46 protein-coding genes (2 of these 46 cut by a window edge) are annotated in these 57,431 nt (G+C 70.2%); 32 read left to right on the forward strand and 14 right to left on the reverse strand.

The annotated features are described in order from the left end of the window. The 3 genes from DY262_RS04325 to DY262_RS04335 form a co-directional block, all read left to right on the forward strand. Positions 1–597: the 3' portion of an alpha/beta fold hydrolase gene (locus DY262_RS04325; protein WP_116957750.1), read on the forward strand. 309 nt of this gene lie to the left of the window's left edge; 597 of the gene's 906 nt are visible here — the last part of the coding sequence; its start codon lies beyond the left edge, outside the window; the stop codon is at positions 595–597. Between the two features lie 142 nt (positions 598–739). Then, positions 740–1,741, forward strand: a complete 1,002-nt coding sequence (locus DY262_RS04330; protein WP_116957751.1) for an NADPH:quinone reductase — start codon at positions 740–742, stop codon at positions 1,739–1,741. Between the two features lie 4 nt (positions 1,742–1,745). Further along, a complete protein-coding gene (locus DY262_RS04335) occupies positions 1,746–2,630 on the forward strand; it encodes a DMT family transporter (RefSeq protein WP_181936413.1) in 885 nt (294 codons plus the stop codon). Positions 2,631–2,644: 14 nt separating this feature from the next. Here DY262_RS04335 and DY262_RS04340 read toward each other — a convergent pair whose 3' ends face one another. After that, positions 2,645–2,971, reverse strand: a complete 327-nt coding sequence (locus DY262_RS04340; protein ID WP_147326175.1) for a hypothetical protein — start codon at positions 2,969–2,971, stop codon at positions 2,645–2,647. A 169-nt stretch (positions 2,972–3,140) separates the two neighbouring features. Between DY262_RS04340 and DY262_RS04345 the strand changes: the two genes are divergently transcribed. Next, a complete protein-coding gene (locus tag DY262_RS04345) occupies positions 3,141–3,383 on the forward strand; it encodes a type II toxin-antitoxin system Phd/YefM family antitoxin (RefSeq protein WP_116957754.1) in 243 nt (80 codons plus the stop codon). Continuing rightward, entirely contained in the window at positions 3,377–3,643 is a 267-nt protein-coding gene (locus DY262_RS04350; protein ID WP_181936414.1) for a Txe/YoeB family addiction module toxin, read from the forward strand. The genes DY262_RS04345 and DY262_RS04350 overlap by 7 nt, the downstream gene beginning before the upstream one ends. Here the strand turns inward: DY262_RS04350 and DY262_RS04355 are convergent. The 3 genes from DY262_RS04355 to DY262_RS22125 are packed head-to-tail and all read right to left on the reverse strand — an operon-like array spanning position 3,634 to position 17,999. Beyond that, complete coding sequence (locus DY262_RS04355) at positions 3,634–4,494, reverse strand: serine aminopeptidase domain-containing protein (protein ID WP_116957755.1); 861 nt, start codon at positions 4,492–4,494, stop codon at positions 3,634–3,636. The genes DY262_RS04350 and DY262_RS04355 overlap by 10 nt on opposite strands. A gap of 5 nt (positions 4,495–4,499) precedes the next feature. Continuing rightward, the gene (locus DY262_RS04360; protein ID WP_116957756.1) at positions 4,500–5,306 is read right to left on the reverse strand and encodes a serine aminopeptidase domain-containing protein; all 807 of its coding nucleotides are present in this window, start codon (positions 5,304–5,306) and stop codon (positions 4,500–4,502) included. Positions 5,307–5,342: 36 nt separating this feature from the next. Then, on the reverse strand, positions 5,343–17,999 hold the full coding sequence (locus DY262_RS22125) for a non-ribosomal peptide synthetase/type I polyketide synthase (RefSeq protein ID WP_181936415.1): 12,657 nt from the start codon (positions 17,997–17,999) through the stop codon (positions 5,343–5,345). Between the two features lie 403 nt (positions 18,000–18,402). Between DY262_RS22125 and DY262_RS04370 the strand changes: the two genes are divergently transcribed. Together DY262_RS04370 and DY262_RS04375 are read left to right on the forward strand one after the other, a co-directional pair. Further along, positions 18,403–19,182: a class I SAM-dependent methyltransferase gene (locus DY262_RS04370; RefSeq protein ID WP_070398011.1), complete on the forward strand. Its 780-nt coding sequence runs from the start codon at positions 18,403–18,405 to the stop codon at positions 19,180–19,182. A 26-nt stretch (positions 19,183–19,208) separates the two neighbouring features. Continuing rightward, on the forward strand, positions 19,209–20,264 hold the full coding sequence (locus tag DY262_RS04375) for a polysaccharide deacetylase family protein (RefSeq protein ID WP_116957758.1): 1,056 nt from the start codon (positions 19,209–19,211) through the stop codon (positions 20,262–20,264). 12 nt (positions 20,265–20,276) lie between these two features. Here DY262_RS04375 and DY262_RS04380 read toward each other — a convergent pair whose 3' ends face one another. After that, on the reverse strand, positions 20,277–22,463 hold the full coding sequence (locus DY262_RS04380; RefSeq protein WP_116957759.1) for an RIFT barrel domain-containing protein: 2,187 nt from the start codon (positions 22,461–22,463) through the stop codon (positions 20,277–20,279). A 281-nt stretch (positions 22,464–22,744) separates the two neighbouring features. Between DY262_RS04380 and DY262_RS04385 the strand changes: the two genes are divergently transcribed. From DY262_RS04385 to DY262_RS04420, 8 genes are all read left to right on the forward strand, one after another. After that, the gene (locus DY262_RS04385) at positions 22,745–24,682 is read left to right on the forward strand and encodes a hypothetical protein (RefSeq protein WP_116957760.1); all 1,938 of its coding nucleotides are present in this window, start codon (positions 22,745–22,747) and stop codon (positions 24,680–24,682) included. 103 nt (positions 24,683–24,785) lie between these two features. Further along, complete coding sequence (locus DY262_RS04390) at positions 24,786–26,180, forward strand: TIGR03013 family XrtA/PEP-CTERM system glycosyltransferase (RefSeq protein WP_116957761.1); 1,395 nt, start codon at positions 24,786–24,788, stop codon at positions 26,178–26,180. 111 nt (positions 26,181–26,291) lie between these two features. After that, positions 26,292–26,906 (forward strand): hypothetical protein, encoded by a 615-nt coding sequence (locus tag DY262_RS04395; RefSeq protein WP_147326176.1) that lies wholly within the window; start codon positions 26,292–26,294, stop codon positions 26,904–26,906. After that, complete coding sequence (locus tag DY262_RS04400; RefSeq protein ID WP_116957763.1) at positions 26,903–27,199, forward strand: hypothetical protein; 297 nt, start codon at positions 26,903–26,905, stop codon at positions 27,197–27,199. Before DY262_RS04395 ends, DY262_RS04400 begins: the two co-directional genes overlap by 4 nt. Next, complete coding sequence (locus tag DY262_RS04405; protein ID WP_116957764.1) at positions 27,196–28,116, forward strand: HprK-related kinase A; 921 nt, start codon at positions 27,196–27,198, stop codon at positions 28,114–28,116. The genes DY262_RS04400 and DY262_RS04405 overlap by 4 nt, the downstream gene beginning before the upstream one ends. A 61-nt stretch (positions 28,117–28,177) precedes the next feature. Continuing rightward, complete coding sequence (locus tag DY262_RS04410) at positions 28,178–29,287, forward strand: nucleotidyltransferase domain-containing protein (protein ID WP_147326177.1); 1,110 nt, start codon at positions 28,178–28,180, stop codon at positions 29,285–29,287. A gap of 1 nt (position 29,288) precedes the next feature. Next, on the forward strand, positions 29,289–30,059 hold the full coding sequence (locus tag DY262_RS04415) for a S1 family peptidase (protein ID WP_116957766.1): 771 nt from the start codon (positions 29,289–29,291) through the stop codon (positions 30,057–30,059). Continuing rightward, the gene (locus DY262_RS04420; protein ID WP_116957767.1) at positions 30,056–31,174 is read left to right on the forward strand and encodes an NAD(P)/FAD-dependent oxidoreductase; all 1,119 of its coding nucleotides are present in this window, start codon (positions 30,056–30,058) and stop codon (positions 31,172–31,174) included. Before DY262_RS04415 ends, DY262_RS04420 begins: the two co-directional genes overlap by 4 nt. Before the next feature lie 12 nt (positions 31,175–31,186). On the opposite strand, the gene DY262_RS04425 is transcribed toward DY262_RS04420, so the two are convergent. Then, positions 31,187–32,269, reverse strand: coding sequence for a quinone-dependent dihydroorotate dehydrogenase (locus DY262_RS04425; RefSeq protein ID WP_116957768.1), 1,083 nt, complete (start codon positions 32,267–32,269; stop codon positions 31,187–31,189). 42 nt (positions 32,270–32,311) lie between these two features. Between DY262_RS04425 and rpiA the strand changes: the two genes are divergently transcribed. Further along, the gene (rpiA, locus tag DY262_RS04430; RefSeq protein WP_116957769.1) at positions 32,312–32,983 is read left to right on the forward strand and encodes a ribose-5-phosphate isomerase RpiA; all 672 of its coding nucleotides are present in this window, start codon (positions 32,312–32,314) and stop codon (positions 32,981–32,983) included. 7 nt (positions 32,984–32,990) lie between these two features. Here rpiA and DY262_RS04435 read toward each other — a convergent pair whose 3' ends face one another. From DY262_RS04435 to DY262_RS04445, 3 genes are read right to left on the reverse strand one after another with little or no spacing between them, the layout of a single operon-like run. Beyond that, positions 32,991–33,656, reverse strand: coding sequence for a glutaredoxin family protein (locus DY262_RS04435; protein WP_116957770.1), 666 nt, complete (start codon positions 33,654–33,656; stop codon positions 32,991–32,993). Positions 33,657–33,702: 46 nt separating this feature from the next. After that, positions 33,703–35,772 (reverse strand): M3 family metallopeptidase, encoded by a 2,070-nt coding sequence (locus DY262_RS04440; protein ID WP_116957771.1) that lies wholly within the window; start codon positions 35,770–35,772, stop codon positions 33,703–33,705. A gap of 57 nt (positions 35,773–35,829) precedes the next feature. Next, complete coding sequence (locus DY262_RS04445; RefSeq protein WP_116957772.1) at positions 35,830–36,300, reverse strand: YhbY family RNA-binding protein; 471 nt, start codon at positions 36,298–36,300, stop codon at positions 35,830–35,832. A 39-nt stretch (positions 36,301–36,339) separates the two neighbouring features. Here DY262_RS04445 and DY262_RS04450 point away from each other — a divergent pair, with 39 nt between their 5' ends. The 5 genes from DY262_RS04450 (at position 36,340) to DY262_RS04470 (ending at position 41,878) form a co-directional block, all read left to right on the forward strand. Further along, positions 36,340–37,005, forward strand: a complete 666-nt coding sequence (locus DY262_RS04450) for an RlmE family RNA methyltransferase (RefSeq protein WP_116958002.1) — start codon at positions 36,340–36,342, stop codon at positions 37,003–37,005. Between the two features lie 157 nt (positions 37,006–37,162). Continuing rightward, positions 37,163–39,079 carry an ATP-dependent zinc metalloprotease FtsH gene (gene ftsH, locus DY262_RS04455; protein WP_116958003.1) on the forward strand — a complete coding sequence of 639 codons (1,917 nt, stop codon included), beginning with the start codon at positions 37,163–37,165 and terminating at the stop codon, positions 39,077–39,079. Positions 39,080–39,152: 73 nt separating this feature from the next. Continuing rightward, the gene (folP, locus tag DY262_RS04460; RefSeq protein ID WP_116957773.1) at positions 39,153–39,977 is read left to right on the forward strand and encodes a dihydropteroate synthase; all 825 of its coding nucleotides are present in this window, start codon (positions 39,153–39,155) and stop codon (positions 39,975–39,977) included. A gap of 75 nt (positions 39,978–40,052) precedes the next feature. After that, positions 40,053–41,387, forward strand: a complete 1,335-nt coding sequence (gene glmM, locus DY262_RS04465) for a phosphoglucosamine mutase (RefSeq protein WP_116957774.1) — start codon at positions 40,053–40,055, stop codon at positions 41,385–41,387. Continuing rightward, the gene (locus tag DY262_RS04470; protein WP_116957775.1) at positions 41,387–41,878 is read left to right on the forward strand and encodes a GNAT family N-acetyltransferase; all 492 of its coding nucleotides are present in this window, start codon (positions 41,387–41,389) and stop codon (positions 41,876–41,878) included. Before glmM ends, DY262_RS04470 begins: the two co-directional genes overlap by 1 nt. Before the next feature lie 13 nt (positions 41,879–41,891). Here the strand turns inward: DY262_RS04470 and DY262_RS04475 are convergent, their stop codons facing one another. Together DY262_RS04475 and DY262_RS04480 are read right to left on the reverse strand one after the other, a co-directional pair. Next, positions 41,892–43,097 (reverse strand): exo-beta-N-acetylmuramidase NamZ family protein, encoded by a 1,206-nt coding sequence (locus DY262_RS04475; protein ID WP_116957776.1) that lies wholly within the window; start codon positions 43,095–43,097, stop codon positions 41,892–41,894. 11 nt (positions 43,098–43,108) lie between these two features. After that, on the reverse strand, positions 43,109–43,642 hold the full coding sequence (locus tag DY262_RS04480; protein ID WP_147326178.1) for a DOMON-like domain-containing protein: 534 nt from the start codon (positions 43,640–43,642) through the stop codon (positions 43,109–43,111). A 96-nt stretch (positions 43,643–43,738) separates the two neighbouring features. Between DY262_RS04480 and DY262_RS04485 the strand changes: the two genes are divergently transcribed. From DY262_RS04485 to DY262_RS04500, 4 genes are read left to right on the forward strand one after another with little or no spacing between them, the layout of a single operon-like run. Beyond that, a complete protein-coding gene (locus DY262_RS04485; protein ID WP_116957778.1) occupies positions 43,739–44,521 on the forward strand; it encodes a GNAT family N-acetyltransferase in 783 nt (260 codons plus the stop codon). Continuing rightward, positions 44,521–45,444, forward strand: a complete 924-nt coding sequence (locus DY262_RS04490) for a UDP-2,3-diacylglucosamine diphosphatase (protein ID WP_116957779.1) — start codon at positions 44,521–44,523, stop codon at positions 45,442–45,444. The genes DY262_RS04485 and DY262_RS04490 overlap by 1 nt, the downstream gene beginning before the upstream one ends. After that, positions 45,441–47,519, forward strand: a complete 2,079-nt coding sequence (ppk1, locus tag DY262_RS04495) for a polyphosphate kinase 1 (RefSeq protein WP_116957780.1) — start codon at positions 45,441–45,443, stop codon at positions 47,517–47,519. The genes DY262_RS04490 and ppk1 overlap by 4 nt, the downstream gene beginning before the upstream one ends. A 25-nt stretch (positions 47,520–47,544) precedes the next feature. Further along, the gene (locus tag DY262_RS04500; RefSeq protein WP_116958004.1) at positions 47,545–48,027 is read left to right on the forward strand and encodes a SixA phosphatase family protein; all 483 of its coding nucleotides are present in this window, start codon (positions 47,545–47,547) and stop codon (positions 48,025–48,027) included. Positions 48,028–48,034: 7 nt separating this feature from the next. Here DY262_RS04500 and DY262_RS21745 read toward each other — a convergent pair whose 3' ends face one another. Beyond that, complete coding sequence (locus tag DY262_RS21745; RefSeq protein ID WP_181936416.1) at positions 48,035–48,496, reverse strand: hypothetical protein; 462 nt, start codon at positions 48,494–48,496, stop codon at positions 48,035–48,037. A gap of 72 nt (positions 48,497–48,568) precedes the next feature. After that, positions 48,569–50,056 carry a Ppx/GppA phosphatase family protein gene (locus tag DY262_RS04510; RefSeq protein ID WP_116957781.1) on the reverse strand — a complete coding sequence of 496 codons (1,488 nt, stop codon included), beginning with the start codon at positions 50,054–50,056 and terminating at the stop codon, positions 48,569–48,571. Between the two features lie 196 nt (positions 50,057–50,252). On the opposite strand from DY262_RS04510, the gene pstS reads away from it, so the two are divergent. The 7 genes from pstS to phoR all read left to right on the forward strand — a co-directional run bounded on the left by pstS (position 50,253) and on the right by phoR (position 57,012). After that, positions 50,253–51,284 (forward strand): phosphate ABC transporter substrate-binding protein PstS, encoded by a 1,032-nt coding sequence (gene pstS / locus DY262_RS04515; protein ID WP_070397991.1) that lies wholly within the window; start codon positions 50,253–50,255, stop codon positions 51,282–51,284. Positions 51,285–51,429: 145 nt separating this feature from the next. Beyond that, entirely contained in the window at positions 51,430–52,422 is a 993-nt protein-coding gene (pstC, locus tag DY262_RS04520; protein WP_116958005.1) for a phosphate ABC transporter permease subunit PstC, read from the forward strand. A gap of 19 nt (positions 52,423–52,441) precedes the next feature. Then, positions 52,442–53,296 (forward strand): phosphate ABC transporter permease PstA, encoded by an 855-nt coding sequence (pstA, locus tag DY262_RS04525; protein WP_116957782.1) that lies wholly within the window; start codon positions 52,442–52,444, stop codon positions 53,294–53,296. A gap of 38 nt (positions 53,297–53,334) precedes the next feature. Next, positions 53,335–54,162 (forward strand): phosphate ABC transporter ATP-binding protein PstB, encoded by an 828-nt coding sequence (pstB, locus tag DY262_RS04530; protein WP_245980814.1) that lies wholly within the window; start codon positions 53,335–53,337, stop codon positions 54,160–54,162. 39 nt (positions 54,163–54,201) lie between these two features. After that, on the forward strand, positions 54,202–54,903 hold the full coding sequence (phoU, locus tag DY262_RS04535) for a phosphate signaling complex protein PhoU (RefSeq protein WP_070397988.1): 702 nt from the start codon (positions 54,202–54,204) through the stop codon (positions 54,901–54,903). Further along, complete coding sequence (gene phoB, locus DY262_RS04540; protein ID WP_116957783.1) at positions 54,900–55,631, forward strand: phosphate regulon transcriptional regulator PhoB; 732 nt, start codon at positions 54,900–54,902, stop codon at positions 55,629–55,631. The genes phoU and phoB overlap by 4 nt, the downstream gene beginning before the upstream one ends. Positions 55,632–55,689: 58 nt before the next feature. Then, positions 55,690–57,012: a phosphate regulon sensor histidine kinase PhoR gene (gene phoR / locus DY262_RS04545; protein ID WP_116957784.1), complete on the forward strand. Its 1,323-nt coding sequence runs from the start codon at positions 55,690–55,692 to the stop codon at positions 57,010–57,012. 27 nt (positions 57,013–57,039) lie between these two features. Here phoR and DY262_RS04550 read toward each other — a convergent pair whose 3' ends face one another. Further along, positions 57,040–57,431: the end of an ArnT family glycosyltransferase gene (locus DY262_RS04550; protein ID WP_116957785.1), read on the reverse strand. The gene runs 1,312 nt beyond the window's last position; 392 of the gene's 1,704 nt are visible here — the last part of the coding sequence; its start codon lies beyond the right edge, outside the window; the stop codon is at positions 57,040–57,042.

A 57,431-nucleotide genomic window follows, 5' to 3' on the forward strand; every position in this document is an offset into this window, starting at 1 on the left:
ACCATCGACACCCTGCAGGCCACGCGGCAGGTGAAGCGCGTGGTGCTGATGGGCCTGTGCTCCGGCGCGGACCACTCGGTCATCTACGCGGCCAGCGACCCGCGCGTGGTCGGTGTGGTGCTGCTGGACCCATCGATCCCGCGCACCAAGGGCTACTACCTCAAGCACTACTCGGGCCGCCTGCTGAGCCTGCGCACCTGGAAGAACGTGGCCCTGGGGCGGCACCCCGTGTGGCAGCTGCTCAAGCGCCGCGCGCATGGGGCGCCGGTGGGCGAGGGCGACGCGGCGGGCGGCGACATGGCGGCGGCCCGCCCGGCCGTGACCCTGGAGCACCCCGAGGTGCGGGCCTTTCTCGAGAACGCCTATGGCCGCGCGCTGGGCAACGGCGCGTTGTTCCTCACCGTGCTCACCTCCGACCGCGAGCGCCAGCACAACTACCGCCGGCAACTGCAGGACGCGTTCCCCGCGCTGGACTTCAACGGCCGCCTGCTGATCGAGTACTTCGAGCGCTGCGACCACACGTTCACGACACTGGCGAGCCAGCAAAGGTTGGTGGGCTTGGTGAGAAGGTGGATGGGGGCGGCGGGGTTTCGGTGAGGGAGGACGTCAAGTCCCGCACAGGCCTTCGGGCGCGGCCGGGATGGCCGGGTAATGACCGGCGGGCGGCGCAAGACGTGATCACTTCATAAGGCGCTTTTCGCGGGCCTGCGAGGCAGCCGCGGCATGATGCGCGCCCGTGATGCTCTCGGCTTTCTATACACGGCAAGGCGACGCCCGCGACGTGCTTCGGGTGGACGAACTGAATCTGCCCACGCCCGCAAGGGGTGAAGTGCGCGTCAAGGTGTTTGCGTCCGGCATCAACCCGGCCGACGTCAAGCGGCGTGCCGGTGCCATCGCGAGGCCCATGGTGTTTCCGATCGTTATTCCGCACAGCGATGGCGCGGGCGTGATTGATGCGGTCGGCGCTGGCGTGTCACCGGCCCGCGAGGGTGAGCGCGTATGGTTGTGGAACGCGCAATGGTGTCGGGCGTTCGGCACCGCCGCCGAATTCATCGCGCTTCCCAGCGCACACGCGGTCCCGCTCCCGCCGTCGGCGTCGTTCGAAGTGGGTGCCGCCTTGGGCGTTCCCGGCATGACCGCGCACCGATGCATCTCCGTGTTGAACGATTTGCGGAACCGATCGGTCTTGGTCTTCGGGGCAAGCGGCGCCGTCGGGCGCCTCTGCGTCCAGTTCGCCAAGTCACGCGGCGCCATGGTTGCGGGCGTCGTCCGCACGCCATCGGGCAAGGCGTCCCTGAGCGACGTCGGCGCCGATGGCTGCTTCATTGCCAGCGACCCCGGGTTCGTGCAAGCCGTGACGTGCTTCGCCGGGTCTCGCGGCGTGGACCACATCGTGGACGTCGACTTCGCGGCAAACGTTGGGCTCTACTTGGGTTTGCTCGCAAGACACGGGTCGGTGGTGGTCTTCGGTTCGGCGTCCGGCATGCGGCCCGCCGTCGACGTTCTGCCGCTTCAGAAACACGGCGTCACGCTGCATTTCGTCTCTGGCGCGGAGCAGCCCCGTCATTGCCGCGACCAGGCCATTCAACACATCAACCAGATGCTGGCGGCGCGTCGTCTGTCCGTTCGTTTGCCTGTTGCCTACCGCCTTCAGGACATCGCCGGCGCGCACGAGCGTGTCGAGGCCGGCGCCGCCGGCAAGGTCATTCTCGACATCGCCCTGCCGGGCGCTGCCGGTTGACGCCGTGCACGCTGGTCTTCTTGCCCTCGCTGCGGCGCTTCTCTTCTCGAGCAAGAGCGTGCTGATCAAGCTCGCTTATGCCGCCGGCGGCAACGCGGAGGCGCTGCTGGCCTTGCGAATGCTGATCGCGCTGCCCATCTACCTGTCGGTCTGGCTCGTGGCCCGTCTCCGCGGGTCGGTCAGGCCGGTTTCTCGGTCGGCCCTGGTGACAAGTGGGGGAATAGGCGTGCTGGGCTATGCGGTATCGAGCTACCTCGACATGAAAGGTCTCGAGTACGTCTCGGCGCCTGTCGAGCGCTTGATCCTGTTCACGTACCCCTTCTTTGTGGCGGTGATGGGAGCCGGTTGGTTCGGCCATCGACTGCAGCGCCGTGCGTTGGCCGGCCTTTTCGTCAGCTATGCGGGCCTGGCTTTGGTTCTGTTTGAAGGTTTGGCAGGCACCACCGCCACGGTGGGCGCCATCGGTGTCGTCCTGGTTTTTGGCTCCGCCTGGACCTATGCCTTGTTCCAACTGCTGGCGAGCACCGCCGTGCGCGGCGTGGGCGCCGTCGCCTTCACGTGCATCTCGATGTCGGCTGCCGCTCTTTGCACGATCGCCGCCTGTGGCATTGCACAACCGACGGACGGGTGGTTCGCGCACACCGACGTTCTGGTCTACGCGGGCCTCCTGGCCGTGCTCGGCACGGTGCTCCCGTCCTTTCTTCTCAGCGCCGCGCTGAAAACCTTGTCGCCTCAGGCCCACTCGGCCATTGGCGCGGTCGGCCCCGTCTTCACGATCCTGCTGTCCATGGCCATCCTCGGTGATTCGATGGGGCCTCTGGCCATGCTGGGGAGCGTGTTCGTCGTTGCCGGCGCGACATGGTTCGTCAGCAAGGACAGCGGCGCGTGAGGCCTGCCCCCACCTCAGTCGCTCGCTGCTGCCTGGCGGGCGTCGCAGCCGGCGCGCAGCCGAAACAGGGCACCGGTTTCGGTGAGGGCGGCGTCGGCAGCGCGCAAACCGCGGACGGCGGCCTGGGCGGCGTCGTCGAAGCGAACCAGGAAGCTGGCCGACTCGCCGTCCGGTGGCGAGAGCATGTAGGCGCAGAAGTCGGGGTTCGACAGAAACGCCCGGACCGGCTCGGCGGCGAACACCGGCGCGGGATGGTGAGGCGGTTCGGCGCGACCCGTCCCCAACGCGCCGGCCAACAAGGCGATGACCACACAACTTCTCGACCCATGCTGCTGCTTCATGTTCTTCCTTTCGCCCCTTGGCGGAGGCTGGAAAAAAAGGAGCGATTGCACCGCAGCAGCCCTGGGCGGGGGGGCGTGGCGGGGACAGGCTGATGATTTGCAAAAAAATGCAGCGCTATTGACGAGGCGTGCGAAAAAGCGTACGCTTTGACCCTTTCCGGAGTACCCCATGAACGTCTTGACCGCATCCGCCGCGCGCGCCAATCTCTATCGCCTGATCGACCAGACGACTGAATCCCATCAGCCCGTCATGATTGCCGGCAAGAACGCGTCTGCCGTGCTGGTGTCGGCCGAAGACTGGGCCGCCATTCAGGAAACGATGCACCTGCTGTCCGTGCCGGGCATGCGTGAGTCCATCCGCGAAGGCATGGCCGAGCCCTTGTCCAAGAGCGCGCGCGAGCTGAAATGGTGAAGTGGGAGCTGGCCTACGCGAAGCAGGCGCTCAAGGACGCGAGGAAGGTCAAGGCAGCAGGGCTCAAGCCAAAAGTCGACGAGCTGTTGGCGATCCTCGAGAAGGATCCTTTTCAGAATCCGCCGGCCTTTGAGAAGCTGGTGGGCGATCTCGCCGGCGCGTACTCGCGGCGGATCAACATCCACAATCGGCTGGTCTACGAAGTTTTCGCCAAGGAGCGCGTCGTCCGCGTCCTTCGCCTGTGGACGCACTACGAGTGACGGTCAGCCGCTGGCACCACCCGCTCCCGCACCCATCCCGTCGTCATGTCGATGAACGCCCGCTTCGCCGGCCCGCTCGTGATCAGGTGGTCCGTTGTCTCCAGCAGCTCGAACGAGACCTTGGCCAGCCAGGGCTGGCCCGCGAACATGGCGGCGAACTGTCCCCGGTGGTTGAACCATTCGGGTTGGCCGCCGCAGTAGGCGAACAGCAGTTCCACGCCCTGGTTCGTGAGCCGGTCCACGCGGCCCATGAATTCGTCCTTGGGCGGCGACACCGACATCTCGCCCTTGGGCTTGGCCGGCGTGTCGTCGGGCGGCATCAGGCGCAGTTGCCGCAGCAGCATCACGCCGGCCTTCTGCGCCGAGCCGATGAGCCCGGCGCGGCCGATCTTGAAGGCGAGCTTGCGCAGGCGCGACTGCAGCGTGGGGTAGGCGTACATGTCCCACAGCAGCACGGCGCGCATGCGCGGGTCTTCCAGGGCCACCAGGTGGCCGATGATGGCGCCCGAGCACAGGCCCACCATCACGAAGCGCGCGCAGCCGAACTGGGCCTGGGCGGCGTCCATCACCTCGCGCGTGTCGGCCACCCATTGCTCGGTGACGGAGCGGGTGCTGTCGCTGCGCTGGCTGTCGCCCAGGCCGCTCATGTCGAAGCGCACCGAGGGGATGCCCATGGCGGCGAACTCGCGCGCCAGCAGCACGTTGATGCGGTGCGGCCCGCCGCGCGGGATGACGCCGGAGTTGCTGAGCACGGCCACCACGGGCGGTGTCGCGCCCGGCGCGCCCTGGGCGGGGGTGAAGGTGGCGACGAGGTGGCCTTCGGCGCCGACGGTACGGGTCTGCTCCTGCATGCGGGTCAATCGAGGGTGGCGAGCAGCACGCGCGGGATGTCGGGTGGGGCGATGGCGGTGCCCATGGCCTGACTGGACATCCAGTCGGTGGGGTGTTCCACGGTGTGCAGCTTCAGGGCCGCCAGGCCGGCGTGGGCGGCCAGCGGGTGGGGCTGGTCGCCGCGCACGGCGCAGGTGATGCGCAGGCCGCGGCGCAGCGCGGGCAGCACGTTCAGGTCGGGCAGGGCGCGCAGGTCGGCGACCAGGCGCTCGCCGAAGTCAAAGCCCAGCACGTCGCCGGGCAGCGCGGGTTCGGCCACTTTGCCGCTGGCCGCGATCTGCTCCCAGGGCTGGGCGAACATCATGGCCAGCTCGGCCTTGTGGCCGGCGACCAGGGCCTGCAGGTAGCCCGGGCCGTTGAACACCGGCTCCCACAGCACCAGGTGGCGCGGCGGGTGTTTGGCCAGCAGCGCGGCGCGCAGGGCGATGACCGCGCCCAGGCCCATGCCGAACCAGTGCACGGGCAGGCCGCCGTCGCCGACGATGAGCTCGTGCGCGGCCAGGGTGTCGCGCACCCAGTCGTCCAGCGACTGCGCGCCCTCGTCGCCGGGCGAGTCGCCGGTGCCGTGGTAGTCGAAGCGCAGGGACTCCACGCCCTCGCGCGAGAGCCGTTCGCCGGCCACGCGGAAGACAGCCGAGCTGCGCACGGCTTCCTGGCCCAGGGGGCGGCAGAGCAGGAAGCGCGCGCGCGGCCTGGCGCCGCCGTCGGCCGCCATGTGAATGCCCACCATCGGCCGGTCCCAGTGGCCGAAGTGCCGGATCGAGATCGTCATGGGAGGCGACGGTAACAGGCTTGGCCGTTCACCGCTTCAGGCGCCTTGCACCAGGCGACGCAGGCGCGACATCAGGCCGCCACCGTTCTTCGGTGGGAGGGACGGGGCGTCGGTTTCGGTGGTGGTGGCGCCGGCGGCCTGGCCGTCGTAGGCGGCGGCAAGCTGGGCCAGGGTTTCCGAGACGTAGCGGCGCGGACTCACCTGTTTGCCCACGCGTTTCTCCAGCTTCTGCACCGCCTGCATGGCGCTCAGCGAGGTGCCGCCGAGGTCGAAGAAGTTGTCGTTGCGGCGGATGGCGGTGGTGCCCAGCAGCTCGCTCCAGACGAGGAAGATCTCGCGCTCGGTGGCCGTGCCCTGGAAGTGGTCGGCGGCCGAGGCGGCGCTGTCGCGGCGGCGCAGGCGCGAGGCGGTGGGCGCGAAGCGGCCCTCGGCGGTGGTGGCCAGGCGCTCGCAGCACAGCACCTGCAGGTGGGCGCGCGCGGCGGCGGGCAGGTGCTGGGCCAGGCGCTGGTCCACGCGCTGCAGCAGGGCGTCCAGGCCGGCGTCCTGCAGGCCGGTGTCGGGCTCCAGGCCCAGCAGCAGGCGGCGCTCGCCTTGCGGGCCGATCTGCAGCGCGGCGGCGGCGCGGGCCACCAGGGGCAGCTGGGCAATGCCCTGTTCGATGGCGTCGAGCGCCAGGCGCTGGCCGGCGATCACGGCGTGCGCACCGTCTTCGCCGATGGCCTGCAGCACGCCGTCGGAGCGCCAGCGCGCGAGCGTGCCAGTGGCGCGCCAGCTGCCGTCGGCCCCGCGCGCCCACAGCGGCGCGGCCACGCCGATGGCGGCGGGCCGCTCGGCCGCCTCGCCGATGCGCAGGCTGTCGGGCAGCAGGGGCTTGCCGAAGGTGTTGTGGTCGGCCGGGCCGTGCGCCCAGCCCATGGCCAGGGGCAGGCCGGTGGCGGGGTCTGGGGCCAGGTTGAGGGCGCTGGCCTGGGTGTCGGCCAGGGCTTGCATCCCTTCGGGGCTGGCCTCGCGCACGTCCAGCGCGGCGATGAGCGAGAGCGCGCGCCCGGCGTTGGCCTGCAGCAGCGTGGCCCAGCCGTTGGCGTCGGCGAAGACCAGGGCGGTGTTGTCGGCGTGCAGGGCCTCCAGGGCCTCGGGCGCGCCAGGGTCGTCGGCCAGCACCAGCTCCACGCCGTGGCGCAGCGCCAGGCCCAGCAGGGCCAGCCGCAGGCCGGGGTGGCCGCCGTGGGCGATGAGGCGGTCGCCGGGCAGCAGTTGCACTTGGGCGGCCAGGGCTTCCACGGTGTCGCTCCAGCGGCGGGCGTCGGTGTCGGCGCCGCCGGGCCAGCGCAGCGCCCGGTTCGCGCCGAAGGCGGCGAGGGCGCGGGCCAGGGCCTCGATGGGGTCCTGGGTGGCGATCTCCACGGCGGAGCGGCCACTGCCCTGCTGCGCGCGCGCGGCGGCCACGCGGGCCTGCAGGGCGGCGCCGTCCAGGGCGTTGGCGCCGTGGCGCAGCAGTGGGGTGCCGTCGGCGCGGGCCAGGGCCTTGAGCAGGTCGTGGCCGACCACCGGTGCGGCGTCGAGCGTGCGCAGGCGCTCCAGCTCGGCGGCGCCGGGCAGCAGGACGTCGGCCACGCGGCGGTTCGGGTTGTCGGCCAGGCCCATCAGCGTGGCCAGGAAGCGCTCGCGCAGCAGCTGCGCGGTGCTGGGCAGGAAGAGCTGGGTGTCGTACTGGATGCCGCCTTCGATGCCGCCGGGGATTTCCACCAGCCAGAAGTTCAGGTCCTCGGTGGCGCCGCGGTGTTTGAAGCGCGTGCGCTCATGCGTGAGCGGGCCCCAGTTGGCGGGACGCGCGCGCGCGTCCTGGAAGGTGAACAGGGCCTGGTAGAGGCGGCCGTGCTGGCCGGGCTGGGCGGTCTCCAGCGCGGCGGACAGGCGCTCGAAGGGCACGTCCTGGTTGGCGAAGGCGTCCACCATGGTGGCGCGCACGTGCTTGATCCACTCCAGCCAGCTCATCTCGGGCCGCACGGCCAGGCGCACCGGCAGCATGTTGTTGAAGAAGCCCATGATGGGCTCCAGGTCCGGGTGCGGGCGGCCGCGCACCGGCACCCCGATGGTGGGCTCGGGGTCGTGCAGCAGCTGCGAGGCCAGCACCGCGTACACGGCGAGGGCGACGATGCTCAGCGTGGAGCCGGTCTGCTTGGCGACTTCGCGCACGCGCTCCGCATGGGCGGATTCGATGCGCATGTACTCGGTGCTGCCCACGCGCTGCGCGCCGGGCAGGCGCGGCAGGTCGGTCAGCGCGGCCGGCACGGGGCGTTTGAGGAACTGGCGCTGCCAGTGGTCGAGCTGGCTGGCGATTTCTTCGCCCTGCATCCATTCGTTGTGCCAGGCGGCGAAGTCCACGTACTGCAGCGGCATGGCGGGCAGCACGGGTTCGCGCTGCTCCAGCAGGGCCGAATAGAACGCGCTCATGTTCTCGTACAGCAGGTCGAAGGACCAGCCGTCCCACACCACGTGGTGGGTCATGAAGAAAAAGATGTGGTGGCGCTCGTCCATGCGGATGAGCCGGGCGCGGAACAGCGGGGCCTGGTCCAGGGCGAAGGGCTGGGCCACCCAGGTGGTGACGAGGTCGGCCATGGCCTCCTCGCGCCGGGCCTCGGGCACGTGGCTCAGGTCTTCGACGGGCAGCAGCGAGCAGGGCACGCTGTCGAGCGTGCGCTGCACCCAGGTGTCGCCGTCGCGCACGACGATGGTCCGCAGCGAGGCCTGGCGCCGCACCATGGCCTGGAAGGCCTGGTCGAACAGGGCTTCGTCCATGGGGCCGCGCAGGCGGTGGGCCGAGGGCACGTTGTAGACCACGCGGCCGGGGTGCATTTCCTCGATGAAGCGGATGCGCTCCTGCATGAGCGTGAGCGGGGCCTGGCGCCGCTCGGGCTGGTGCACCAGCGGCGGGCGCTGCGGGGCGTTGCCGCCGCGCTGCTCGTCGATGGCGCGCGCCAGCTTTTGCACCGTGGGCGATTCGAACAGCACGCGCAGGTTCAGCTGCAGGCCGAGGCCCTTGTTGAGCTGGCCCATGAGCTTGGCGGCGAGCAGCGAGTGGCCGCCGAGCGCGAAGAAGTCTTCGTCGGCGCCGATCGCGGGCAGCTTGAGCACGGCCTGCATGGCCTCCAGCACGGCGCGTTCGGTGTCGGTGGCCGCAGCGGTGAGCGGGCCGCTGGCGGCCGGGGCCATGGCCACGGGTTGCGGCAGGGCCTTGCGGTCGATCTTGCCGTTGGGCAGCAGGGGCAGGGCGTCCAGCAGCACCACCTGCTGGGGCAGCATGTAGTCGGGCAGGCCGCCGCGCAGGGCCTCGCGCAGCGCGGCGGGCTCGGGCGTGGCGCCGGCGGCCGGCACGGCGTAGGCGATCAGGCGCACATCGCCGGGCGTGTCCTCGCGCGCCATGACCACGGTGCGCGCGACACCGGGCAGCGCGGCCAGGCGGGCCTCGATTTCGCCGAGTTCGATGCGGTAGCCGCGGATCTTGACCTGGAAGTCCAGGCGGCCCAGGTGTTCCAGGGTGCCGTTGTCGAGCCAGCGGGCGAGGTCGCCGGTGCGGTACAGGCGCGCGCCCGGCGCGGCGCTGAAGGGATCGGCCACGAAGCGCTCGGCCGTGAGTTCGGGGCGGTTGAAGTAGCCGTTGGCCACGCCGGTGCCGCCGATGCACAGCTCGCCTTCCTGGCCGATGCCGCAAGGCCTGCCCTGCTCGTCGAGCACCCAGACCTGGGTGTTGGCGATGGGGTGGCCGATGCTGATCTTCTGCGTGGCATCGGTGATGCGCTGCACCGTGGACCAGACCGTGGTCTCGGTGGGGCCGTACATGTTCCAGAGCTCGATCTTCTGGTCCAGCAGCTGGGCGGCGAGCGAGGGCGGCAGCGGCTCGCCGCCGCACAGGGCGCGGAAGTTCGCGGGCGCGCGCCAGCCCGCGTCCAGCAGCATGTGCCAGGTGGTGGGCGTGGCCTGCATCACGTTGATGCGCTGCTCGGCGATGAGGCGGCCCAGCACCTCGCCGTCCATGATTTCCTCGCGCTGCGCGAGCACGGTGCAGGCGCCGATGGCCAAGGGCAGGTAGAGCTCCAGCACCGCGATGTCGAAGGACAGGGTGGTGACGGCGAGCAGGCGGTCGCTGGCCGTCAGGCCCGGCTCGCGCCGCATGGCCATGAGGAAGTTGCTCACCGCGCGCTGCGGCACCACCACGCCCTTGGGCTTGCCGGTGGAGCCGGAGGTGTAGATCACGTACATCGGCGCGTCGCCGCTGGGGTTCTGCGGCGTGGGCAGCTCGGTGTCGGGCGCGGCGTCGATCAGGGCGCGGTCGTCGTCGACGCGGACCTGCTGCTCGCGCGACAGGCCGCTGAGCGCGGCGTGCGCCGATTCGGTGATGACCAGGCGCAGGCCCGCGTCCTCGGCCATGTAGCTCAGGCGGTCCTTGGGGAAGTTCGGGTCCAGCGGCACGTAGGCGGCGCCGGTCTTGAGGATGCCCAGCAGCGCGGGCACCAGCTCGGGGCCGCGCGCCATGCAAACGCCCACCAGGTGGCCGGGGCCGACGCCGCGCTGCGCCAGCAGCTGGGCGAAACGCCGGGCGCGCTGTTCGAGCTGGGCGTAGGTGAGCGGAGCGCCGTGCGCGATCACCGCGATGGCGTCGGGCGTGGCCAGGGCCTGCTGGCGGATGGAGGCCTCGACGCGCGTGGTGACGTCGAAGGGCATGTCGGTGGCGCGGTTCCAGGCGCCCAGGCGCGGGTCGACGGTGGGCGTGGCGGCGCTGGCCGGCGCTGGCGCCGCGGATGCCTTCGGCGTGGCGGGCGCGGCCACCGCGGGCGAGCCATTGAGCCGGTCGATCTGCGCCAGCAGGCCGTCCACCAGGGATTGCGCGCGCTCCAGGCTGAAGAACTCGGCGCTGTGGTGCAGGTCCAGCGTGAGCGCGGCGTCCTGCTCGTAGAAGTTGAAGAACAGCTCGGCCAGCAGGCCCTGCTTGCGGCCTTCGTGCAGGGCGGCGCGCAGCGGCAGGTAGCCCGAGAGGTCGACCTTGGGGTTGAGGTTGAAGTAGATGCCGGTGAGCGGCGGGCGGTCGCCGCGGCTGGGCAGGCCCAGGGCGCGGGCCAGCGTGCCCTGCGTCATGACCGGGTACTCCAAGGCATCCATGAGGTGCGAGCGCACGCGCGTGAGCAGCGCCTCATCGGTGTCCTGTGGCGAGCACGACAGTCGCAGCGGCAGGTCGAGCACGCCGTCGGCCATGAGCGGGCCATGGCGCTGCAGCGCCTGGCTGGCGTAGGGGATGCTGACGACGAATTCGTCCTGGCCGCCGCGTTCCTGGATCAGGCGCGTGACGGCGGTGAGCAGCCACTGGAACAGGGTGGCGCCGCGCGCCTTGGCGCGCTGGCGCAGCTGCTCCAGCCGCGGGCCCTCGATGCGCACGCGCACGGTGTCGGCCGTGAACTGGCGGCGCCCGGCCGGGCTGCGGTCGCCCAGGTTCACCGGAGGGGGCGGCTGCTGCATCACGTTGGTCCAGAACGCCAGCGCCTCCCGGGCCTGCGCGCTGTCCTGGCGCGCCTGCTCGGCGGCGGCGAAGGCCAGCGGCGACTCGGCGGGTTTGGCGAAGGCCGGCGCCATGCCCTGGCGGCGCGCCTGGTAGGCCTCGGCGAGCTCGGCGTTGAAGACGCTGGAGGCCCAGCCGTCGAAGATCAGGTGGCTGGCGACCACGTGCACCACCACGCGGCCATCGGACAGCTCGAGCAGGCTGAAGGCGGCGAGCGGGGCCTGGTCGAAGGGGAAGTCGCGCCGGCTGGCCTGTGTGCAGAAAGCGTCGAGCGCGGCGTCGGCGTCGGCCTCGTGGCGCAGGTCCACCTCGGCGATGGCCACGGGCTTGAGCGGCTGCAGGCTCTGGCGCGGCTCGCCGGTGTCGAAGGCCAGGTGGAAGGCGGCGTGGCGCTGCGCCACGTCCTGCAGGGCCTGGCGCAGCGCGGCCTTGTCGGCGCCGCCCTGCAGGCTCACGCAGAAGGACTCGTTGAGCGCGCGGCGCGCGTTGTCGTCGAAGGCGCCGACCAGCCAGCGCTCGGTCTGGCCGGGCGAAAGGGCGGCTTCGGTGGGCGCCGCGGTGGCGGTGGTGTTCGTGGGCGTGGGCTCCACGGGCTGGCCGCCGCCGGGCGAGCCGCCATCGCGGCGCGTGATGAAGCCCTGGGCCATCAGCTCGTCCAGGGCCTTGAGGATGGTGTCGGCGATGCGGGTGGTGATCTCTTCCGTCATGGCCTCGGTCACGAAGTGGCCGAACTGCTCGTAGACGTGCAGGCCCAGGTGGCGGATCAGGTAGTAGAAGAGGCTGACGTTCTTCTGCCCTTCGTCCCAGTGCAGGCGCCAGATGGAGGCGCAGTGCACCGCGCTGCAGGGCGCGCCGCGCTGCGCGAAGCCGGCGTTGAGGCGGTCGATCATGCGCTGGGTGCGCGCGTTGATCTCGGTATAGAAGGCCGGGCCCGCGCGGTCGATGTGCTCCAGCGAGGCCTTGGCCGCGGCCAGGGCCAGCGGGTGGCGCACGAAGGTGCCGGCGAAGTAGGTGACGCCCGCCTCGGGATAGGAGTGGTCGCCGTACTGCCAGTGGCCGCCGTCCAGGGCGTCCAGCCAGTTGGCGTTGCCGGCGATGGCCGCGAAGGGCAGGCCGCCGCCGATGACCTTGCCGAAGGTGGCGATGTCGGCGCGCACGCCGTAGAACTCCTGGGCGCCGCCGCGCGCCACGCGAAAGCCGGTGACGACCTCGTCGAAGATCAGCGCGCAGCCGTGCTGGTCGGCGATCTCGCGCAGCGAGCGCACGAACTCGCGCGGGCGGATGTTGGGGTACTTGTTCTGGATCGGCTCGGTCATGATGGCCGCGAGCTGCGGCCCCTGCTCGCGCAGGACCTTGAGCGATTCCTCGCTGTTCCAGTCGAGCACGAGGATGTTCTCGACCGCGTTGGCCAGGATGCCCGGCGCGGCCGACAGCGAACGCAGCTGCTTGGTGCCGCGCACGATGACCTCGTCGAAGATGCCGTGGTACGAGTTGCTGAAGATGGCGATCTTCTTGCGGCCGGTGACGGTGCGCGCGATGCGCATGGCGCCCATCACGGCCTCGGAGCCGGTGTTGCAGAAGCCCACGCGCTCCATGCCGGTGAACTGCGAGATGAGGCGCGCGACGTCGGCCGACAGCGGGTGCTGCGGGCCGACCTCCAGGCCCCGGTCGAGCTGCTGGTGCATGGCCTGCAGCAGGTAGTCGGGCTGGTAGCCCAGCATGTTGGCGCCGAAGCAGGAGAGCAGGTCGATGTACTCGTTGCCGTCCAGGTCCCACAGGCTCGCGCCCTTGGAGCGCTCGACGACGATGGGATAGACCAGGTCCTTCCACATCGGGTTGAAGCCGGTGACCACGCGCGGGTCGGCCATGACCTTGCGGTTGTCCTGGCTGAAGGACTTGGATTTGCCGGTGCGCGCGTTGTACTGGGCGATGAAGTCGTCGATCCAGCGGTGCTGGGCGGGCGTGAAGTCCTGCCCGGCCTGCAGCGTGAGGCGCGGCGAGGCGCCGAAGGGTTTGTCGACCAGGGCCTTGATGGAAGGCTCGGCGCCGTCGGCACCGGGGGTGTTGCCCCCGGCGGCGGGTGCGGGGGCGGTTGCGCTGGCGCGGGCCACGGGCGCGGCGGCGCTGACCGGGGCGGCCACCGGTGCGGCCATCGGTGCGGCCACGGCGGCCGGTGCCACCGGCGCGCCGGCGAGCAGCGCGAGCTGCTGCGACATGAGCTGCATCTGCTGTTGGATGAGCGTGTGCAGCGCGCCGCCCTGGCCGGCGGCCAGCGGGGCGGCATGGAAGGCGGGCAGGGCCACGGCTTGCGGCGCGGCCATCGGTGCGGACAGGGCGACGGCATCGGCCACGACCGGTGCGGCCACCGCGGCCGGCGCGGGGGGCGCGAAGCGCTCGGGCGGCATCTCGGCGTCGAGCAGGGCCGCGAGCTTGTGCGTGTTGTCCAGGTCTTCCAGCAGGCGGCGGAAGCGCAGCTTGACGCCGAACACGCGCTCGATCTCCAGCGTGGCCTGGGTCAGCGAGAGCGAGTCCAGGCCCTGGTCCACGAAGCTGGCTTCGGGCGCGATCTCGTCGGCGGGCAGGCCCGAGACATCGCTGAGGATGCGTTGCAGTTCGGCTTCGACGGCGGGGATGCGACTCATGGCAATAGGGGCCTGCTGGGGTGCCGGGGCACCGGTCGATGAAAGGGTGGGGGTGGCGGGGGCGCGGCGCGTGAACCAGTGGCGCTCGCCGCCGAAGGGGTAGGTGGGCAGGGCCGCGCGGCGCGCGCTCGCGGCCACGGGCCAGGCGATGTCCACGCCCGCGCACCACAGCGCGCCGATGGTGGCGAGCGCGTGCGCGGCGGGCTCGCCGGGCTGGTTGGCGGGACCGAGCAGGGCCAGGCAACGCGGCACCGCGTTCTGCGCGCTGCGGTGCTGGCGCACCAGCGCGGACAGCGCCTGGCCGGGGCCGACCTCCAGGAAGACGCACTCGCCCTGGGCGAGCTCGGCCTGCACGGCCTGGCTGAAGCGCACGGGCGCGCGCACCTGGCGCGCCCAGTAGCCGGGGTCGGTGGCCTCGGCGGCGGTCAGCGGCGCGCCGCTGACGCAGGAATAGACCGGCAGGCGCGGCGCGCCCAGGGGGGCCTTGGCGAGCGCGGCTTGCACGCGCGGCAGCGCACCGTCCATGCTGGCGCTGTGGAAGGCGTGCGAGACGCGCAGGCGGGTGCAGTGCACCTCGCTGGCTTCCAGGGTCTTGGCCAGCGAGTCGATGGCCTCGAAGGGGCCCGCGACGACGGTGAGCGTGGGCGCGTTGATGCCCGCGATGTCGATGCCTTCGGGCAGGCGCGCGCGCAGTTCGTCCGCGCCCAGGCGCACGGCCAGCATGGCGCCAGGGGGCTGTTCGGCCATGGCCTGGCCGCGCGCGACCACGGCGGCCAGTGCGTCGTCCAGCGGCATCACGCCGGCGTGGCAGGCGGCCGCGTACTCGCCGATGCTGTGGCCGATGAGCGCCGCGGGCTTCAGGCCCAGGCTGTCGAGCCAGCTGGCCAGCGCGTAGGACATGGCGAACAGCGCCGGCTGCGCGTGGCGCGTGTCGGCCAGCTCGGCCGCGATGGCCTCGTCGGCCGGATCGGCCTGCACCAGCCAGGGCAGCAGGTCGGTGCCGCCGAGCAGGGGTTGGAGCGCCTCGGTGCAGCGCCGCAGGGCCTCGCCGAAGGCGGGGGCCTCATCGAACAGCTGGCGCGCCATGCCCGGGTGCTGCGAGCCCTGGCCGGGGAACAGGAAGACCAGGCGAGGTGCGGCCAGGGCGGTGGTGGGGGATTTGAGCCCGCGCAGCGCCGCGATGGCCTGCGCGGTGGAGGCCGCGACCACGCTCAGGCGCTGCGCCATGGCCCGGCGCCCGCGCATCAGCGTGGCGGCCACGGCGGGCAGCGGCAGCTCGGGGTGGGCCTGCAGGTGGTCGGCCAGGGCGTGGGCGCGCGCCAGGGCCTCGTCGGCCGTGCGGGCGGACAGCGGCAGCACCCAGCGCTGGCCTTCGGCCTGCTCGCCGGTGGAAGACGGCGCAGCAGGTGCAGCAGGCGCGGCCTCGATGACCACGTGGGCGTTGGTGCCGCCCACGCCGAAAGAACTGACGGCGGCGCGGCGCGGGGCGTCGCCATGGCCTTCGGTCCAGGGCGTGTTGCGCGCCACCACCTGGAAGGGTGTGCGCCCGAAATCGATCTGCGGGTTGGGCTGGGTGTAGTGCAGCGTGGCCGGGATGACGCCGCGCTGCAGCGCCAGCGCGGCCTTGGCCAGGCCCACCACGCCGGCGCCCGCCGCCAGGTGGCCGATGTTGCTCTTGACCGAGCCGATGGCGCAGAACTGCGTGTCCGCGGTGTCTTCGGCCCAGGCCTTGCTCAGCGCGCTGATCTCGATCGGATCGCCCAGCGCCGTGGCGGTGCCGTGCGCTTCCACGTAGCCGATGCTGCGCGGGTCGACGCCGGCGTGCTCCAGCGCCATGCGAATGGCTTCCATCTGGCCCGCGACGCTGGGCGCGGTGAAGCTGGCCTTGTCGCCGCCGTCGTTGTTGAGGCCCACGCCGCGCACCACCGCGTAGATGGTGTCGCCGGCCGCGACGGCGTCGTCCAGGCGCTTGAGCACCACCATGCCGCCACCGCTGGCGAACACGGTGCCGCTGGCCTGGGCATCGAAGGGGCGGCAGTGGCCGTCGGCCGACTCCATGCCGCCCTCAACGTGCAGGTAGCCCGTGGCCTGCGGCACGTGCACGTTGGCGCCGCCGGCCAGCGCGATGTCGCACTGCCCGCTGGCCAGCGCGTGCCAGGCCTGCGCCACGGCCACCAGGCTGGTGGAGCAGGCGGTGTGGATGCTGAGCGCCGGGCCCTTGAGGTTGAGGCGGTTGGCGATGCGCGTGGCGACGTAGTCCTTTTCGCTCGCCAGCATGGTGGCGAACTCGCCCACCTGGCGGATGAGCTCGGGGTTCTCCTGGCGCAGCGCGAGCGCATAGGCGTTGTTGCCGGTGCCGGCGTACACGCCCACGCGTTCGCTGGTGCGCGTGTGGTCGATGCCGGCGTGCTCCAGCGCGCTGATGCTGAGTTCCAGCATCAGGCGCTGCTGCGGGTCCAGCAGCACGGCCTCGCGGGCGGAGACACCGAAATGCGCGGCGTCGAAGCGGTCGGCGTGTTCCAGCGCGCCGTGCGCGGGCACGAAGTTCGGGCGCGCGCGCTGTTCTTCCGGCACGGCGGGGTCGAGTTCGTCCGGGCGGAAATGGCGGATGCCCTCGCGCCCGTCCAGCAGGTTCTGCCAGAAGGATTCGAGGTCGGGCGAGCCCGGCACGCGCACGGCCATGCCCACGATGGCGATGCCACCTGCGGCGTTGGCCGGGGCCGCGCGGCGCGGGCGGCGCGGCGCGCTGGCCGTGCCCGCCATGGCGGCGGCCATGCCGGCCAGGGTGGGGCGGTCGTACACATCGGCCACGCCAAGGGTGGTGATGCCCGCCTCGCGCACACGCGAGACGAAGCGCATCACCAGCAGCGACTTGGCGCCGATGTCGAAGATGTTCTGCTCGTCCGCGATGCGTTCGACCCCCAGCAGCTCGCACCACAGTCGGCGCGCCAGGGCCAGCGGGTCGCTGGCGTCCAGCGGGCTCGCGTCCATCGCGGGCAGGGGCAGGCTGCGGCGGTCGATCTTGCCGCTGGGCGTGACGGGCAGGCGGTCGAGCACCACGTAGCGCACCGGCACCATGTACTCGGGCATGCGCGCGCGCAGGTGCTGGCGCCACAGGGGCGACAGGCTGGCCGCTGCTGCGGCCACGCCGGGGTTCAGCACGACGTGCGCCACCAGCTGGCGGCCCGCGCCGGGCAGCTCGGGCGCCGTCACCACGGCTTCCTTCACGCTCTCGTGCGCCATCAGGGCGAGTTCGATTTCGCCGGGCTCGATGCGAAAGCCATCGACCTTGACCTGCTGGTCCGCGCGGCCCAGGTACGTGAGCACGCCGTGTTCGTCGCGGCGCACCAGGTCGCCGGTGAGGTACCAGGTCTGGCCACCGGGGCCGGGCTCGGGGCCGACGTCGGTGCGGAAGCGTTCGGCGCTCAGATCGGCGCGGCCCAGGTAGCCATTGGCCAGGGTTTCCCCGCCCAGCAACAGCTCGCCCACGGTGAAACCTTCGCCGTCGTCGTGCGCCTCGCGCAGGGCCACCTGCACGTGCGGCAGGGCCTTGCCGATGGGGGGGATCTCGGGCCACTGCGCCGGGTCGCCGGTGAGGTCGTGCGCGGTGACGACGTGGCTTTCGGTGGGGCCGTAGTGGTTGTGCAACTCGGCGCCGGGCAGGCGCTGGAACAGGGCGCGGATGGCCGGGCTCACCTGCAATTGCTCGCCGGCGCTGACCACTTCGCGCAGGTGGCGCGGCGCCTCGTCGCGCGAGGCGTCGGCGATCATCTGCAGCGCCACGTAAGGCACGAAGAGGCGCTCGACGCGCAGGTCGATCAGCGCGCGGTGCAGCAAGGCCGGGTCGCGGCGCTGGGCGTCGGGCACCAGCACCAGGGTGCCGCCCGTGGCCACGGTGGAGAAGATTTCCTGGAAGTGCACGTCGAAGGACAGCGGCGCGAACTGAAGGGTGCGCGCGGCCTGGCCCAGGCGCGGGTGCGCCACGTGCCAGTGAATGAGGTGGCGCAGCGGACCCTCGCCCATGGCCACGCCCTTGGGCCGGCCGGTGGAGCCGGAGGTGAAGAGAACGTAGGCCAGGCGGGGTCCGGCGGCGTGCAGGTCCGACGTGGCGGGGGCGGGCCGCTCCAGCGTGGGCAGCTCGCCCACGCGTTCGCGCAGCAGGGCCAGTGCCGATGCCTCGCCCACCACGGCGCGCGGGCGCGCGTCATCGAGCATGGCGGCCAGTCGTTCGGCGGGGTACGCCAGATCGAGCGGCACGTAGCCCACGTCCAGGTGGGCGGCGGTGAGGATGTGGACGATGGACTCGGGCGAGCGCGTGGCGGCGATGGCGATGCGCTCGCCACCGCGCACGCCCGCCTCCCGCCAGCGGCGCGCGCCGTCTTCGACGCGCGCGAGCAGTTCGCGGTACGTCAGCGTCTGACCGTCGGCGGTTTCCAGGGCGGGCCGCTCGGGCCAGGCCCGCGCCGCTTGGACGAGCCATTCACCCAAACGGGACACACGCCGTGCCGATGGTTCCGTTTGAGCTGTCTTGTCCATCCTCACCTCGTAGAACCAGAGCCGGAGAATCTAATACAAAATAACGCCACTCGAAACCGACTGTAACAACGGCGTTCCCGAAGGCCAATCGCCGTGGCCGCGCGGTTGTGAACTTTTTGACGGTACCGGTGGCGGTATGGGGAATCAGGCGCCAAGCGGTGCGCTGAGGCCTGCTGGCGGCGGAATGCGAGTACCAGTAAGGCGATTGTGTTGATGATTGACATCTCATGCATCGCCATTTCGTGGAGATATCGCACGTTCGGATGTGCATCGAAGGTATGTAAATGTGCATCCCTGTGCTAGCTTCGACGGATGGTGGCGGCCCTTGGGCGCCCATTCGCGCAAATCAACTGGAGGCCTTCGCATGACGAGCCCGACTTCACACGATGCCCAACGCGTCAGCCGCGAGGCCGAGATCTACGACAACGACGAGCTGGAGCGCGACCGCCTGGAGGCGGTCATGGCCTATACCCAGATGGGCCCCGCGCGGCGCCGCCGCGACGAGCTGATCCGCGCCGTGCACACGCGCCACACCGACACCCGCGTGCTGGAAGTCGGCAGCCAGGCCTGGGAGGCCCACTACCTCAAGTGGAACCTCAAGCCCACGCAGCTCACGTGCATCAACATCTCCGACCGTGAACTCGACAAAGGCCGCCAGGTGGCCCAGGCCAAGGGCCTGCCGGTGGAGTTCAAGCTGATGGACGCGCACGAGCTGCAATTCCCCGACGCCACCTTTGATCTGGTGTTCGGCACGGCCATCCTGCACCACCTGGAATTCGAGCGCGCGGTCAAGGAGATCGCGCGCGTGACCAAGCCGGGCGGCGAGATCCTGTTCGTCGAACCTTTGCTGCTCAACCCGGTGGCGCGCCTGGTGCGCGCCCTCACGCCCAAGGCGCGCACGCCCGACGAGAAGCCGCTGGCGCGCGAGGAACTCGACATCCTGGACCGCTACTTCGCGCCCAAGCACCTGTACACCGACCTGTTCGCCTTTCCCGCCGCGGTGCTGTCCAAGGCGGTGCGCGCGCAGCCCAGCAACTGGATGGTGAACGCGGCCGACCGCGTCGACGCCGCCATCGCCTCGTCCATGCCCTCGCTCGGCGCCTACTACCGCACGGTCACCGTGCACGGCACGCGCCGCGTGTGAGCCCGGCGCGTTCCACCGCCCGCCCGATGGTCGCCGGCTACCGCCCGATCGATCACCCGGAACTGCGTCCGGTGCCGGCGCGGCGTTCGTCCGATCGGCCCCTGTTGCTCGTGGTGGTGGACACCGAGGAAGAGTTCGACTGGACCCAGCCCTTCAACCGCGACGCCGTGGCGACGGAGTCGATCCCCGCGCAGGACCATGCCCACGCGGTGTTCGACAAGTACGGCATCGTGCCGACCTACGTGCTGGACTATGCGGTGGCCCGCTCGGCGCCGGCGGCGAGCTACCTGCGGCGGCTGGTCGACGCGGGCCGCGCCCACTTCGGCACGCACTGCCATCCCTGGGTGACGCCGCCGTACGACGACGAGGTCAACGCCTACAACTCCTTCCACGGCAACCTGCCGCCCGAGCTGGAAGCCGCCAAGCTGGAGGCCAGCACGGAGGCCGTGGCCCAGGCCTTCGGGCAGCGGCCGCTCATCTTCAAGGCCGGACGCTATGGCGTCGGCGCGGCCACCATGGGCGTGATCCGGCGCCTGGGCTACCGCATCGATTGCAGCTTCGTGCCGGCCACCAGCTTCGAGCGCGTGCACGGGCCCAACTTCCTGGGCACGTCCATGCACCCCTTCTTCGCCGACGAGTCGCGCGATCTGCTGGAGGTGCCGCTGACCGTGGGCTACGGCGGGCGCGCCTGGTGGGCCGGCCAGCGCTTCGCCGCGCTCTGGGACAACCCCATGCTGCAGCAGCTGCGCGTGCAGTCGGTGCTGAGCCGCCTGGACGTGCTGTGGCGCGCCCGCCTGAGCCCCGAGGGGTTCGACGCGGACACACAGATCCGATTGATGGAGGCGCTGTACGCGCAGGGCGTGCGGGTGTTCAGCCTGACCTACCATTCACCCTCGCTGGCACCGGGCAACACGCCTTATGTGCGCAACGAGCACGACCTGCAGGAGTTCCTGCGCCGCATCGACCGCGTCTGCGCGCACTTTCGCGACCGGCTTGGTGGCCAGTTTTCCACGCTGCTGGACCTGTGGCGCGATGTGGCCGCCACACCGGCGACCGCCCCGAGCGAGCGCGCGGCGGTTTGAACCGCCGGCCGCTCAGCGCGGCACGATGGCGTAGGACGGGTCGCTGCTGAAGCCGCGCGCACCCGACTCCAGCTGGGGCGTGAACGCCCTCCAGCGCGCATAGGCGGTGGCGGCGTTGTTGGCTCCGGCGTTGCTGGCGGCGGCGAGCATGCCGCGCGCCACGGCCGCGTAGCCGCCGGCCCAGTCGGGATAGGCGGGATCGCCGACCGCGGCAGAGCCTTCGCAGGCGGCCGAACCGTAGTTGGCGCGGTAGAAGTCGGCCCAGTTGTTGATGTAGCTGCCGCCGCTCATGGTTTGCAGCCAGTAGCCCGCGGCGCGGCTGGTGCAGAAACCGGCCGACTGGGTGCTGGCCAGGAAGCGGTCGATCTGCATGCGGCCCACGCTGTTGAGCACGGCGCTGGCGTTCGGCACGTTGTTCTCGGCCAGCCAGCTCATCACGGTGGCGAAGAAGTCCGACTCGTACGACGGCGTCTGGTTGTTGTTGTACTGCGAGATCAGCGCGCCCATGGGCGAGAACAGCGGGCCCGATTTGCCCGGGCCGTAGGTGGCCAGCGCCCAAGCCATGTTGTTCGACAGCATGGTGTCGAAGTAGCCGTTCATGGCGTGCGAGTCCGGGGCGGCGAAAGCGGCCTCCGCGATCGAGCGGATGCCCCAGGCCTGGCCGCGCACCTGTTCGGGCATCAGCAGGCCCTTGTCGCGCTCGCGGTAGATGGGGTCGTTGGCGGCGATGTTCCAGGCGGCCCAGAACATCATTTCGTCGAGGTAGAAGGCGTCGCCGGTGATCAGGTAGGGGATGTACGAGTACGACCCCTGGTGCGCGATGTCCGGCGTCCAGGCGCTGGAGCCATTGCCCGCGGGCACCGAGGGGCTGGAGGCGCCGTAGCGCAGTGCGATGCCGGGGTACTTGACGACGCTGATGGGCTGGTCGGTGGACTCGTCGCGGTAGTGCACGGGGGCGCTGGCGGCGGCGTCGGCGTTGGCCAGCATGGAGGCGCGGGCGCGGTCGTCCTGCGTGATGAGGTAGAGCGCCGTCCAGCGCGGCAGCGGCGCGATCTCGTCGCGGCCACCGGTACCGGGCATGTTGGTGGTCAGCATGGCCGTGCCCATGGGCCCGGTGTTGCTGCTCGACAGCGAGCGCGCCTCGTCCAGCAGCACGCTGTCGGGAATGTTTAGGCCCAGGTTGTAGTTCCAGGTGGCGCGGCTGGCCAGGAAGTAGGGCATGTGGTGGCGCAGGCGGACGTTCGGCGCGGCGCCGCCGCTCCACACCACCTTGTGCCAGCGCGCATGGTGCGTGTGTGTGAACGAGGGCTGCGACAGCAGCGTCTGGCCGTTGGCCGTGACGGTCAGCGAGTAGCTCAGGTTGGTGGGGTTGGCCTTGAGCGCCCAGTTGTTCTCCATCACCACGTCGGTGCGGATGCGGCTGCCACCGTTGTACAGGCGGGTGTGCAGGCGCGCCACCAGGTGCGGGTGGGCCGCGCCGGTGGCCTGGTTGATCATGGGGGCCACGACGTTGAACTCGCTGGCCACCGGGCCGTGCAGGCGCCGGCCGGCGCCCGAGGCGATGAGTTGCCGCAGCTGCTGCTGCGGGTTGGCCACCAGGGTGGTGCCGTCGGACAGGCGCGCCGTGACCTGCAGGTTCCAGGCCGGATCGGCCGGTAGCGAGACGGCGGGATTGCTCTTGGCGGCGGGGTAGAGGTTGATCAGGCGCGGGGTATTGGCCGGCAGGCTGGGCAAGGTGGCGCTGAGCACGGCGAAACGCACGGAGCCGTTGGCGTGGGTGGACACCTCGTCCATCTGCACGGGCACGGTGTTGCCGGCGCTGTCCTGGGCGCTGAGGCCCTGGCTGGTGGAGAGGTCGCCGCTGCGGAAAGGCTGGCCGAAGGTGATGGGCAGGTTGGTCTGGGCGCTGCCGGACGTCACCTCCACGCAGGTGATGGCGCCCGCGGCGCAGGCCAGACCCGCTGCGCCAGCCGAGGGAGCGGGTGGCGGCGGCGGGGGCGGCGGGAAGCCGGGCGGCGGCGCGGTGGGCGGCTGCGACGCGCCGGGAGGCGACACTGCGCCGGGTGTCTGGGCCGGTGCGTCGCTGACCAGCCCGCCGCTGCCACCGCCGCCACCACAGGCGGCCACCAGACAGGTGGCGGCAAAGAGCGTCGCGAGCATGGTTCCGCGCTGTTGAACCTCGAAAAAGTAGGTGTTCATGGATGACAGGTCAAACAATCTCTGCGCCGGGCCACGCGGCACCGACAGAAGGTCACCGAGGTTCTTGGAAGCGGGAAGGACGGGCGCCGCGTGAACGCCTGGAGGGAATTTGGCGGCGCGTGGATTTTTTCACGAATTCGTGACGCCAAGGATTCAGAATGTGAGTTCCGCCGAAATCGAAACCATCTGAAAAGGCCCGGGCTTTGTCTCGGTGGCCTGCAGGGTCTGCGGGCCCTGGCGGGGCAGATACCGTGGTTTCGGATTGATACATTTGGGTCTTCATGACCGTTCGAGCCCTGAAGACGCTGGCGGCCGCCGCCCTTGCCCTGAGCACCGCCGCCGCGGCCTTGATCGGGGCATCGGCCCACCCGGTCCTGCCGCTGGGCCTGGGCGCAGGGGTACTGCTGGCGATGGCGCTGACGGCCTGGCGCCCATTGCTGGGCGCGTGGCTGCTGCCGGCGCTGCTGCCCTGGGCCAGCCAGGCCGTGCACACCGGCTGGCTCATGTTCGACGAGTTCGACCTGATGGTGCTGGCCGTGGCGGCCGGCGGCTGGGGCGCCTGGGCGCTGCAGGCCTGGCGGCACCGCGACGGCGGGCCGGCGCTGGACCGGCGCTCGCTCGCGCTGTCGGGCGCCTTGCTGGTGGTGGCGGCCTGGGGTGCGGGCCGCGCCCTGGGCGATGGCGGGGCCTGGCCGTCCTGGGCCTTGTTCCCCTTCGCCGACTATGCGTCGCCGGCCAACGCCTGGCGGTCGAGCAAGTCGCTGGTCTGGGCGGCGCTGCTGTTGCCGCTGTGGAGCAGCGGCAATGGCGAATCGCGGCAGCGCTGGCGCCTGGCCTGGTGGCGCGGCTGCCTCACGGGCCTGGCCACGGTCTGCGCTCTGGTGCTGCTGGAGCGCGTGCTGTACGCCGGCCTGTTCGACCTGTGGTCGGGCTACCGCACCACCGCCTGGTTCTGGGAAATGCACGTGGGCGGCGGTGCCATCGACGCCTACCTCGCCCTCAGCCTGCCGCTGGCCGCCTGGTGGTGGTTGCGCGCGCGCGGCCCATGGGCCTGGTGGGCGGCGGCCGCGCTGTTCGTGCTGGGCTGCCATGTGGTGCTGACGACCCAGTCGCGCGGCCTGTACGGCGCGGCGCTGATCGGCACGCTGCTGGCCGCCGCCTTGCACCGGCTGATGCCACTGGGGGCATCAGCCGGCGACCGGGCGCCGCCGCGCCTGGGCAATGCCGTGGTGGTGTCGCTGGTGCTGGCCCAACTGGTCTGGGTGCTGCTCGGGACCACCGCCATCGCGCAGCGGCTGGCGCGCTCGGGCCAGGACTTCAGCGATCGCTTCGGCCATTGGCGGGCCGTGGCCTCGGCGGCCGATGGCATGGCGGACGTGGCCCTGGGCATCGGCGCCGGCCGCCTGCCGGCGCGCTGGGCCGAGCGCCCCGACGGGGGGATGCCGGGCCGCGTGCAGTGGCCGACGGCCGACGGCGCGACGCGCCTGCGGCTGCACGGCCCCGATCGTGCGGGCCTGGACGGCGTGCGCTTCGCGGTGGTGCAGCGCCTGCGCGGCTTCGAGGCCGGCACCTACCGCGCGCGACTGGTCTACGAGGCGCGCCCCGGGCTGCGGCTGCTGGTCAGTGCCTGCGAACGCCACCTGATCTACGACCGCCGCTGCCAGTGGCGCTTCATCCGCCACGCGGACGACGCCGCCGGCGAGACCGGCCGGGTGGTGCGCGAGGTGGATCTGTTCGGCGATTCGCTGGCCCCCGACGCGCCGCTGGCGGGCTGGCGTGAAGGCTTTTTCAGCCTGTCGGTGCTGAACCCCGGCGTGGCGGTGACGGTCGAGCGCCTCGAGCTGTTCGATCCCCAGGGCCGCCAGCGCTTGCTCAACACCGGCTTCGAGCAGGGGGCCGCCCGCTGGCTGCCCGCCGCCCAGGGGCATTTCGAACCCTGGCACGCGGACAACCTGTACCTGGAGGTGCTGGTCGAGCGCGGCGCCGTCGTGCTGGTGGCGCTGCTGGCCTGGCTGGTCGGCACGGCGCAGGCTGCCTGGCGCGGGGTGCGGGAACGCGAGCCATTGGCCGGCGCCTGGCTGGCCGGCGTGGTCGCCATCGCGGCGCTCGGTCTGCTCATCAGCGTGACCGAAGTGCCCCGGGTGGCCTGGTGCTGGTGGGTCACCCTGGGCCTTGGCTTGGCATTCGGGCGAAATACTTCACACAAAAGCAGGATGTAAGCGATTGTGTTGACATGGTGTGGCCACTATCCTCGGACGAATGGGCAGGATGCGGTAGGGAGTACCCACATGACACCGATCTGCCGTGCCCGGAGAACCGCGCGTGATCAGGATCTTCAACCACTATTTCGACCGACACACCCTCATCCAGCTGTTGCTTGACGTCACGCTGGTCGCCGGCGTTTTCGTCGGCGCGCTGATCGCACTCTCCAAGCCCGAAGACCTCACCAGCGCCCAGATCGGCCGCGGCGCGGCGCGCGGCCTGCTGATGGGCATCGGCTTCCTGGCGATCAACGCCGCCCTGGGCTTCTACGACCGCCGCACCATCCTGTCCACCCGGCAAGCGCTGGCGCGTTCGCTGGTGTCGTTCAGCCTGACCACGGCCCTGGTGGTGGCGGTGTTGCTGCTGCTGCCGCTGCAGGCCTTCTACGGCCGCACCTGGTCGGTGGTGCTGATCATGATGGTCACCGCCGTGCTGCTGCTGTACCAGGTGCTGGTGGGGGAATTCCTGCCGAAGGCCATTCCCAGGCGCCGGGTGCTGGTGTTCGGCACCGGCGCGCGCGCGCTGGCCGTGGGCCGTGCGCTGGAATTGCCCGGGGCCAACGCCGAACTCTGCGGCTACCTGGCCGGCCCCAATGAACAGGAGCAGCAGGTGCCCGCCGGCAAGGTGATCACCACCCAGCAGGCCTTGACGGATCTGGTGCAGAGCCGGCGCATCGACGAGATCGTCGTGGCCATCACCGAGCGGCGCGGCGGCAGCATGCCCATGCGGGCATTGCTCGACTGCAAGCTGGGCGGCGTGCGCGTCACCGACATCGCCGCCTTCTATGAGCAGAACCTCGGCCAGATCCGGCTGGAGGCCGTGTCGGCCGGCTGGCTCATCTTCGGCGACGGTTTCAACCAGGGGGTGGTGCGTACCACCATCAAGCGCCTCTTCGACATCCTGGGCGCGTCGGTGCTGATCCTGATCTCGCTGCCGATCATGGCGATCGCGGCGCTGGCCATCAAGCTGGAGAGCCCTGGCCCCATCCTGTACCGCCAGGAACGCATCGGCCTGAACAACCGCCCCTTCAACGTGGTGAAGTTCCGCAGCATGCGCACCGACGCCGAGAAGGACGGCGTGCCGCGCTGGGCCACCGCCGGCGACAGCCGCGTCACCCGCGTGGGCAAGGTCATCCGCAAACTGCGCGTGGACGAACTGCCTCAGCTCTTCTCGGTGCTCAACGGCGACATGAGCCTGGTGGGTCCGCGCCCGGAGCGGGGCTTCTTTGTTGACAAGCTGATCCAGGAAATCCCGTTCTACGCGGTGCGCCACAGCGTCAAGCCGGGGGTGACGGGCTGGGCCCAGGTGCGGTACCAGTACGGCTCGACCGTGGAAGACACCGCCGAGAAGCTCCAATACGACCTGTATTACGTGAAAAACCACTCACTTTTTCTTGATCTGGTGGTGCTGTTCGAGACGGTGGGGGTAGTGTTAACAGGTAAGGGCGCGCAATGAGGCTGCCGGCCGTCCAGACGATTACTTTTTGCTACAGATCGATCTACAATACCCCGTATACGTGCGGCCAAACTCGCGGGGTTTTGGCTGTCAGGCCGAAGGAGTTTTTCCATGTCCGATGTGAACCAATCTGAAGACGGCGCCGTGCGGGAAGCCGGGGCCCAAAAGTCCGGGGTCTCGCGTCGCCATTTGGTTCGGGCCGGCCTCAGCGCCGCGCCCGTGCTGGCCGCGCTCAAGAGCAACACCGTGCTCGCTGGCGGCGACCACACCTGCATCAAGCCCTCTACCTTCTCCTCGCTGCGCGCGGCGCAGATGAAGGTGAGCGCTCGGCGCGAGATCAAGACCGACTACGAGTGCCAGTCGCACGGTTACTGGAAGAACCGCGACAACGGCCTGCCGCGCGACTACAAGACCACCACCCGGTTCCTGTCCACGGAAACGGGCTTCACCCAGAACCCGGCCGGCGTCTTCACCGGCAAGAGCCTGCAGCAGGTGCTGGAGTCCGGCGGAAACCAGGGCAATACCGCGCTGGCCCGCCACGTTGTCGCCGCCTTCCTCACGGCCAAGGCCTACCAGAACGACCCGTCGCGCGTGATGCTCACCCAGGCGCAGTGCCGCGCCATCTGGAACGGCCAAGGTGTCTGGCAGCCCTTCGCGGGCACCACCTGGACGCTGAGCCAGACCATGGCCTATTTCGACCTGGTCTACGGTCCTTCGTTTCTGTGACCCTGGCACCAGGCGATCCGTTCGCCTGGGTCTGTCGGCGCACGCAGGCGCTGTACCTGCGGCGATGGCCCGATGGCGGCGTGGTCTACGACGCCGCGGACGGCAGCCTCAGTGCCATTTCGCCCGTGGCGGCCGAGCTCATCGAGCGGCTGCTGGATGGGCGGCCCGCCGACGCCGAATCCCTGGCGCGGCATCTGCTGCAAGCCCCCCCTGAAGCCGAGGACGTCGAGGGCGTGCGCCAGCACCTCGCGCAGTTCGAGCACATGGGTTTCATCGAACGGGTGTCTGCGTGAGGGCGGTCCGCGGACGCGTCGCCGACCTGACGCCCACGGAGCTGTCGGCCCGGCTCAACAACGGCGGTCTGGTGCTGTCGGTGCCGCCGTTCACCGTGCGTGTGCGAAGCCCCATTCCCATCGTGCGCGAAGGCATCGAGCGGCTGTACGCGCTGCATGAGCACGCGGGCGACGAAGACGTGTTTTGCGACTTCCACGTGAGCATCCTGCCCAGTCTGGGCTGGACCAGCCTTCGCTGCGAACTCGACGTCGACGGCCAGCGGCCGTTCACGCCGTTGGCGCGCGGCGAGGCCTTCGCCTTCTTCGAGTGGGGCTTGAACTGGTGCGTGACCAGCCACTGCCACCACTGGCTCACGGTGCACGCCGCCGTGCTGGAGCGCGACGGCCGCGCGGTGCTGCTGCCGGCGCCACCTGGCTCGGGAAAAAGCACGCTGTGCGCCTGGCTCATGCACCGGGGCTGGCGCTTGATGTCCGATGAGCTCGCGCTGATCGATCCGGCGAGCGGGCAGCTCAGCGCCTCGCCGCGGCCCGTGAGCCTGAAGAACGAATCCATTCCCTTGATGCGCAAGCGCATGCCGGACGCGGTGATCGGCCCATTGGCGCACGACACGCTCAAGGGCGTGGTGGCGCACCTGCGGGTGAACGAGGCCAGCCTGCGCCAGGCGGCGCTGCCGGCCCTGCCGCGCTGGATCGTGTTTCCGCGTTTCGAGAAGGGCGCGCCCCTGAGCGCCGTGCCGCGCCCGAAGCCGCAGACGCTGGTGGAGCTGGCGTCGAACAGCTTTAACCACCACGTGCACGGCCCGCGCGGTTTCGAGCGCATGGCCGACATCGTTGACGGCTGCGACGCTTTCGATCTGCGCTACAGCGAGCTCGACGACGCGGCGGCGTGGTTCGATTCCCTGGCGAGGGCCGCATGAGCGCCGCCGACCTGTGCCCGCATCGCTCGGCACCGCGGTATGCGGCACGGAGGGTCGCCCCGTGACATTGCCCGCGCTCGACCTGCTGATGCTGCCGCTGCGCGAGCCCGAGCGCCTGGGCTCGCTCACGCCGGGCCAGTGGGACCTGCTGGTGCGCCAAGGCCGCCGCGCCGATCTGCTGGCCCGCATGGCCGAGCGCATCGACGCCGCCGGCCGCTGGGCGGACGTGCCGCCTGAGGTGGCGCGCCACCTGTGGTCCATGCAACTGCTGGCGCGGCGCCAGCACGAGGAACTGCGGCACGAGACGCAGCAACTGCTGCGCGTGTTCGGGCAGGCCGGTCTGCCGCTGGTGTTGCTCAAAGGCGCGGCCTACGTGCTGCAGGGCTTGCGCGTGGGCGAGGGGCGCATGGTGTCGGACATCGACATCCTGGTGCCGCGCGAGCGCCTGGCCGAAGTGGAGTCGGCGCTGATGCTCAGCGGCTGGGTCAGCACCAACACCAATGCCTACGACCAGCGCTACTACCGCACCTGGATGCACGAGCTGCCACCCATGCGCCACCTGCGCCGGGGCACGGTGCTGGATGTGCACCACGCCTTGGTGCCGCTGTCGGGCCGGCTGCGGGCCGATCCTTCGGCCATGCTGGGCGACATCCGCCCCATCCCCGGCCACCCGGGCGTGCACGCGCTGGCACCCGTGGACATGGTGTTGCACAGCGCCGCGCACCTCTATGCCGAAGGCGAACTGGAGCTGGGTTGCCGCGGCCTGCTGGACATCGAGCTGCTGGTGGGCGAGTTCGGGCAAGACCCCGCGTTCTGGCCCGCGCTCACCGCGCGCGCCACGGCGCTGCACTGGGAGCGTCCGCTGGCACAGGCCCTGGTTTATCTGGACGAGCTGCTGCGCACCCCGCTGCCGCCCGAGGCGCGCGACTGGGCCGCGCGGGCGCACCGCCGCTGGGCACCGGGCTGGCGCGGCCGCCTGCTCGACGCCATGTACCGGCGCGCGCTGCGCCCCGACCACCACTCCCTGTCGGACCACTGGACCGCGCTGGCCCGCGCCGGCCTGTATGTGCGCGGCCATTGGCTGCGCATGCCGCCCTGGCTGCTGGCCGGACACCTGGCCCGCAAGTCGCTGATGGCGCTGCGGGCGCCGCGTGGCGCCACGGAGAACTGACATGGACAGGCGCCACTGCCTGGGTTTGATTGGTGCCCTGCCGCTGTGGGGGATGCCCGGCGCTGCGCGGGCCGCGCTGGCCGATACCGTGGCGCGCATGAAGCCTTCGGTGGTGTTGGTGGGCACCTGGCGCGAGACCGACAGCCCGCGCTTCCAGCTGCGTGGCAGCGGCTTCCTGGCCGGCCGGCCCTCTCAGGTGGTGACCTGCGCACACGTGCTGCCCACCCAGGAGGACGGCGCGCCGCCCGCGCAGCTGGTGGCGCAGGTGTGGCAGCGCGACGGCGGCTGGTCGCTGCGCCAGGCCCGCGTGCTGGACACCGAGCGCCACGGCGACATCGCCTTGCTGGGCATCGACGGTCCGCCCGGGCCGCTGGCGGCACTGGGCGATTCGGCGTCGGTGCGCGAGGGCGACGACCTGGCCTTCATGGGCTTTCCCATCGGCAACGTGCTGGGCTACGCGCACGTGGTGCACCGGGCCATGGTGTCCAGCATCGCGACCTCGGTGCCGCCGAGCCCGGACGCCGATCGCCTGCGTGGTCCGGCGATCCGTGGCGCGCGCGAAGGCGCCTTCGATATCTTCCAGCTCGACGCCGTGGCCTACCCGGGCAACAGCGGGGGGCCGCTGTTCCGCCCGGACACGGGAGAGGTCGTGGGCATGATGAACATGGTGCTGATCAAGGGCACGCGCGAGTCGGCGCTGAGCCAACCCTCGGGTATCGCCTACGCCATCCCTTCGGCGCGTGTTCGCGAACTGATGAGGACCCAGCGATGACGGCCGAGCGCGTCGATGCGGTGGTGGTGGGAGCCGGCGTGGTTGGCCTGGCCGTGGCGCGCGCGCTGGCGCAGGCCGGCCGCGAGGTGCTGGTGCTGGAACGCGAGGCGGCCATCGGCACCGGCACCAGTTCGCGCAACAGCGAGGTCATCCACGCGGGCATTTACTACCCCGCAGGCTCGCTCAAGGCCCGGCTGTGCGTGCAGGGCAAGCGGGCGCTGTACGCCTACGCGGCCGAGCGCGGCATCGCGCACCGGCGCTGCGGCAAGTTGATCGTGGCGAACACGCCCTCGCAGCTGGCGGGACTGCCGGGCATCGTGGCGGGCGCGGTGGCCAACGGCGTGGACGACCTGGAGATGCTCTCGCGCGACGCGGCGCGTGAACGGGAGCCTGCGCTGGAGTGCCTGGGCGCGGTGCTCTCGCCGTCCACCGGCATCGTCGACAGCCATGCGCTGATGCTTTCGCTGCAGGGCGACCTGGAGGCCGACGGCGGCATGGTGGTCTGCTACAGCGGCGTGCGCGAGATCGAACGCCAGGGCGACGCCTGGCTGATCGTGTCCGAGGACGGCACGCCGCTGCTGGCGCGCACCCTGGTCAACAGCGCCGGCCTGCACGCCTGCGAGCTGGCCGGCCGCATCGCCGCGCTGCCCGCCGGCAGCGTGCCGACGCCGCGCTACGCCAAGGGCAGCTACTTCACGCTTGCCGGCCGTTCGCCGTTCCAGCGGCTCATCTATCCCGCGCCCGAGCCCGACCAGCACTTGGCCGGCCTGGGCGTGCACCTCACGGTGGACCTGGGCGGGCAGGCCAAATTCGGGCCTGACGTGCAGTGGGTGGACCGCGCCGACGACCTGGTGGTCGACCCCGCCCGCGGCGAGGGCTTCTACGCCGCCGTGCGACGCTACTGGCCGGCGCTGCCCGACGGCGCACTGCAGCCGGGCTACGCCGGCCTGCGGCCCAAGATCAGTGGCCCCGGCAAGCCCGCGGCCGACTTTCTGATCCAGGGCCCCGCGCAGCACGGGCTGCCGGGGCTGGTCAACCTCTTCGGCATCGAATCGCCGGGGCTGACCAGCTGCCTGGCCATCGGCGAGCGGGTGCGCGAGATGCTGGCCGGCTGAGCGGGTGCAGCTTCAGCGCTTGAGCGCCGCGATCGCCTTGGCCGATTCGTAGACCAGCGCCGGGCCCTGGTAGATCAGGCCGGTGTAGATCTGCACCAGGTCCGCGCCCGCCTCGATCTTGCTCAGCGCGTCGCGCGCGCTCAGCACGCCGCCCACGCCGATGATTGGAAACGAGGCCCCCAGGGCCGTTCGCAGGGCGCGGATCACGCGGTTGCTGGCCTCCAGCACCGGCGCGCCCGACAGGCCGCCGGCTTCCTCGGCGTGGCGCAGGCCCTTCACGGCCTCGCGCGACAGCGTGGTGTTGGTGGCGATCACCCCCAGCTCGCCGCTGGCCTGGCCGTCGGCGCGGCAGCCGTGGCGGCGCAGGGTCTCGGCAATGACGCCGATCTGGGCCTCATCCAGGTCGGGCGCGATCTTCACGAACACCGGGATGCGGCGCTGGTGCCGCTGCGCCAGCTGTTCGCGCCGCTCCATCACCGCGCCCAATAGCGCGTCCAGCGCAGCGTCGCTCTGCAGGCTGCGCAGGTTCTGCGTATTTGGGCTGGAGATGTTGACGGTGACGTAGTCGGCGTGTGGGTAGACGCCGTCCAGGCAGGTGAGGTAGTCCTCGGTGGCGCGCTCGATCGGCGTGCTGGCGTTCTTGCCGATGTTCAGACCCAGCCGCATGGGCGTGGCGCCGCCGTCGCGGCGAAAGCGCGCGCGCTGCACGTTGGCCAGGAAGGCGTCAAGGCCGTCGTTGTTGAAGCCCAGCCGGTTGATCAGGGCCTGGCGCTCGGGAAGGCGGAACATGCGCGGCTTGGGGTTGCCGGGCTGGCCCTTGGGCGTGACCGTGCCCACCTCCACGAAGCCGAAGCCCATGGCGGCCAGGCCGTCGATGCAGCGCGCGTTCTTGTCCAGGCCCGCCGCCAGGCCCACGCGGTTGGGAAACTGCAGGCCGGCGAGCGTGAAGGGGTCGCTCACGCGCGGCTGGCTGTACAGGCAGGTGAGCGGCGAGTGCTGCACGCGGGCGATGGCGCCCAGCGTCAGTTCGTGGGCGGCCTCGGGGTCCAGGCCGAACAGGAAGGGGCGCGCCGCGCCGTAGGGAAAGAGTGACATCGGATAATCCGCGGTTTTTCGACCAACCCCGGATTCTCGCAAATGACCCAGGACGAACTCAAAACGCTGGTGGGCCAGGCCGCCCTGCACTACGTGACGCCCGGCGAGGTGGTCGGCGTGGGCACGGGCTCCACGGTGAACAAGTTCATCGAGGCCCTGGCCAGCATGAAGGACCGCGTGCCCGGCGCGGTGTCCAGCTCCGAGGCCTCCACCGCCCGGCTCAAGGCCATCGGCATCCCGGTGCTCGAGGCCAATGAGGTGGGCGAGCTCTCGGTCTACATCGACGGCGCCGACGAGATCGACCCGCGCGGCCACATGGTCAAGGGCGGCGGCGCCGCGCTGACGCGCGAGAAAATCGTGGCGGCCCAGTCGCGCCGCTTCGTCTGCATCGCCGACGAGTCCAAGCTGGTGCAGACCCTGGGCGCGTTTCCCCTGCCGGTGGAGGTGATCCCCATGGCCACGGCGCGCCTGGTGCGCCAGTTCGCGGCCCTGGGCGGCCAGGCCCGGGTGCGCCTGAAGGACGGCCAAGCCCTGGTGACCGACAACGGCCAGCACATCCTGGACGTGACCGGCCTGCGCATCACCGACCCGCTCGCCTTCGAGAGCGAGGTCAATCAGTGGCCGGGGGTGGTGACGGTGGGCGTGTTCGCCCACCAGAAAGCCGCCGTGTGCCTGCTGGGCACGCCGGCGGGGGTGAAGACCCTGAACTTCTGAGCGCGGCTCAGAAGCGGATGCCGGCCGGGTTGGTGACCGGCGGCTGCACCGGGGTCTCGGCGGGCGCGGGCTGAGGGGCGGCGGTGCCGTCGGCGGACGCTTCGCCCGCTGGGGTGGGCGAACCCGGCGCCGGCGTGGCGGCCACCAGCGGCGCAGGTGCCGGGCGGCGGTAGTTGGACGGCAGGGCCGACTGCTTGGGGTAACCCGCCGCATCGAGGTACTGCGTCCACTCGGTTTCGAGGTAGCCGCGCAGCTTCTGGCCGCCGATGGTCAGCAAGGGGAGGGTGGCGTCGCTGTTGAGGCGGCGCAAGGCCTGCACATCGTCGGCGGTGTTCACCGTCTTTTCGGTGTACGGAACGCCGCGCGAGTTGAGCAGGTTGCGGCCGGTGTTGCAGGGCGCGCAGCTGTCGCCGGTGTAAAGCACCACGGGATAGCGCGAGGCGATCTGGCGCAGCTCGTACGGCAACTGGCCCCCCCCGCCGGCCGAGGTGGCCGGGGCGCTGCCGCTGGCGCCCGGCTGAGGGCGCGCCGAGGCGCTGGGGGGCGGCTGGTCGGAGAAGGTGACGCGGCCGTCCGGGCCGACGATGCGGTGGACCCCCTGGGCCATGGCCGGCAGCGCGGCCAGCAGGGCCAGGGCGGTGGTGACACGGGCGGCGGCGGAGCGCTTCTTCATCTTCGTCCCTCGGTTCTTTGGGCTGGTCGGCGGCCGGCGCGCGGGTTCAAACCATGCCTTGGTGCCGCAGCAGGGCGTCGATCGATGGCTCGCGGCCGCGGAAGGCCTTGAACGATTCCATCGCAGGGCGGCTGCCGCCGGCCTCCAGAATCGACTGACGGTAGCGCCGGCCCGTCGCAACGTCCAGGGTGCTGCGACCCTGTTGCGCCGCGGCCTCCTCGAAGGCGGCGTAGGCGTCGGCGCTCAGCACCTCGGCCCACTTGTAGCTGTAATAGCCGGCCGCGTAGCCGCCCGCGAAGATGTGGCTGAAGGTGTGCGGCGTGCGGCTGTAGGCGGGCGGCTGCAGCACCGCCACGTCGTCGCGGACGCGGTTGAGCAGGGTGAGGATGGCCGCACCGTCCGCTGGCGGTGGGGTTTCGCTGTGCAGCAGCATGTCGAACAGGGCGAACTCCACCTGGCGCAGGGTCTGCAGGCCGCTTTGGAAGTTCTTGGCGGCCAGCATCTTGTCGAACAGGGCGCGCGGCAGCGGCTGACCGCTGTCCACATGGGCGGTCATGTGCTTGAGCACGTCCCACTCCCAGCAGAAGTTCTCCATGAACTGGCTGGGCAGTTCCACGGCGTCCCACTCCACGCCGCTGATGCCCGAGACGTCGCGCTCGTTCACCTGGGTGAGCATGTGGTGCAGGCCGTGGCCGAACTCATGGAAGAGCGTGATGGCGTCGTCGTGCGTGAGCAGCGCCGGCTTGCCGCCCACGCCCTCGGCGAAGTTGCAGACCAGGTGGGCCACGGGCGTCTGCAGGGCGCGCGAATCGGGGCGCAGCCAGCGGGCGCGCACGTCGTCCATCCAGGCGCCGCCGCGCTTGCCGGTGCGCGCGCCAGGGTCCAGGTAGAACTGGCCCACGAGCTGGCCACCGCGCTCGATGCGGTAGAACTCCACGCCCGGGTGCCAGACCGGCGCGCTGTCGCGGCGGATGGCCACCTCGAACAGCGTCTCGACGATCTGGAACAGGCCGGCGAGCACCTTGGGTGCCGTGAAGTAGGGTTTGACTTCCTGTTCGCTGAAGGCGTAGCGTGCCTCCTTGAGCTTTTCACCGATGTAAGGCCAGTCCCAGGCCTGGGGGTCGGCGATGCCCAGGTGATCGGCCGCGAAGGCGCGCAGGTCGGCCAGGTCTTGTTCCGCGAAGGGGCGGGCCTTCGTCGCCAGGTCGCGCAGGAAAGCGCTCACCTGCTCGGGCGACTCGGCCATCTTGGGCACCAGCGAGACGTCGGCGAAGTGGCGGTGGCCGAGCAGGCGCGCTTCTTCGTGGCGCAGGGCCAGCAGCTCGACCATGAGGGCGGTGTTGTCGAAGCGCGCGAGCTCGGCCGGGGCCTGATCGCTGGCGCGGGTGACGTAGGCGCGGTAGAGCTTTTCGCGCAGCGCGCCCGAGCGGGCGAACTGCATCACCGGCAGGTAGACCGGCATCTTCAGGCTGAGCTTGTGGTCCGTGCGGCCTTCGGCGCGCGCCGCGGCGGCGGTGGCCTGGACCACGTCCTCGGGCACGCCGGCCAGTTCATCGGTGTCCACGTACAGCGCGAAGGCGTCGGTGGCGTCCAGCGCGTTCTCGCTGAATTTCTGCGCCAGTTCGGCCGCGCGTTCCTGGATGGCAGCGAAGCGGTCCTTGGCGGCGCCCTGCAGCTCGGCGCCGCCCAGCACGAAGCCGCGCAGCGCGTTGTGGTGGGCTTGGGCCTGCTCGGCCGTGAGCGAGGCCGGGTCCATGGACTTGTATTTGGCGTAGAGCCGCTCGTCGGCGCCCAGGCGGGTCCAGAACTCGGTGACCTTGGGCAGGGCCGCGTTGTAGGCGGCGCGCAGCGCCGGGGTGTCGGCCACGCTGTTGAGGTGGCTCACCGCCCCCCAGGCCCGCGACAGGCGCTCGGTCGCCACGTCCAGGGTGCCGGCCATGGCGGCCCAGTCGGCGGGAAAGCCGGCGGCCGTCACCGCCTCCAGCGCGGCGCTGGCCTGGTTCAGCAGCTCATCGACGGCCGGGCCCACGGTGTCGGGGGTGATGGCGTCGAAGCGCGGCAGGCCGCTGAAATCGAGCAGGGGGTTGAGCTGGGCGGGGTCTTGGCGGACGTTCATGGCGGCTCAGATGGGTGGCGGCGGGCGGGAGTTCAAGCCATCGGCGCGAGCGGGCGCTCAGCCGGCGGTCTTCTTGACACTCTTTTTGCGGACTTTGGCGCGCTTGACCTGGCCGCCGGGCGTGATGCGCTGGTTGCCCAGCACCTTCACGACCTTGACCTCGGGTTTCTGGCCGGGGCGCTTGCCGAACTTGAGCACCTTCACCTCGCGCGGACCGGGTTTGCGGTCTTCGTCGGCGGGGCGGGCTTTTTCGGGCAGGGGGCGCCAGAGCACCAGCAGCTTGCCGATGTGCTGGATCGGCGCGGCGTCGAGGGCCTCGGACAGCTCGGCCAGCATGGCCTCGCGCGCGGCGCGGTCGTCGTTGAGCACGCGGATCTTGATGAGGCCGTGCGCCTTGAGCGCGGCATCGGCTTCCTTGCGCACGGCGGGGGTAAGACCGTCGTTGCCGATGTGGACCACGGGGTCGAGGTGGTGGGCCTCGGCGCGGTGGACCTTGCGTTGGGCGGGCGTGAGGGTGATGGAGGGCATGGGAGAATTATCGTTTACCACCCCCGAGCACGCATGGGCATCAAGGTCCGCACCCAGAGCAAGAAGGTCAACAAGGCCTGGCTCAACGAGCACGTGAACGATCCTTACGTGCGCCTGGCCCAGAAAGAGGGCTATCGCGCCCGGGCCGCCTACAAGCTCAAGGAAATCGACGAAACCCTGGGCCTCGTGAAGCCCGGCATGGCCGTGGTCGACCTCGGCAGCGCCCCGGGCGCCTGGAGCCAGTACCTGCGCCGCCGCCTCAGCCCGCAGGGGGCGGCGCTCGGCCAGCTCAACGGCACCATCGTCGCCCTCGACCTGCTGCCCATGGAACCGGTGGAGGACGTGCTCTTCATCCAGGGCGACTTCCGCGAGGCCGAGGTGCTGGCGCAGCTGGAGGCCGCGCTGGCCGAGCGCGGCCTGGCCCAGCTCGACCTGGTGGTGTCGGACATGGCGCCCAACCTGTCGGGCGTGGCCGACGCCGATGCCGCCCGCATCGAGCACCTGATCGAGTTGGCCGTGGATTTCGCCCGGGCCCACCTCAAGCGCGAGGGCGCGCTGGTGGTCAAACTCTTCCACGGCGGGGCCTATGACCCCATGCTGGCCCTGTTCCGGCAGAACTTTCGGGTTGTCAAGGCGATCAAGCCCAAGGCCAGCCGCGACAAATCCGCCGAAACCTTCCTCGTTGGGCTGGGTCTGAAGGGCTGAACCGCCCGTTCGTCCGATGAGTGGGCGGTGCGGCAGGGGCCAAGCCAAGACGCCCATTGACATTTCCACGTCACCGACGAACGGCAGGGGGACTTGAAAGTCCTAGAATGCCTTGCATATGCGTGCAAATGCGCGCGTGCGCACCCAGGAGCAGCAGTTGAACAACCAGTGGTTCTCGAAAATCGCCGTGTGGATGGTCATCGCCATGGTGCTCTTCACGGTCTTCAAGCAGTTCGACGGCCGTTCGACCGCAGGCGCGGGGTACATCGGGTACTCCGAGTTCCTTGACCAGGTCAAGGCCCGCCAGATCAAGAGCGCCACCATCCAGGAAGGCCAGGGCGGCACCGAAATCGTGGCCGTCACCCAGGACGACCGGCGCGTGCGCACCACCGCCACCTACCTCGACCGGGGCCTGGTCGGCGATCTCATCAACTACGACGTCAAGTTCGACGTGCGCCCGCGCGAAGAAGGCTCGCTGCTGATGACCCTGCTGGTGAGTTGGGGCCCCATGCTGCTGCTGATCGGCGTCTGGATCTACTTCATGCGGCAGATGCAGGGCGGGGGCAAGGGCGGTGCCTTCAGCTTCGGCAAGAGCAAGGCGCGCATGCTCGACGAGAACAACAACACCGTGACCTTCGCCGACGTCGCGGGCTGCGACGAGGCCAAGGAAGAGGTGAAGGAGGTCGTCGATTTCCTGAAGGACCCGCAGAAGTTCCAGAAGTTGGGTGGGCGCATCCCGCGTGGCCTGCTGCTCGTGGGGCCGCCGGGCACCGGCAAGACCCTGCTGGCCAAGTCCATCGCGGGTGAGGCCAAGGTGCCGTTCTTCAGCATCTCGGGCTCCGACTTCGTGGAGATGTTCGTTGGCGTGGGCGCGGCCCGCGTGCGCGACATGTTCGAGAACGCCAAGAAGAACGCTCCCTGCATCATCTTCATCGACGAGATCGACGCGGTCGGCCGCCAGCGCGGCGCCGGCCTGGGCGGGGGCAACGACGAGCGCGAGCAGACCCTCAACCAGATGCTGGTCGAGATGGACGGCTTCGAGACCAACCTGGGCGTGATCGTGGTGGCCGCCACCAACCGCCCCGACATCCTTGATGCCGCGCTGCTGCGCCCGGGCCGCTTCGACCGCCAGGTCTACGTGACGCTGCCCGACATCCGCGGCCGCGAGCAGATCCTCAACGTGCACATGCGCAAGATTCCGCTGGGTACCGACGTGAACGCCGCCATCATCGCGCGCGGCACGCCGGGCATGAGCGGCGCCGACCTGGCCAACCTCTGCAACGAGGCCGCGCTGATGGCCGCCCGCCGCAACGCGCGCACGGTGGAGATGCAGGACTTCGAGAAGGCCAAGGACAAGATCCTCATGGGCCCCGAGCGCAAGAGCATGGTCATGCCCGAGGAAGAGCGCCGCAACACGGCCTACCACGAGGCCGGCCATGCGCTCATCGGCAAGCTGCTGCCCAAGTGCGACCCGGTGCACAAGGTCACCATCATTCCGCGAGGGCGCGCGCTGGGCGTGACCATGAGCCTGCCCGAGAAAGACCGCTACAGCTACGACCGCGAGTACATGCTCAACCAGATCAGCATGCTGTTTGGCGGCCGCATCGCGGAAGAGGTGTTCATGAACCAGATGACCACCGGCGCCAGCAACGACTTCGAGCGCGCCACGCACATCGCGCGCGACATGGTGATGCGCTACGGCATGACCGACGCCCTGGGTCCGATGGTTTACGCCGAGAACGAGGGCGAGGTCTTCCTGGGCCGCTCGGTCACCAAGACGACCAACATCTCCGAGCAGACCATGCAGAAGGTCGACTCCGAGGTGCGCCGCATCATCGACGAGCAGTACGCCGAGGCGCGCCGCCTGATCGAGGAGCACGCCGACAAGATGCACGCCATGGCCAAGGCCCTGCTCGAATGGGAGACCATCGACGGCGAGCAGCTTGATGACATCATGGCCGGCAAGCCGCCGCGTCCGCCCAAGGACTGGACGCCGCGCAACCCCGTGGGTGGCGGCGGCAACGGTGGTGGCTCGTCCACCGTGACGCCCGACCCGGCGCCCAACGCGGCCTGATCGCCAAGACACCCACACCACCCGAACGGGGCCCTCGCCGGCCCCGTTTTCTTTTCCCGCCCACGTGCCCGCCATGCGCTGGACCACCGCCCGCTTCGATATCGACCTCACCGAGCCCCGCGTGATGGGCATCGTCAACGTCACGCCCGACTCCTTCTCCGACGGCGGTCAGCACGCCAGCGCGCGCGCGGCCATCGTGCATGCCGAGCGGCTGGTGGCCGAGGGCGCGCACCTGCTGGACATCGGTGGGGAGTCCACCCGCCCGGGCAGCCAGCCCGTGCCGCTGGAGGAGGAACTGGCGCGCGTGCTGCCCGTGCTGCGCGAGGCCTTGCGCCTGAACGTGCCCCTGTCCGTGGACACGAACAAGCCGGAGGTGATGCGCGCCGTGCTGGACCTCGGCGCCGACATCGTCAACGACATCTGGGCCCTGCGCCAGGGCGATGCGCTCGGGGTGGTGGCTGCCCATCCGCGCGCGGGCGTGTGCCTGATGCACATGCACCGCGATCCCTCGACCATGCAGGTGGCGCCGCTGGAGGGCGACGTGCTGCCCGTGGTGCGCGGCTTCCTGCGCGAGCGCGCCCAGGCCTTGCGCGAGCGCGGCGTGGCGCGCGAGCGCATCGTGCTCGATCCCGGCATCGGTTTCGGCAAGACGGTGGCGCAGAACTTCAGCCTGCTCGCGCGCCAGGCCGAGCTGCTGGACGAGGGGTATCCACTGCTGGCGGGCTGGTCGCGCAAGTCCTCGCTGGGCGCGGTCACGGGCGTGCAGAGCCCCGCCGAGCGCGTGCACGCGAGCGTGGCCGCTGCGGTGCTGGCGGTCGACCGTGGTGCGCGTGTGCTGCGCGTGCACGACGTGCGCGCCACGGTCGAGGCCCTCAAGGTGTGGCAGGCCTCACGCTGAGGGCGGCCGTTCGCCCCGGGGGATCGCGATAATCAAAAGGTCACACAAAACAAGCCATTCCCAGGAGAACAAGACATGGCCCGGCAGTACTTTGGCACCGACGGCATCCGCGGCACCGTCGGTCAAGCCCCGATCACCCCCGATTTCGTGCTGCGCCTGGCGCACGCGGTGGGCCGGGTGCTCAAGCGCACCGAGACCCACCCCACGGTGCTGATCGGCAAGGACACGCGCATTTCCGGCTACATGCTCGAGGCCGCGCTCGAGTCGGGCTTCAACTCGGCGGGCGTGGACGTGGTGCTGCTGGGGCCGGTGCCCACGCCGGCGGTGGCCTATCTCACGCGCGCGCAGCGCGCCAGCCTGGGCGTGGTCATTTCGGCCAGCCACAACCCCTTCGCGGACAACGGCATCAAGTTCTTCAGCGCGCAGGGCACCAAGCTGCCCGACCAGTGGGAGCTCGATGTCGAGGCCGCGCTGGACGAGCCCCCGGTCTGGGTGCCGGCGGCCGGCCTGGGCAAGTCGCGCCGGCTCGACGACGCCGCAGGCCGCTACATCGAGTTCTGCAAGAGCACCTGCCCGCAGAACCTGAGCCTCAAGGGCCTGAAGATCGTGGTCGACGCGGCGCACGGCGCGGCGTACCACATCGCGCCCGCCGTGTTCCACGAGCTGGGGGCCGAGGTGGTCAAGATCGGCTGCTCACCCGACGGCCTGAACATCAACGCCGGGGTGGGTGCCACCCACCCCGAGGCCTTGCTGGCGGCGGTGCGCGAGCACGGTGCGGACTACGGCATCGCGCTCGACGGCGACGCCGATCGCCTGCAGATGGCCGACCGCCACGGCCGGCTCTACAACGGCGACGAGCTGCTCTACCTGATGGTGGCCGACCGCCTGGCGCGCGACGAAGACGTGCCCGGCGTGGTGGGCACGCTCATGACCAACATGGCGGTGGAGGTGGCGCTCAAGGCGCGCGGCGTGCGCTTCGTGCGCGCCAAGGTGGGCGATCGTTACGTGCTCGAAGAGCTGGAGCGCCATGGCTGGATCCTCGGCGGCGAGGGTTCGGGCCACCTGCTGGTGCTCGACCGCCACTCCACGGGCGATGGCCTGGTCTCGGCCCTGCAGGTGCTCTATGCCTGCGTGGGCAGCGGCAAGACGCTGGCGCAGCTGCTGACCGACGTGACCCTGTTTCCGCAGACGCTCATCAACGTGCGCCTGCAGCCCGGGCAGGACTGGAAGACCAATCAGCGCCTGGCCGACGCCACGCAGGCCGTGGAGGGCGAGCTCGGCGAGGCTGGCCGCGTGCTGATCCGTGCCAGTGGCACCGAGCCGCTGCTGCGCGTCATGGTGGAGGCGCGCGACGCCAGCGTGGCCAAGGCCAGCGCCGAACGCCTCGCCGAGGCCGCGAGGGCCGCCTGATGCCGGCCGCTTTCTCGGTGCGCCCCGCCGACTACGGCCGCCCCAGCGATGCGCGCGCCATCGTGGCCCTGCTCGACGCCTACGCCAGCGACCCGGCCGGTGGCGGCGAGCCCCTGAGCGACTTTGCCCGCTCGCGGCTGGTGCCCGAGCTCGCGAGCCGGCCCCAGGCCTTCAGCGTGCTCGCCTTCGATGGCGAGGCCGCCGTGGGCCTGGTCAACTGCATCGAGGGGTTTTCCACCTTCAAGTGCCTGCCGCTGGTGAACGTGCACGACGTGGCGGTGCTCGCCAGCCACCGCGGCCGCGGCATCGCCGAGGCCATGCTGGTCGAGGTGGAGCGCCTCGCGCGCGAGCGCGGCGCCTGCAAGCTCACGCTGGAGGTGCTATCGGGCAACGCGCCCGCCATGCGGCTGTACCAGCGCGTGGGCTTCGAGGGCTACCAGCTCGATCCCGCGATGGGGACCGCGCAGTTCCTGCAGAAGTGGCTGGACTGAGGCGCAGGCGCGCTCAGTAGAGCAGGAAGGGCCGGCGCGCCTCGGTCCACGCGGCCTCGTCGGCCCGTGCCGGCGCGTCCAGTGCCTCGGGTGGCGCGTCCACGTCGTCCACCCATTCGCGCAGCGCCGGGCCGCCGTTGATGAGATCGATGGCCAGGCGGTCGCGTTCGTATTCGTAGGGGAAGTCGCGCCACAGCGGGTAGTCGGGTCGCTGCAGGCGGATGGCGCGAAAGGCCAGGGCCTGCAGGCGCCAGGGCTGGAAGGCCGCGTGGCCATAGTGCGCGGGGTCTTCCACATGGATCTGCACGCCGGCGCACAGCTGGCCCGCGTGCTTGTGGAAGGTGGGCTCGAACCAGCACTCGCGCAGCACGCAGCCGCGCAGCCACTGCGGCGCCAGCTGGCGCATGTCGGCCAGCAGGCGCGTGGTGTCGATGTCGGGGGCGCCGAACAACTCCAGCGGGCGCGTGGTGCCCCGGCCTTCGCTGAGCGTGGTGCCTTCCAGCATGACCGTGCCCGCGTAGGCGCGCGCCATCGACAGGTTGGGCGCGTTCGGGCTGGGGTTGACCCAGCTGCGCTCGCCGATGGGCCAGCCAAAGCCCGGCGCCTCGTCCGGCCGCCACCCGTCCATGGCGATCACCCGGTACTCCAGCGACAGGCCCAGCGTGGCGATGAACCACTGGCCCAGCTCGCCCATGGTGAGGCCGTGCCGCATGGGCATGGGGCCGGCACCCACGAAGCTCTCCCAGCCCTCGCGCAGCGTGAGGCCTTCCACCGGGCGACCCGCCGGGTTGGGCCGGTCCAGCACCCACACCGCCTTGCCCCGGCGCGCGGCGGCCTCCAGCACGTAGCGCAGCGTGGTGATGAAGGTGTAGATGCGGCAGCCCAGGTCCTGCAGGTCGACGAGCAGCACGTCGAAGCTGTCCATCATGGCGTCGCTGGGGCGGCGCACCTCGCCGTACAGACTGAACACCGGGATGCCCCAGCGGGGGTCGGTGTAGTCGGGCGACTCGACCATGTTGTCCTGCTTGTCGCCGCGCAGCCCGTGCTGCGGGCCGAAGGCCGCGCTGAGCTGGAGGTCGGGCAGGGCGGCCAGGGCGTCCAGGCTGTGGGTGAGGTCGCGCGTGACGGAGGCCGGGTGGGCCAGCACGGCGACGCGCCGACCGGCCAGCGGCGCGCGCAGCGCGGGATCGTTCAGGAAACGTTCGATGCCGAATTGCATGGGCGGTGTGTTCAATCGGCGGGCAGGCGCAGCGTCCAGCCCGCGGGGTCGTGGAAATCGGGTAGGGGTCGGGGGTGGTGCAAGGCCCAGTGCGAGACCTGGCCGCGCTGGTCTTCGATCACGGTGCTCAGGCCCAGCTGCCAGGGCCCGGGCGGCAGTTGCCGGCGATCGAGCACGGCGACGAGTTCGACGCTCTCGGCCGTCTCGCGCCGCTCGATCAGGGGCGCGTTCGGCGGTCCCCTCAGCGCATCGCGCACGCGCGTGCGGCTGAAGGCGTAGTCGGCCCACTGTCCCGAGGGGGAGAAGTTGAACTCGCGGTAGGCGCCCTGGCCGGGCTGGCCGATGAAGGCCTCGAAGCAGGTGTGGCGCCACAGGCCGTCGGCCATGCCCCCGCCCTGAGGTTCGGGCCAGCGCACCGCGGCGGTGTCGCCGCGCACGCGGTAGTGCAGCACCAGTTCGCGCGGCTCGGCGCTCACCAGCACCGAGACCGACAGTTCGATGCGCGGCGATGCGGGGTGGGGGCTGAGGTGGAGGGCGGCGGACACGGGCGCCATTGTGTCAGCCCGCGCCCCGCACCGAGTCACGGAACGGTCATTGGTCTGCCATGGGTGCGCCACGCAAGCGGCGCAGCATGAAAGGCCATGGACAAGACCTTGATCTCCGCGGCGCCGGCGCCGCCCATGGCCCCGCCCGCGCCCGAACGCGCCAGCGGCCTGCAGGTGCGCTGGGCGCGCCACCTCGACGACGTGCGCGCGGCGCAGCGCCTGCGCTTCGAGGTCTTCGCGGGCGAGATGGGTGCACGGCTGTCCACGCCGCTGCCCGGCCACGACATCGACCTCTTCGACGACTTCTGCGAGCACCTGCTGGTGTGCGACGCCGCGACCGGCGCGGTGGTCGGCACCTACCGTGTGCTCACGCCCGTGCAGGCGCGCCGCGTGGGCAGCACCTACAGCGACACCGAGTTCGACCTCACCCGCCTGCGCCAGGTGCGAGAGCGCATGGTGGAGCTGGGCCGCAGCTGCGTGCACCCGGCGCATCGCCAGGGCGGCGTGATCCTGGCGCTGTGGGGCGCGCTGGGCGACTTCATGCAGCGCAATGCGCTGGACGTGATGATCGGCTGCGCCAGCATCCCCATGCAGCACGACGGCCGCCTGGCCGCCAGCCTCTGGCGCCAGGTGCGCGAGCGCCACCTGGCGCCCATCGACTGGCACGTTCGCCCGCGCCTGCCGTTGCCCGTCGACCGGCTGGACGATTCGCTCGAGGTGGAGCCGCCGGCCCTCATCAAGGGCTACCTGCGGCTGGGCGCCAAGGTACTGGGGCCGCCGGCCTGGGACCCGGACTTCAACACCGCCGACCTGCCCATGCTGATGCGCTTGGGCGATCTGCCCGCTCGCTACCGCAAACACCTGTTGGGGAACGCCTGATGCGATCCGCTTTTGATGCACTGGGTGGCTGGGCGGCGCGTTCGCGCCTGCCGGCTGCGGCCGGTGGTGTCCTGCCCATCGACCTGGGGGCCGACGACGACGGCGACGACACCCCCGACGGCCCGGAGCGCGCCCGCTACCGGGCCGTTTTCATCTCCGACCTGCACCTGGGCACAGCCGGCTGCCAGGCGCGCCAGCTGCTGGAATTCCTCAAGCGGCACCCGAGCGACACCCTGTACCTGGTCGGCGACATCATCGACGGCTGGCAACTGCGCCGCAAATGGTTCTGGCCGCAGTCGCACAACGACGTGGTGCAGAAGCTGCTGCGCCGCGCCCGCAAGGGCTGCCGCGTGGTCTTCGTGCCCGGCAACCACGACGAGTTCGCGCGCCAGTTCGACGGCCACCAGTTCGGTGGCATCGAGGTCAGCAACGAGGCCGTGCACCTCACGGCCGACGGTCGCCGCCTGTGGGTGGTGCATGGCGACCACTTCGACGGCGTCATCCAGTGCGCGAAGTGGCTGGCCTACCTGGGGGACAACGCCTACGAGCTGCTGTTGCGCCTGAACCGCCACCTCAATTCGCTGCGGGCGCGCCTGGGCCTGCCGTACTGGTCGCTCTCCCAGTACCTCAAGCACAAGGTCAAGAAGGCCCTGAACTACGTGATGGACTTCGAGCGCGCCGTGGCGGCCGAGGCCCGCTCGCGCGGCTACCACGGCGTGGTCTGCGGCCACATCCACCGGCCCGAGATGCGCAGCATCGACGGCACGCTGTACTGCAACGACGGCGACTGGGTGGAAAGTCTGTCGGCCCTGGTGGAGCACCTGGACGGCCGGCTGGAGTTGGTGCACTGGGCGCCGGGCGCCTTGCCCGAGGGCATCGCGCATGGTGAAAATGCGCGCGGCCAAACCATAATCGGCGCATGATCGGCTCTGCCTCCATTCCGCGCTTTTCCCTCCTCGATCGCGACCACAGCATCCTCGCGTTCAACGAACGCGTCATGGACTGGGCGCGCCGCCCCGACGTGCCCGAACTGGAGCGCCTGCGCTACCTCAGCATCGTCTCCAGCAACCTGGACGAATTCTTCGAGGTGCGCATGGCGCCGCAGCTGGCGGCGGCCAAGGCCCACGAGACGCGCGGCCTCTACACCGCCCAGACCTTCGAGGCCCTGTCGGCCAAGGTGCACGAGTTGGTGGCCCAGCAGTACGCCATCTACAACGACGAGCTGCTGCCCGCGCTCGAGAAGAAAGGCATCAAGATCGTCGCCCACAGCGAGCGCAACGCGCGCCAGCGCCGCCACGTGCGCGAGATCTTCCACAACGAGGTGCAGCCCCTGCTGATGCCCGTGGGCCTGGACCCGGCGCACCCGTTTCCGCAGGTGGCGAACAAGTCGCTCAACTTCATCGTGCGCCTCACGGGCAAAGACGCCTTCGGGCGCGAAAACGAGATCGCCATCGTCAAGGTGCCGCGCATCCTGCCGCGCTTCTTCCGCCTGCCGTCGGTGAAGGGCTCGCGGCAGATCCACTTCGTCTCCATCTCCAGCCTGATCCGCACGCACCTGGGCGACCTGTTCCCCGGTCGCCAGGTGACCGAGTTTTCGCAGTTCCGCGTCACGCGCCACTCCGACCTGGCGGTGGACGAGGAAGAGGTGAAGAACCTGCGCACCGCGCTGCGCAAGGGCCTGCAGCAGCGCCACTACGGCCAGGCGCTGCGGCTGGAGGTGTCGGCCGGCGCCTCCACCTTCCTGTCCGACTTCCTGCTGGAGCAGTTCGGCCTGCCCGAGGCCTGCCTGTACCGCGTGCCCGGCCCGGTGAACCTGGTGCGCCTGAACCAGCTCATCGACAAGGTCGACGCACCCGAGCTGCGCTTCGAGCCCTACCTGCCCGGCTGGCCGCTGCAGCTCACGCCGGGCCAGTCCTTCTTCGAGCGGCTGCGCCAGGGCGACGTGCTCATCCACCAGCCTTACGAGAGTTTCGACGCGGTGCTGTCCTTTCTGCGCGAGGCGGTGGAAGACCCCGATGTGCTGGCGATCAAGCAGACCATCTACCGCACGGGCGCCAAGAGCGAGCTCATGGACCTGTTGCGCGAGGCGGTGCGCCGCGGCAAGGAAGTGACGGCGGTGGTGGAGCTCAAGGCCCGCTTCGACGAGGAAGCCAACATCAACTACGCCGAGCGCCTGGAGTCCGTGGGCGCGCAGGTGGTGTACGGCGTGGTCGGCCTCAAGACGCATGCCAAGATGCTGCTGATCACGCGCCGCGAGGCCGAGGGCCTGCGCCGCTACGCACACCTGTCCACCGGCAACTACAACCCCGGCACCGCGCGCGTCTACACCGACCTGAGCACCCTCACGGCCGACGAGGCGCTCACCGCCGACGTGGACCAGGTCTTCCTGCACCTGGCCAGCCAGAACCGCCTCGCCCGGCTCAACAAGGCGCTGATCGCGCCCTTCCTGCTGCACAAGGCCATGCTCGACAAGGTGGCCGCCGCGGGCGAGGCGGCGGCGCGCGGGCAGGACGCGCGCATCACACTGAAGATGAACGCCCTCACCGACGAACCGCTGGCGCGCGCGCTGGCTTCGGCCTCGCAGCAGGGCGTGAAGATTGACCTCATCGTGCGCGGCGCCTGCGTGCTGCCGGCCGGCGTGCCGGGTTTCACCGACAACGTGCGCGTGCGCTCGGTCATCGGCCGCCTGCTGGAGCATTCGCGCGTGTACCACTTCCGCGTGGGTGGCGAGGAAGAGGTCTGGCTGGCCAGCGCCGACTGGATGAACCGCAACATGCTGCGCCGCGTGGAGCTGGCCTGGCCGGTGACCGATCCGGCCTTGCGCCAGCGCATCGTGGACGAATGCCTCAACGCGTATCTGCACGACACGCGCGATGCCTGGCTGCTGCAGCCGGACGGCCGCTATGTGCCGGCCGGGCAGGGCGCCTCGGGGCGCCAGCGTCACCACTTGCAGTCGGCCCAGGCCAGCCTGATGGCCCGGCATGGCGGGAAAGGCTGAAGGCATGGCCATGGCGGTGCGCGGCATGGACCTGATCCTGTGGCGCCACGCCGAAGCGCAGGACCACCCCGACGCGGCCGAAGGCCTGCCGGGCGACCGCCTCGACCTGGCGCGCCGGCTCACGCCGCGCGGCGAGAAGCAGGCCGCGCGGATGGCGGCCTGGCTGGACCGCCAGCTGCCGGAGGGCGCGCGGGTCTGGAGCAGCCCGGCCGCTCGCTGCGAGCAGACGGTGATGGCGCTGGGCCGGCGCTACAAGCTGAGCGAGGCGATCGCACCCGAGGCCAGCGCCGAGGCCCTGCTGGACCTGGTGCAGTGGCCGGCGGGAAGAAGCCCCGTGCTGGTGGTGGGCCACCAGCCCACCCTGGGCCAGGTGGTCGCGCGCCTGCTGGGCTTCACCGAGGACGATTGCTCGGTGAAAAAAGGCGCGTTGTGGTGGCTGCGCCACCGCGAGCGCGCCGGCGTGGGCGAGACCGTGGTCGTGACGGTGCAGACGCCCGAAATGCTGTGACGCCGGCTCAGGCGGCCTTGGCGGGCGCCTTGCGGGGGGAGGCCTTCCTGGCGGGGGCCGGCTTCGCCGCAGCTTTGGCCGTGGGCTTCGCGGCGGTTTTGGCCGGCGCCTTGGGCGCGGCCCTGGCGGCGGGTTGTGTGGCGGGTCGGGTGGCCTTCTTGGCGGCTGGCTGCTTCGCCGCGGTCTTCTGCTTCGACGGGGCCGGCGGGGCGGCGGGCGCTTCGGCGGCCGGCCGGCCGGTCTTGAGCGTGGGCACGGCGGCCACGGCGGCCTTGTAGGCGGCGTCGCTCAGGCCTTGCAGCACCATCAGTCCGGCGCGCAGCAACTCGCTCTTCTTGACACTGATGCCCAGGGCGATGGCGCGGGTCTTGAGCGTTTCGATCGCGGCGAACTCGTTCTTCGGGATGGTGAAGCTGTCGCGAACGAGCTTGGGCTTCTTGCTGGTGGACTTGTCGGTGGCAGGCGCCATGAACGCTCCTCGGTTAGTGGGGCGTTCAGTATAAACCGTATAAACGGTTTATATGAAAAAGGCAGGGCGGCGTCAGCGGACGTCCGCCGTGAACTTCCAGGCCGACACTTTCTGCCAGGCCTGTACCTCTTCACCCAACAGCCAGGCAGACTGCGGGAAGCGCCGAGCCCAGCCCGATGGCGTGGACAGCTTGAAAGCGCCCGACTTGTAGTTCAGGCGCATCGCCTGGTACTCGGGCATCTGGCGCGCGTGGCACAGCAGCACCGCCAGTCGCAGGCAGATGAGCTGTTTGGCGAACAGCTCGTCCTGCAGCGACTGCTCCAGCTTGCGCAGCTTGCCGCGCTGTCCCAGCACCAGTTCGCTCATGCGGTGCAGCTCGCGCAGCGAAAAACCCGGTGCGTCCAGGTTGTCCAGGATGTACGCCCCGTGGTGGTGGTTGCGCTCGTGCGAGATGTGTGAGCCGATCTCGTGCAGCTGCGCCGCCCAGGCCAGCTTCTGCGAGTAGCGGCTGTCCTGCTCGTCCGGCGCGGCGATCTGCGAGAACAGGGCGTTGGCCACCTCGCCCACGCGGCGCGCCTGCGCCTCATCGGCTGAGAAGCGCTGCGCCAGCCAGCGCACGGTGCGCTCGCGCACATCGCCGCCATCGCTCTCGCGGTCGATCAGGTCGTACAGCGCGCCGTGGCGCAGCGCGCCCTGCGCGGGCAGCATCTGGTCCAGGCCGTAGAGGTCGAAGATCGCGCGCAACACCGCCAGGCCGCCCGCCAGCACGGGACGGCGGTCGTCCTTCAGGCCGTCGAGGCGCAGGTTGTCCACGTGGCCGGCGCGCAGCAGCCGCTCGGTCAGCCAGTCCAGGCCCGAGCGGGTGATCAGTCCCATGGCCCAGCCGTTGGCACCCAGCATGTCGGCGATGGAGCCCACCGTGCCGGAGGAACCGTAGGCCACGTGCCACTGCGCGGGCGGGAACTTGTCCAGCGCCTCGTCCAGCACGGCCTTGGCGGCCACCTCGGCCGTCTTGAGCGTGGACGCGGTGAACTGGCCGCGCGGGAAGTAGCGCGAGGACCAGGCCACGCTGCCCAGCCGGTAGGACTCCAGCACCTCGGCGGTGTAGCCCTGGCCCATGATCATTTCGGTGGAGCGCCCGCCGATGTCGACGACGAGGCGGCGCTCGTCGGAATGCGGCAGCAGCCGCGAGACGCCCTGGTAGATCAGCCGCGCCTCCTCATGGCCCGAAACCACCTCGATCGGAAAGCCCAGCACCTGCTGCGCCCGGTTGAGGAATTCGTCCCGGTTGCGGGCCTCGCGCAAGGTCTGCGTGGCCACGGCGCGCACCTGCTGCTTCTTGAAGCCCTGCAAGCGCTCGCCGAAGCGCGCCAGGCATTCCCAGCCGCGCACCATGGCGGCCGAACCCAGGTTTTTTTCCTCGTCCAGCCCGTTGCCCTGGCGCACCGTTTCCTTCAGGTACTCCACCCGCTCGATGTGGCCGGCGTGGTAGCGGCCGATCTCCAGGCGAAAGCTGTTCGAGCCGAGGTCAACGGCGGCGAGGAGGGTTCCGTTTTGCATGAAGAAATGGGGGGCGTGCGGGTGAACCCCGCAGGGAGGCGAGGCGCCGATTGTGACGCATGCCCCGGGCGTGGGCGGTGGCGGGGGTGGCGTGGGTGGTTCTTTTTGTGACGGGCTTTTGATGTCACGCAGTTGTCACACAGCCTCCATAAAGTCCGTTCGTCCGCCTTTTCCGCAACCCCTGAGGACCCCTCGCATGAACAGCAAACGCACCCTCCTGAAAGCCCTGGCCGCTGCCGCGATGGCCACCGTCGCCCTCGGTACCGCGCACGCCGCCGACATCACCGGCGCCGGCGCCACGTTCCCGTTCCCGATCTATGCCAAGTGGGCGGAGATGTACAAGGCTCAGACGGGTACCGGCCTGAACTACCAGTCGATCGGCTCGTCGGGCGGCCTGCGTCAGATCCGCGCCAAGACGGTGGCCTTCGGCGCCTCCGACGCCCCGGTGAGCGGCGCCGACCTCGACAAGGACGCCATGGTGCAGTTCCCCGCCATCATCGGCGGCACCGTGCCGGTGTTCAACCTCGAAGGTTTCGCCCCCGGCTCGGTGCGCATCACCGGCCCCGTGCTGGCCGAGATGTTCCTGGGCAAGATCACCGCCTGGAACGACGCCAAGATCGCCGCGTTGAATCCCGGCAAGACCCTGCCCAACACCGCCATCACCGTGGTGCACCGCGCCGACGGTTCGGGCACGACCTTCAACTTCACCGACTACCTGAGCGCCGTCAGCAAGGACTGGGCCGACGCGGTGGGCAAGGGTGCCGCCGTGAAGTGGCCGGCCGCCACCTCGGTGGGTGGCAAGGGCAACGAAGGCGTGGCCGCCAACGTCAGCCGCACCCGCGGCGCGATCGGCTACGTCGAGTACGCCTACGCCAAGAAGAACAACATCCCCCACATGACGCTGCAGAACGCCGACGGCCAGTACGTGCAGCCCGATGACAAGAGCTTCGCGGCGGCCGCCGCCGGCGTGGACTGGTTCAGCGTGCCGGGCATGGGCGTGTCCATGGTGAACGCCAAGGGCAAGGACAGCTGGCCCATCAGCACGGCCTCGTTCATCCTCATGTACAAGCAGCCGGCCGACAAGGCGCAGTCGGCCGAGGTGCTCAAGTTCTTCGACTGGGCCTTCAAGAACGGCAAGCAGGCCGCCATCGACCTGGACTACGTGCCGATGCCCGACGCGGTGACCGGCCAGATCCGCGACAAGGTCTGGTCGCAGATCGCCCGCTGATCGTCGGGGCCCGGGCCCCGACGAACCCACCGGTGGGCACAGGCCGGCCGGTGGGTTTTTTCGGTCCGATGTCTGTCATACAGTCCGTCATAAACGGCCCGAAGGGGGTCCGATGAACACCACCACCCGCAGCGCAGGCACCAGCATGGCTTCCTCCCGTTCCCCATCCGGTGCGCGTGACCAGCGCAGCGACGACGCCATGATGGCCGTCGCCCGCCGCCAGCAATGGCAAGACCTCGTCTTTCACCGCCTGACCCAGGCCTTCTCGCTGCTGGTGCTCGTGGCGCTGGTGGGTATCATCGTTTCCCTGTTCCTCAACGCCTGGCCCACCTTCAAGACCTTTGGCTTGAAGTTCCTGTGGACCGTGGAGTGGGACATCGTCAATGAGCAGTACGGCGCCGCCATCGCGATCGTCGGCACCCTGCTCAGCGCGGGCATCGCCATGCTGTTCGGCGTGCCGCTGGCCTTCGGCATCGCGCTCTTTCTCACCGAGACCTGTCCCGTGTGGCTGCGCCGGCCGCTGGGCACCGCCATCGAGCTGCTGGCGGCCGTGCCATCCATCATCTACGGCATGTTCGGCCTGTTCGTGTTTGCACCGGTGTTCGCCGATTACTTTCAGGTGCCGGTGCGCGAATTGATGATGGGCATGCCCCTGATCGGCTGGCTGTTCGGCGGCGCGCCCAACGGCCTGGGCATCCTGGCGGCGGGCGTCATCCTGGCGTTCATGGTGCTGCCATTCATTGCGGCGGTGATGCGCGACGTCTTCGAGATCACGCCGCCCATCCTTCGCGAATCGGCCTACGGCCTGGGCTGCACCACCTGGGAGGTGGTCGCCAAGGTGGTGCTGCCGTACACGCAGAAGGGCGTCATCGGCGGCATCATGCTCGGCCTGGGACGTGCCCTGGGCGAGACCATGGCCGTCACCTTCGTGATCGGCAACGCCAACCGCATGCCCACCTCGCTGTTCTCGCCCGGCACCTCCATCGCCTCGGTGCTGGCCAATGAGTTCGGCGAGGCCGAGGGCCTGCACTTCAACACCCTGTTCGCCTTGGGCTTCCTGCTGTTCTGCATCACTTTCGTGGTGCTGGCGCTGGCCAAGTGGATGATCCTGCGCACCGAGAAGGCCAAGGGCGCCTGAGCCCCGAGCGAGACACACCATGCAGATGAACCAATCGCTCTACAAGCGCCGCCAGCGCACCAACCTCGTTGGCCTGAGCCTTTCCATGGGCGCCATGGGCCTAGGGCTCTTCGTGCTGCTGTGGATCCTGTGGGTCCTGTTCTCCAACGGTCTGGCGGGCCTGGACCTCAACGTCTTCACCGCCGACACGCCGGCCCCGGGGTCGGAAGGGGGCGGCCTGCGCAACGCCTTGCTGGGCAGCCTGATGATCGTGGGCCTGTCGGTGCTGGTGTCCACGCCGGTGGGCATCCTGGCGGGTATCTACCTCACCGAGTACGGCGACAACAGCAAGGTGGCCGAGTTCACGCGCTTCGTCACCGACATCATGCTGTCGGCCCCATCCATCGTGCTCGGTCTGTTCGTGTACTCCATCGCGGTCGCCACGGCGGGCCATTTCTCGGGCTACGCGGGCAGCCTGGCGCTCTCGCTGATCGCCGTGCCGGTCGTCGTTCGCACCACCGAGAACATGCTGCGCCTGGTGCCCGGCAGTCTGCGCGAGGCGGCCTTCGCGCTCGGCGCGCCGCGCTGGAAGGTCTCGCTCATGGTCACGCTGCGCGCGGCCAAGAGCGGCGTCATCACCGGCCTGCTGCTGGCGGTGGCCCGCATCAGTGGCGAAACCGCGCCGCTGCTGTTCACCGCACTGAGCAACCAGTTCTTCAGCACCGACATGAGCCGCCCCATGGCCAACCTGCCGGTGGTGATCTTCCAGTTCGCCATGAGCCCCTACGACAACTGGGTCCGCCTGGCCTGGGCTGGCGCGCTGATCATCACGCTCACCGTGCTGGCGCTCAACATCCTGGCGCGCGTGTTCTTCCGCGACAAGGTGAAAGCCTGACGCCCACGCGAGCCGACCGCACCACAAGGAACACGACCATGTCCGAATCCGCCATCGCCATCCGCCCCGAGAACCTGGCCGCCAGCCGTGCGCCCGCCGCCCCGGGCGAAGCGCGCAACGCCCTCGAGGTGCGCAACCTGAACTTCTTCTACGGCAAGTTCCAGGGCCTCAAGAACGTCACGCTGGACATTCAGGAAAAGCGCGTCACGGCCTTCATCGGCCCCTCGGGCTGCGGCAAGTCCACGCTGCTGCGCACGCTCAACCGCATGTACAGCCTGTACCCCGGTCAGCGCGCCGAGGGCGAGATCCGCCTGTACGGACAGAACATCCTCGACCCCAAGCAGGACCTGAACCTGCTGCGCGCGCGCATCGGCATGGTGTTCCAGAAGCCCACGCCGTTCCCGATGTCGATCTACGACAACATCGCCTTCGGCGTGCGCCTGTATGAGAACCTGTCGCGCAGCGACATGGACGACCGCGTGGAATGGGCATTGACCAAGGCCGCGCTGTGGAAGGAAGTGAAGGACAAACTTAACCAGAGCGGCCTGTCGCTGTCCGGCGGCCAGCAGCAGCGCCTGTGCATCGCGCGCAGCGTGGCGGTCAAGCCCTCGGTGCTGCTGCTCGATGAGCCCACGTCCGCGCTGGACCCGATCTCCACCGGCAAGGTCGAGGAACTGGTGCATGAGCTCAAGTCCGACTACACCATCGCCATCGTCACGCACAACATGCAGCAGGCCGCGCGCTGCAGCGACTACACCGCTTACATGTACCTGGGCGAATTGATCGAGTTCGGCGCCACCGAGCAGATCTTCTTCAAGCCGACCAAGACGGCGACCGAAGACTACATCACCGGCCGCTTCGGCTGACCCGGCCCTGCAGACGCCAACCCCACGGGAGACACGCGAATGAGCGACAAACACCTGTCCAGCCAGTTCGACGCCGAGCTGAACTCCATCTCCACCCACGTGCTCGAGATGGGCGGCCTGGTCGAATCCCAGCTTCACCAGGCGGTCTACGCCCTGGGCAACATGAGCCTGGAGTCCGCCCTCCAGGTGGAAGAGAACGAGAACCGCATCAACCAGATGGAGCTCTCGATCGACCACGAGATCATCTCCACGATCGGACGCCGCCAACCCACGGCGCGTGACCTTCGCTTTCTGATGGCGATCTCGCGCACCACGCAGAACCTGGAGCGCGCGGGCGATGAGGTGGCGCGCATGGCGCGCATGGTCAAATCGATCATCGGCAACGGCACGCCGCGCAACCTGCCGATCTCCGAGCTGCGCCTGGCGGCCGATCTGGCTGCCGCGCTGCTGCGCAAGTCGCTCGACTCCTTCGCGCGCCTGGACACGCAGATGGCGGTGTCCATCATCAAGGCCGACGACCAGATCGACGAGGAGTACAACGGCTTCCTGCGCAAGCTCATCACCTACATGATGGAAGATCCGCGCACCATCTCGCCGAGCCTGGACCTGCTGTTCCTGGCCAAGTCCATCGAACGCATCGGCGACCACGCGAAGAACATCGCCGAGCAAATCATTTTCATCGTCAAGGGCGAAGACGTCCGTCACACGCCCGTCGACAAAGTGGAGTCCGTTGCCGGATGAGAAAGCTGCCCCGGATCCTGGTCGTCGAGGACGAACCCTCGATTGCCGAACTGATCGCCGTCAACCTGCGCCACAACGGCTTCGCGCCCACCATCGTGTTCGATGGCGCGGCCGCACAGCGCGAGGTGGACGCGGTGTTGCCCGACGTGATCCTGCTCGATTGGATGCTGCCCGGCGAAAGCGGGGCGGTGTTGGCGCGCCAGTGGCGCAAGAGCGAACGCACCAAGAGCGTGCCCATCCTCATGCTCACCGCGCGCAGCGACGAGAGCGACAAGGTGCAGGGCCTGGACGCCGGTGCCGATGACTACATCACCAAACCGTTCTCCACGCAGGAGCTGCTCGCGCGCATCCGCGCGGTGCTGCGCCGCCGCGCGCCCGAGATCGTCAACGACTCGGTGCAGGTGGGCGAGCTCACACTCGACGCGGCCACCTACCGCGTGAGCTTTCGCGGGCGTGAACTCAAGGTGGGGCCCACCGAGTTCAAGCTGCTGCACTACCTCATGAAGCACGCGGAGCGCGTGCACACCCGTGGTACGCTGCTCGACAAGGTCTGGGGAGACCATGTCTTCATCGAGGAGCGCACCGTGGACGTTCACGTCAAGCGATTGAGAGAGTCCCTGGGTGAGGCCTCGACCATGGTCGAGACGGTGCGCGGCGCGGGTTACCGCCTCACCGCCATGGGCAGCCCCGCACGCCAGACGCCCGGCACGCCGCTCTCGGCGACATGAACCCGGCCCGGCCGCCCGCAAGGGCTCGCACCGCGGCGGCTTGCGCGCCCGTGACCCCATGAGCCGCCGGATTCTGGAGCTGCTGCTGCTGGTGGCGTTGGGAGCGGCGGTCGGCTGGGCCGCCGACCGCGCGGCCCTGGCGTTCGTGGGCGCCCTGGCGGGCTGCTCGATCTGGATCGTGCGCGACGCCCTGCGCGCCCAGCGCGTGCTGCGCTGGCTGAACAAGGCCGATGCCTCGCGCATGCCCGAACTCGGCGGTTTCTGGGGCGAACTGCTCGACCGCTGCCGCAAGCTGATCAAGAAGCTGGAGAAAAAGGCCGCCAGCAGCGACGCCCGCCTGGAAGACTTCCTGGCCGCGATCCAGGCCTCGCCGAACGGTGTGGTGCTGCTGGACGCCACGGGCCGCATCGAGTGGGCCAACCTCACCGCGTCCAACCAGCTGGGCTTCGATCCGCAGCGCGACCTGGGGCAGTACGTGCGCAACCTGGTGCGTCACCCGGCGTTCAACGCCTACCTGAGCGCGGGCGATTTCGGGCACGAGATCACCATCGACGGCATCGGGCCGCGCCCATCGCAGCCGACCAAGATATCGCTGCAGATCCACCCTTACGGCAAGAAGCGCAAGCTGATGATCACCCGCGACGTCACGGCCGTGCAGCTGGCCGAGACGATGCGGCGCGACTTCGTGGCCAACGTGTCGCACGAGATCCGCACGCCGCTGACGGTGCTCAGCGGCTTCGTGGAGACCATGCAGAGCCTGGAGCTCAGCGAAGAGGAGCGCCAGCAGTACCTGGGCCTCATGAGCCAACAGGCGCACCGCATGCAAACGCTGGTGAACGACCTGCTGACCTTGTCGCGGCTCGAAGGCAGCCCGGCGCCGGGGCCGGGCGAGTGGACCGGCACGCAGGAGTTGTTGGAGCATGTGGTGCAGGAGGCGCGTGGCCTGAGCCAGGCGATTGCCAGCACGCCGCACCGCATCGAGCCGTCGGCGAACAGCGCCTCGTTCTGGGTGTCGGGTGCCAAGACGGAGCTGATCAGCGCGATGTCCAACCTGATGAGCAACGCCGTACGCTACACGCCGGGCGGCGGCCGCATCGAACCGGGCTGGCGCATCAACGACGAAGGCCTGGCGGAGTTCTATGTCAGCGATTCGGGCCCCGGCATCGCGGCCGAGCACCTGCCGCGCCTGACGGAGCGCTTCTACCGCGTGGACCGCAGCCGCTCGCGCGAGACCGGCGGTACGGGCCTGGGGCTGGCGATCGTGAAGCACGTGGCGCAGCGGCATGGCGGGCGCATCGACGTGCAGAGCACGGTGGGGCAGGGCACAACCTTCACCATCACCCTGCCGCCCACACGGGTGAGGACCACGGCGCCGGACTGAGGCGAGCGGAGCCGAGGCGCGGTAGGCTCAGCGGCCCACGCGCAGGTAAAGCACCAGACTTTCCTTGCTGTCGTTGAGGCGCCAGAGGTTGGCCTTGAAGGCCCACTGCGTGAGGTCGACGCGCTGGTGCAGGCTGCTCTGGCTTTGCGGGGTGGCGATCAGGCTGCGGCAGTCGGCGCCGGCCGGGTCGTTCTGGCCGGTCCGCACCAGCCTCAGCCCGCCGTGGTGCCGCAGGGCCGCGATCTGCGCCTGGGACAGGCCGTCGGCGAGCACGCAGGACGTCGGGGGCACCAGCTCCGCGATGCGCCGCGAGATCGGCCCATAGCTGCGGCCGAAGTCCAGCAACGGCAGCCACAGGGTCATCAGCAGAAGCCAGCACAGCGTGCTGCCGGCCGCGGGCAGCACCAGGCTTTTCCAGA

The sequence above is a fragment of the Hydrogenophaga borbori genome (assembly GCF_003417535.1).
GTDB lineage: Bacteria > Pseudomonadota > Gammaproteobacteria > Burkholderiales > Burkholderiaceae_C > Hydrogenophaga > Hydrogenophaga borbori.

What these genes read in the sequence shown, in the direction of transcription:
- DY262_RS04330 (WP_116957751.1), top strand. Translation starts at nt 740, where the DNA reads ATGCTCTCGGCTTTCTATACACGGCAAGGCGACGCCCGCGACGTGCTT.
- DY262_RS04340 (WP_147326175.1), bottom strand. Translation starts at nt 2,971, where the DNA reads ATGAAGCAGCAGCATGGGTCGAGAAGTTGTGTGGTCATCGCCTTGTTG.
- DY262_RS04345 (WP_116957754.1), top strand. Translation starts at nt 3,141, where the DNA reads ATGAACGTCTTGACCGCATCCGCCGCGCGCGCCAATCTCTATCGCCTG.
- DY262_RS04350 (WP_181936414.1), top strand. Translation starts at nt 3,377, where the DNA reads ATGGTGAAGTGGGAGCTGGCCTACGCGAAGCAGGCGCTCAAGGACGCG.
- DY262_RS04355 (WP_116957755.1), bottom strand. Translation starts at nt 4,494, where the DNA reads ATGCAGGAGCAGACCCGTACCGTCGGCGCCGAAGGCCACCTCGTCGCC.
- DY262_RS04360 (WP_116957756.1), bottom strand. Translation starts at nt 5,306, where the DNA reads ATGACGATCTCGATCCGGCACTTCGGCCACTGGGACCGGCCGATGGTG.
- DY262_RS04370 (WP_070398011.1), top strand. Translation starts at nt 18,403, where the DNA reads ATGACGAGCCCGACTTCACACGATGCCCAACGCGTCAGCCGCGAGGCC.
- DY262_RS04375 (WP_116957758.1), top strand. Translation starts at nt 19,209, where the DNA reads ATGGTCGCCGGCTACCGCCCGATCGATCACCCGGAACTGCGTCCGGTG.
- DY262_RS04380 (WP_116957759.1), bottom strand. Translation starts at nt 22,463, where the DNA reads ATGAACACCTACTTTTTCGAGGTTCAACAGCGCGGAACCATGCTCGCG.
- DY262_RS04385 (WP_116957760.1), top strand. Translation starts at nt 22,745, where the DNA reads ATGACCGTTCGAGCCCTGAAGACGCTGGCGGCCGCCGCCCTTGCCCTG.
- DY262_RS04395 (WP_147326176.1), top strand. Translation starts at nt 26,292, where the DNA reads ATGTCCGATGTGAACCAATCTGAAGACGGCGCCGTGCGGGAAGCCGGG.
- DY262_RS04415 (WP_116957766.1), top strand. Translation starts at nt 29,289, where the DNA reads ATGGACAGGCGCCACTGCCTGGGTTTGATTGGTGCCCTGCCGCTGTGG.
- DY262_RS04420 (WP_116957767.1), top strand. Translation starts at nt 30,056, where the DNA reads ATGACGGCCGAGCGCGTCGATGCGGTGGTGGTGGGAGCCGGCGTGGTT.
- DY262_RS04425 (WP_116957768.1), bottom strand. Translation starts at nt 32,269, where the DNA reads ATGTCACTCTTTCCCTACGGCGCGGCGCGCCCCTTCCTGTTCGGCCTG.
- rpiA (WP_116957769.1), top strand. Translation starts at nt 32,312, where the DNA reads ATGACCCAGGACGAACTCAAAACGCTGGTGGGCCAGGCCGCCCTGCAC.
- DY262_RS04435 (WP_116957770.1), bottom strand. Translation starts at nt 33,656, where the DNA reads ATGAAGAAGCGCTCCGCCGCCGCCCGTGTCACCACCGCCCTGGCCCTG.
- DY262_RS04440 (WP_116957771.1), bottom strand. Translation starts at nt 35,772, where the DNA reads ATGAACGTCCGCCAAGACCCCGCCCAGCTCAACCCCCTGCTCGATTTC.
- DY262_RS04445 (WP_116957772.1), bottom strand. Translation starts at nt 36,300, where the DNA reads ATGCCCTCCATCACCCTCACGCCCGCCCAACGCAAGGTCCACCGCGCC.
- folP (WP_116957773.1), top strand. Translation starts at nt 39,153, where the DNA reads ATGCGCTGGACCACCGCCCGCTTCGATATCGACCTCACCGAGCCCCGC.
- glmM (WP_116957774.1), top strand. Translation starts at nt 40,053, where the DNA reads ATGGCCCGGCAGTACTTTGGCACCGACGGCATCCGCGGCACCGTCGGT.
- DY262_RS04470 (WP_116957775.1), top strand. Translation starts at nt 41,387, where the DNA reads ATGCCGGCCGCTTTCTCGGTGCGCCCCGCCGACTACGGCCGCCCCAGC.
- DY262_RS04475 (WP_116957776.1), bottom strand. Translation starts at nt 43,097, where the DNA reads ATGCAATTCGGCATCGAACGTTTCCTGAACGATCCCGCGCTGCGCGCG.
- DY262_RS04485 (WP_116957778.1), top strand. Translation starts at nt 43,739, where the DNA reads ATGGACAAGACCTTGATCTCCGCGGCGCCGGCGCCGCCCATGGCCCCG.
- DY262_RS04490 (WP_116957779.1), top strand. Translation starts at nt 44,521, where the DNA reads ATGCGATCCGCTTTTGATGCACTGGGTGGCTGGGCGGCGCGTTCGCGC.
- ppk1 (WP_116957780.1), top strand. Translation starts at nt 45,441, where the DNA reads ATGATCGGCTCTGCCTCCATTCCGCGCTTTTCCCTCCTCGATCGCGAC.
- DY262_RS04500 (WP_116958004.1), top strand. Translation starts at nt 47,545, where the DNA reads ATGGACCTGATCCTGTGGCGCCACGCCGAAGCGCAGGACCACCCCGAC.
- DY262_RS21745 (WP_181936416.1), bottom strand. Translation starts at nt 48,496, where the DNA reads ATGGCGCCTGCCACCGACAAGTCCACCAGCAAGAAGCCCAAGCTCGTT.
- DY262_RS04510 (WP_116957781.1), bottom strand. Translation starts at nt 50,056, where the DNA reads ATGCAAAACGGAACCCTCCTCGCCGCCGTTGACCTCGGCTCGAACAGC.
- pstS (WP_070397991.1), top strand. Translation starts at nt 50,253, where the DNA reads ATGAACAGCAAACGCACCCTCCTGAAAGCCCTGGCCGCTGCCGCGATG.
- pstC (WP_116958005.1), top strand. Translation starts at nt 51,430, where the DNA reads ATGGCTTCCTCCCGTTCCCCATCCGGTGCGCGTGACCAGCGCAGCGAC.
- pstA (WP_116957782.1), top strand. Translation starts at nt 52,442, where the DNA reads ATGCAGATGAACCAATCGCTCTACAAGCGCCGCCAGCGCACCAACCTC.
- pstB (WP_245980814.1), top strand. Translation starts at nt 53,335, where the DNA reads ATGTCCGAATCCGCCATCGCCATCCGCCCCGAGAACCTGGCCGCCAGC.
- phoU (WP_070397988.1), top strand. Translation starts at nt 54,202, where the DNA reads ATGAGCGACAAACACCTGTCCAGCCAGTTCGACGCCGAGCTGAACTCC.
- phoB (WP_116957783.1), top strand. Translation starts at nt 54,900, where the DNA reads ATGAGAAAGCTGCCCCGGATCCTGGTCGTCGAGGACGAACCCTCGATT.
- phoR (WP_116957784.1), top strand. Translation starts at nt 55,690, where the DNA reads ATGAGCCGCCGGATTCTGGAGCTGCTGCTGCTGGTGGCGTTGGGAGCG.